The organism is Micromonospora sp. DT44, assembly GCF_049841635.1.
Lineage (GTDB): Bacteria > Actinomycetota > Actinomycetes > Mycobacteriales > Micromonosporaceae > Micromonospora.
Genome location: NZ_JBNCKS010000040.1, coordinates 1 through 54,783 on the forward strand (window position 1 = coordinate 1; position 54,783 = coordinate 54,783).

The following is a 54,783-nucleotide window of genomic DNA, read 5'->3' on the forward strand; positions in this document are numbered from 1 at the left end:
CGTTGCCTAGACAACGCCGATCATGGACGCCCTCGCGTCTACTTGCGGTCCCACATCCCTTGGAATCGATCATCTAGCTGGCGAAGTCGACGGCGGCGAGCGTGGCGGAGCGGTGCGTGGCGAGGCGTTCGGCCTGCGCGGTGATGGCGTTGCGCGTGCCGGCGGACAGTTGGTGCCAGGGCTGGACCGCGACCGTGAACGTCCTGCCGGACTTGCGCGGACGCCAGGTGCCGACGATCTCGCCGTCGACCAGGACCGCGCCGGGGCGGCCCAGCACCGGCCACAACTCCTTCGCGTGGGCTGCGTCGGGCGCGAGTGTCGCCCGGTCCTTCGCCTGCAGGAACAGGTCGAACGGGCCGAGCAGGCGGGTCCCGCTCACCTCGGCCGACGTCAGCGCCTCCTCGTCGGCGGCCAGCAGCGAGCGCGTCTCGCCGTCGACCGTCACCTCGACCACGTCGTCGGGCCAGCGCGCCTTCACGTCCTTGACGGGCGCGTCGAGATAGTCGGCGACCTGCTTCGGAGTAGCGGGGCCGAGGAGCCGGAGGTACGCGCGGACGAGGTCGAACCGGTCGCCCGGGGCGGACGCCCTGCGGAAGCCGGTGATGCGCCGCAGGACCGGAGGTGAGGTGTCGAGCTGCAACTCCAGACCGGCCCGCGCGGCGGCGAGCCGGAACGGCATCTCGTACAGGTGGGTGGCGTCGCACGGCCGGCAGAACCGCAGGTACGGCTCGGGCAGCATGGTGGCCAGGCGGCCGGAGACGTCGCCCTTGACCGTTGGCGCGGTGACGATCGCCCGCATGCCGGCGGCCACCTCGTCGAGGGCGGCGAGGTTGCCGATGCCGGCCGCTTTCAACGGCTTCGAGGCGTCGTAGATGCGCTTGCCCGCGTCGGCGTCGGAGAACGGCTCGACTGCGGCCACCACCTGTCCGACGTCGCCCCGGCGGTAGAGGTGCGGAGCGCCCCGTACGGTCCAAAGCAGGACCACGTCGGCGTCGGACAGCGCGGTCACATCGACGCCACGGACGGCCAGGGCCCAGCGGGCGCCGTCCGGCCCGGTGTTCTGCACGCCGATGTTCAGGACGGCGGTGTCGGCCAGCGAGCCCTCGTCCCGGTCCAGCTGCTGCGCCCGCACGCGGTAGGCCATCACCTGACGCCGGTCAACCATGACCGAACCCTAGCCGCGAGCGGTCAGTTAGCGGTGAGCGGCACAGCGGGCCCGCCTTGGCGTACGCAGATGGACATGTCCGCGTAGTGCGTGGTGATGAGGGTTGCGTCGCGCCGCGGGTTCTCAACCTCCACCGTCAGGCACCGATCGACCGAGCCCTCACCATTCCAGAACAGGGAATGGATCGTGACGCCACGGCGCCGCCAGTCGTCGATGTCAGCCTGGACTCGTTCGAACCAACCGTCCAGCGTCCGCCCGGAGTACGCGGAGTCGACGAAGCGCACGCTCACCCCGCGCACCAGCGGGCGGATCTCGGCGTCGAAGCCGGCGGTGGGAACGCGGTGGACCAGCAGCACCCCTCCGGGCAGGTCGAGGCTGACCGAGGTGTAGGCGTCTGACCAGTTCCGGGAGGCGTAGTCCTCCACGGTATTGGCGGCGGCCAGCAACTCGTCCTGGCCCTCCCAGTAGGACTGCGCCGGTGCGGGCGTACCGGCGGCGGGCGGCGGCTTTGGCGTCGCCGATGCGGCGGCGCACGCGGCGGGAAGGGCGAGCAATGGTACGGACAGCAGCACGGCCAGGCGTCGACGCATGATCAGAACTCCTCACCGACGGCGGATCACTACTGCGGACACTACGGGACTTAACGACCAATCATCGGTGAGACGCACGCCCACCGGGGTCGGTTCCCTGGTGCCCGCTGTCGCCCGCGCCCGGGGTTGCCCGTCCGGCCGTTCAGAGGTGGTGATGTCGGCATAGCCGAGCGCCGACCATCGGGCGGCGAAAGGGCGGTCGACGCCGAGTAACTAGAGTCGGTGGCGTGCGGATCCGGATCGAGGGCAGCGATCTTCCAGGCCGTCGCGCCGGTGCGGAGGCCGACGCGCTGCGGCTCGGCAACGTACACGTCGGCATCCAGCGCAAGAGCGAGGTGGTCGATCGCGTGCGGGCCGACGCCGACGCTGCGAACTGGAACGTCGAGGTGTCCAGCCGCGAGATCGACGGGCTGCTGGACGTCGGGGGACCGTTCGTGCGCGGGCGCCCCGGAGCGCGGTTTCTGTACCTGAGCTGGGGAGCGCTGACCGATCAGGGGTTCGCGATGTTCCGGCGGGCGAAGCTGATGTTCAGCGACATTCCGGCCGTGCTGCTGCGCGACGCGCACGAGGGTAACGAGCTACTGGTGGGCAGGCTGGGGCTGACGGACGCCGCCGGCGGGCCGGTATGCGCTCGGGTCCACCCACCCGCCGTCACCTGGACGCTGGAATAGCCAGGGCCGCCCGCACCAGGCGGACGACCGGGAAAAGATGCCGTCAGGACACCAGCGAGACCCGTCCGTTGTCCAGGTCGTAGCGGGCGCCCACGACCCGCAGCGCGCCCTGACGCACCTTCTCGGCGATGATCAGGCTGCGCGCCGACAGTGCCCGAACCTGGGCGGCGATGTTGGCGCCTACGGCGTTCTCCACCGGGTCGCCGGGCTGGTTCAACACCGGCTCGACCACGGGGCGGAGGCTGTCGACGATGGTGCCGATGTGTCCGGGAGCGGTGCCGCCGGTGTGGATGGCGTCGATGGTGGCCGTGATCGCGCCGCAGCGTTCGTGCCCGAGGACGATCCTCCACAGTGGTGCGCCGACGCCCCGGCCACCCGGTCGCGCGCGGCGGCCGGGGGACCGGGGTCGGCGTGTCAGCGGCGCTCGTTGTCGAGGGCGGCGACCTCGCGTACGGCCTGGGCGACGGCCGCGAAGTCCTTCTTGAGGATCGCGCCGTGGTTGCTGGCGACCTTCGCGTGGACTCGGATGGTCGGGTTGCGCGCGGTCACCGCGTCGAGGCTCGCGCGGATGCGTTCCTGCTCGTCACCCTTGCTGCCGAGGGAGGTTCCCGAGGCGACCACGTACCGCACCGGAACGGTGATGCCGTCCAGCACCGGACCCAGTTCGCGTTCCCGGGAGAGCCGGCCCAGCTCGATGTTGCTCTCCGCCTGCTGGGCGGCGCTCATGCGCGGGGTCAGGCCGGTCGGCCGCAGTAGCGGCGTGAACCAGCCCATGCGCCGGAACAGCTTGCGGATCCGCTGCTCCATGGCGTCGTCGAGCCAGTCGTGCGGGAACGCGCCGTCGACCAGCACCGCGCCGATGGCGCGGTCCGGGTTGCGGTGGGCCCAGTGGGCGCCGACGACGGCCCCGTACGACCAGCCGACGAGCACCGCCCGCTGGACGCCTCGGGCGGCGAGGACGGCGTCGACGTCCCGGACGGCCGCCGCGAAGGAGTAGTCCGCCGAGCGTCCCGACTTTCTGCCGCGGGCCCGCTCGTCGTAGGTGATGTGCCGCCATCGGGCACCCAGGTCGGTGATGACGTGCCGCCAGTACCCCTGGGTGGCGAACTGGCCGTTGAGGTAGACCACCGGGACGCCCGCGCCGCCGGTGTCGGTGACGGCCAGGGCGGTGTCGTCGACGGGCACCAGGCCGGTCCAGGGCGAACGGGTCGAGGAGGGGTTGTTCGTCGTCATGGTCGTACTCCTTGAAAGGGGTTGGGGTTCAGAGGCTGCGGGCGCTGATGTCGCCGAGCGAGGTGGTGGCGTGGATGTCGAGGTCGGCGCTGCCGTGGTTGGTCAGGGCGTTGCTGATGCGCCCGTGGCCGGTGCCGGCGTCCAGGGCGGCCGAGACGCCGGTGGCGGCGGCGACCGAGATGTCGCCGGACTGGGTACGCAGCACGAGCCGGCCCCGCGTTGCCTGCGCGACGCGGATGTCGCCCCGCGTGGTGCTGATCTCGGCGGGTCCGTTGAGCCGGCCGACCTCGACGGTGCCGTCGATCGCGGTGAGGCGCACGCTCGCCGCCTCGTCGATCTTGATGTGGCGGTACGCGCCGTCCATGGCGACGTCGCCGAGGCGTCCGACGCCGCGCAGCTCGGCGCTGGCGGCCCTGACCTCGACGCGGGAGTCGGCGGGCAGTTGGACGGTGACCTCCACCGAGCCGGTGGGGCCCAGGAGCTGGTTGGCGGGGGACGCGGTCGTAACCCGCAGGACGCCGTCGGCGTACGCGATGGTGGTCTGTTCGGCGGCCCGGGTGTCGCGGCCGCGGCCGGCGTCGGCCGGACGGACCTCGACGGTGGTGTCGGCGCGGTCGGCGGCGATGAACTGGACGCGCCCGGCGGGGATGTTCAGGACGGCGGCGATGGGGGCGGGGGTGGCGAAGCTCTGCACGGCGTTCTCCGATGCTCTCTCCGGTGTTTCTGATATCGGAAACGCTACGTTGCTTTCTATGTAGAGGCAACAGCTTTGTTGCGTAGATAGTTAGTAACAGCAGCTCAGGCCACTGCAAACGTTGCAACCGCTTTGCCGATAAAGCAACGCGCACCACTTCCACCATTGCAATCGACTGGCGGTGAACGCTATGGTGGCAGTGCCGTTGAGGACGACCACCGAGGAGATCACCGTGCCGGGAGGCAGGCTCACCCAGCAGGACCGCCAGCAGATCGCGGCCGGGCTGGCCGACAGCCTCCCGTACGCCGAGATCGCCCGACGCCTCGACCGTCCGACCTCGACGATCACGCGCGAGGTGCTGCGCAACGGTGGCCCGAACGCCTACCGCGCCGAGCTGGCCCACCGCGCCACCGAACGCCGCGCCCGCCGCCGCGTGCCGTCCGCCACCCGGACTGCCGAGGTGACCCCGCAGCCGCACGGCCGTGACGCCGAGGCCGTCGCCGAGTACGAGGAGGCGTTCACCACCGTCCTCATGGCGACGGGCCTGAACAAGATGGGGTCACGGGTACTGACCTGCCTGTTCGCCACCGACGCGGGCAGCCTCACCGCGGCGGAGCTGGCCCAGCGTCTGCACGTCAGCCCGGCGTCCATCTCCAAGGCGATCAGCTTCCTGGAGAGTCAGAGTCTCGTTCGCCGGGAGCGCGACGAGCGCCGCCGCGACCGCTACGTCATCGACAACGAACTCTTCTACCAGGCGACGATCGCCAGCGCCCGCGCCAACGACCAACTCATCGCGACCGCACGTGAGGGCGTCGCCGTCCTCGGCCCAGGCACCCCCGCCGCGGCCCGCCTGGAGAACATCGCCCGCTTCCTCGACTTCATCAGCGAGAGCATCACCCGCGCCGCCGAACAGGCCCGCGCCGTCCTGCACGTCCGGACCGGAGATTAGTTGCGGTCCGGGCGGTGCCGGGCGTACGCGTCGACGCGCCCCCAGCGTCCGGGAATGTCCAGCAGCGCGATCCGGTCGAAGGCGGACGGCAGCGCGGGATTCACGGCCAGGTGTTCCTCGTGCGGGTCGAGGCCCAGCAGGGTACGCAGCAGCAGCATCGGCGCACCGCTGGACCACGCCTGCGGGCTGCCGGCGGTGGGATACCGGACCGGGTACCGGGTGGTGCTGCGGTCGAAGCCCCCGAACGCCTCGGGCAACCGCCCCTGGAAGTAGGTCGCGGCCGACAGGATGCCCTCGGCGATGCGGCCCGCCTCGCTGAGGAACCCGTAACGGCGCAGGCCCCACGCGATGAACGAGTTGTCGAACGGCCAGACGGTGCCGTTGTGGTAGCCGAGCGGGTTGTAGCGGCTCTGCCCGGAGGCGAAGGTCCGCACGCCCCAGCCGGAGAACAGCGCCGGACCCATCAGGTGCTCGACGACCCGCGCGGCCCGGTCGGGCGCCACGATGCCACTCCACAGCAGGTGGCCGATGTTCGAGGAGAGGCTGTCCACGGGAGTGCCGTCGTGGTCGAGCGCGAGGGCGTAGTAGCCGCGGTCCTCGATCCAGAAGTCCCGGTTGAAGCGCTCGTACAACGCCGCCGCCTCGCGTTCCAGCCGCTCGGCGTAGTTCGGGTCGCCCCAGAACGTACGCGCGAGTCGCGCCCCGCGAAGCTTGGCGTCGTAGGCGTACCCCTGGACCTCACAGGTCGCCCTCGGGAACCCCGGCAACCGGCCGTCGGCGTAGGAGATGCTGTCCCAGGAGTCCTTCCAACACTGGTTGTCCAGGCCGGTGGCCTGGTTGCGCCGCTGGTACCAGACGTAGCCGGTCGACGTCAGGTCCGCGTACGCGTCGATCCAGGCCAGGGCCGCGCGAGCCTCCTGCTCCAACTCCATCACCAAGCCGGTGTCGCCGCTCCACCGCTCGTACTCGTCGAGCAGCACCACGAACAGGGGCGACGCGTCGACGGTGCCGTAGTAGGGGGAGTGCGGCTGCTCCTCGAACGCGGCCGACTCCCCGTAGCGCAGCTCGTGCAGGATCCGGCCGGGATCCTCCTCCAGCACGTCGTCGGTCCGGGCGCCCTGAAGCGAGGCGAGGATCCGCAGTGTCGGCGGGGTCAGCGTTGGCGTGACGGGCAGGGTCTGTAGGCAGGTCAGCAGGCTGTCGCGGCCGAACAGGGTCATGAACCAGGGGAGCCCGGCCGCGGGTACGGCGGCTCCGCCGAGCGACAGCGGCGCGAACCGCAGCGCCGCGAGGTCCACCAGGCTGCGGTGGTAGACCTGTTGGAGGGTGGCGCTCTCGGTGTCCAGCGTCGGGGCCTGCGCCACCCACTCGCGCACGCTGTCCGGCAGCGTCGACTCATCCGGGCGCTGGGCCCGCAGTGCGGCGCGCAGGTCGACGCCGTCCGGTCGCAGCGCCCGCATGACCACCCGCAACCGGGTGTCCCACTGTTCCCCGGGCCGTAGTCGCACCGCGTACCGCAGGCCGCGCGCGTCGACGGTGGCCGACTCGCTCGTCGACACGACGACCTCGCGCCGGTACGTCCCACGCCGATAGCCCACCCGCAGCTCGTTCGGCTCGACGTCGGTGTAGTAGCTGCCCGCCTTGTCCTGGATGTCGAACTTGATCTCGAAGATGTCGGCGAAGTCGGCCTCCACCTCCAGCCGTACGTCGAGGTCGACCACGCTCTGGCCGTAGTTGAAAATCGTCAGCGTCTCGGTCAGGTCCGGGCCGATGCGTCGCCGCCGGATCGCGGACACGTCCGCCTCCACGTAGTCGACGGCCCCGCCCGGCACCACGAAGAACGTGACCTCGTAGTACTGGCTGTCGTCCACCGACAGGGCGGCCAACCGCTCGCCGTTGACGGTGAGCACCCAGCGGGACAGGAAGCGCGTGTCGGCGGCGAACAGCCCCACCGGCGTGGCGGGCGAGGACTCCACGTCGCCACTGGCGTCCGACACGATGAAGGTGTTGCCGTCGATGCACGACACCGTGCCCGGGATGTCCCTCACGGCGCACTGGTCGCCGTCGGCTGGTCGGGTCCCGCACCACCATCGGCCGCACGGGGAAACAGTCGCCCGATGCGCAACGCCAGGGCGAGGTCGCCGTCGACCAGGATCTCGCCGCGCTCGATCGCCGCCAGCCCGTTCACCTCGCCGCGCGCCATCGCCTCCGCCACCTGTGCCGGCACCCTGATGACGGTGTTGGCCGGGTCTCCGCTCTGCGACACCTGTAGCTTGCCGTGGTCGATGACCAGGAGCCACTGCTCCAGGTCGTCCCCGTCGGCGATGTCGAAGCGCACGCTTCCGCACACCTTGCTGAACCGCGGATCCTGGCAAGCGGCGGCCAGCCGCGAGAAGAAGTCGCTGGTCGCCGTCGTCATCCCACCTCCCCGGCCCGGAAAAGAGCGGATGACGGCTACCCGCTGCGGCCCGTTGCTAACGCCCGTCCGACGGAAATGAACTGTCGGCGTGGCAGGCGTACCGCTCAGAATGTCGGCCGTGGCGAAAAAGCAGGTGCTGGCGAAGGTGGCGGCGGATCTGGAGCGCGGGCACGTGCACCCGGCGATGCAACGCCTGGCGAGCCTCACGGCCGCGTACCCCGACGACCTGGAGCTGCGGGCGCGGCGTGCCGCGCTCTACCGGCAGGTGGGCAACGTGGCCGAGGCCGGGCGGTGGGGCTTCCTCGGCGAGGACACCGACGCGCGGGAGGTCGCCGCGTTCGAGCGCGCCTACGGGAGCCCTTGGCGACGTCTGCGGGCGTTGCGGGTGACCGCCGACCCCAGCGGCAGACTCGGGCCGGCGGCGGACGCGCGCTTCGCCCTGCTGCTGGAGCAGGCCGGCCGGGACGGGCCCGTCACCTGGACCGATGACGGGCCACGTCCCGGGCCGAGTTCGTGGCGGGACGGGTTGGGCTGCCTGGTGGCGGCGGTGATCGGCGCGGTGCTGGTGACGCTGTGCGTGGTCGGCCTGGTCACCGTGCTCCGGTGGGTGTTCTAGCCGAAGTCGAAGTCGACCACGACCGGCGCGTGCCGGACCCGCAGGGGAGTCGCGGCGTCGAAGCCGGCGGCGTCGCGGTGCCACACCGGCGGGGCGTACGAGCAGTCGCAGCGCAGCTTCACCACTCCGACGACCGTGCCGGGCGGATCGAGCCGGATGTCGGGCGCGCTGGCGCGGCGGCCTCCACGACGAGCAACGCGACGGTGGTGGTGGTGGTGGTGGTCGGCTGATCAGCGTTTCGTTCCGGACATGCCGCCCGGTGCGGCATGGGTGGCAAGCCAGGTCGGCGGCAAGGTGAGGGTGTGGAACCACTCGCGCGGCACCTGATCGAAATACGGTCCCCTGAGGACCGGCTTTCCCCCGCCAAACCGGTCGGCGGCCGCGGCGGCTCGCCTGACGCTGAAGCGCCAGCCGCCCGTTGCCCGGGAGCTGATGATTCTGCCACCTCGGGCGATACCGACGTTATTGTTCACGTTTGGTCGGGTGCTGGTCGTCCAGATGCTGCCCTTGAAGTAGACGATGAAGTCGATCTGGGGCCATGGTTCGCGCATCGCGGGTCGGCCGTACTCGTCCGGGCCCAGATAGACGCCCTGATCGTCGATGGCGAAGAGCAACTCCTGCCGGACCGCGTGGCGGACGCGGCCCTGCATCAGGGCGAGGATGGTCGCCTCGAACCCAAGCCCGACGATGAAGAACACGTAGCGCTCGGACAGGTCCTGTAGGCCGATCACCATGCCCGCCATCGGCAGAGTGCTGTACAGCGCCAGCGTGAGCCCGGTCAGGATGCGGCTCTGCCGAACCTCGTATGCCCCATCCATTTTCATGACTACAGGATAGCGGCGATCATCAACAAGGCCGTGATCGGTGTTCTCCCGCAATTCGGGCGCATGGGGCGTATTCACCGCATAGCGTCACGGTGGCGGCTCACGGCCGCCCGCGCCGGTGGCCGCCGGCGCTCGCGCCGACCGAAGGGGACCGGCTCATGGACCGGGTCGACAACATGCTCCTGCCGGAGCTGGACGGCCCGGTGCCGACCGCGGCGACGCGGGCGCTGGGTCTGCTGAGCCTGGCCCTGGGTGTGGGCGCACTGGCCGCGCCCCGGACCCTGGCCCGCCTGACCGGCGTCGACGACTCACCCGCCGCGCAGGCCGTGATCCCCGCCGTCGGAACGCGGGAGGTGATCCACGCCGTCGGTCTGCTCACCGGCCGCCGCCCGGCCGGTTGGGCGTGGACCCGGGTCGCTGGTGACGCCATGGACCTGACCCTGCTGGGCCGGGCCATGGTCGACCGGCGGGGTGAGCGACGCCGCCGCCTGGCCCTGACCACGGCCGCGATCGCCGGCATCACCGCCCTGGACGTCGCCACCGCGATCGCCGCCGGTCGTGCCCGCCGGGCCCGGGAGCGGATGATCCGGATGGAGATCGCGGTGACGGTCAACCGGTCACCCGCCGAGGCGTACCGGTTCTGGCGTGACCTGGAGAACCTGCCCCGGTTCATGGCGCACCTGGAGTCGGTACGCGCCGACGACCTGCGCCTCTCGCACTGGGTCGCCCGTGGACCGGCCGGTCGCCGCGTCGAGTGGGACGCCGAGATCATCGACGATCAGCCGAACAGGTCGATCACCTGGCGGTCGCTGCCCGGCAGCCGGGTGGCGAACGCCGGTCGGGTCGCGTTCGTACCCGCTCCGGGCGACCGCGGCACCGAGGTCCGGGTGCAACTGCGCTACGCGCCACCGGCGGGCGCGCTCGGCCGAGCCGTGGCGAAGCTCTTCGGCGAGGAGCCCGAGCAGCAGGTCCGTGACGACCTGCGCCGGTTCAAGCAGGTGCTGGAGGCCGGCGAGGTGGTCCGCTCCGACGGCAGCCCGAACGGCATCTCCGTACGCCAGCAGGCGGTGCAGCGACCCGCGCAGCCGCTGCCGACGTCCCGTCGCTGACCACCGGAATCCGAAGGGACCGCGAGATGAAGGCCACCGCCTGGATGGGCACCGACAGCGTCAAGGTGATCGACGTACCCGATCCGACGATCATGAACGCCCGGGACGCCATCGTGCGGGTCAGCACCACCGCGATCTGCGGCTCGGACCTGCACCTCTACCACGGCTACATCCCCGCGATGCGCAAGGGCGACATCCTCGGCCACGAGTTCATGGGGGAGGTGGTGGAGGTCGGGCCGCAGGTCCGCAACCTCAAGCCCGGCGATCGGGTGGTGGTGCCGTTCCCGATCGCCTGCGGGCACTGCTCCTCCTGTCAGCGCGGCCTCTACTCGGTGTGCGAGAACTCCAACCCCAACGCGGGCATCGCCGAGAAGGTCATGGGCCACTCACCGGCCGGTATCTTCGGCTACTCCCACCTGCTCGGCGGGTACGCGGGCGGCCAGGCCGAGTACGCGCGGGTGCCGTTCGCCGACGTCGGCCCGCTCAAGGTGCCCGACGAGATCCCCGACGACCAGGCCGTCCTGCTCGCCGACGTCTTTCCGACCGGCTACATGGGCGCCGAGATGTGCGACATCAAGCCCGGGCAGGTCATCGCGATCTGGGGCGCGGGACCGGTGGGGCTGCTCGCCGCGGCCAGCGCCCGGCTGCTCGGCGCGGAACGGGTGATCGTCATCGACCGGTTCCCCTACCGGCTGCGGCTCGCCGCCGAGCACGCCGACGCCGAGACGATCAACTACGAGGACGTCGACGTGCTGGACACCCTCAACGAGATGACCGCCGGTCGGGGCCCCGACGCGTGCATCGACGCCGTCGGTCTGGAGGGCCACCACGGCAACTCCGCCATGTACGCGTACGACCGGGCCAAACAGGCCACGCGGACCGAGACGGAACGGCCATTCGCATTGCGGGAGGCGATCCTGGCCTGCCGATCCGGGGGAGTGGTGTCGGTCATCGGCGCGTACGGCGGCTTCGTCGACAAGTTCCCGATGGGCGCGTTCATGAACCGTTCACTAATCATGCGGACCGGCCAGTGTCACGTGCAGCGGTACACGCGGCCGCTGTTGGAGCGCATCCAGCGCGGCGAGATCGACCCGAGCTTCATCGTGAGCCACCGCATGCCGCTGCGCGACGCCCCCAAGGGCTACAAGATCTTCCAGAAGAAGCAGGACGACTGCACCAAGGTGCTCCTCAAGGTCTGACCGCCCCAGCTCCCGCGATCTTGCACTTTCTGCGGCGACACAAGGGGCATACCGCCCCATGTCGACAACTGAAACCGCAAGATCGGCGGGAGGGGGCGCGGCGCGTTTGTGGTCCGTGGGCTCGGGAACGCCGTCCGTTCGTCCGTTAGCCGGCCTGCGCGCCGGTCCAGGAGGCGGAGGGAGCGGGTCATGGAGTACGAGCAGATGATCGCGACCGTACGACAGCGCGGAGGGCTCGGGGAGAACGAGGCCGTGCGCTCGGTGCAGGCCGTCCTGTCGGTGCTCGGCGAGCGCCTCGCCGGACAGGAGGCCGACAACCTGGCGGCACAGTTGCCCGATCGGCTGAACGCGTCCGTCACCCGCAACCCCCAGGGGCGCCGGTGGGACGTCGGCGACTTCCTGAAGCACGTCGGCAACCGGGAGCAGGTCGCGAACGCGGACCAGGTACGCGAGCACGCCCGGGTCGTGCTGACCACCGTCGCCGACGCGCTCGACGACGACGACCGTAACGACCTGCTGGCCCAGCTGCCGGGCGGCATCACCGACCTGTTCGGCGTACCCACGCCACGCGGCTGAGCGTCGGGGCGCACGGGCGCGGACCCCGGCTGCCACGGTCAGGGTCCCCGCCGCCGCCACCGTCGTGCGACGACCGGGCCGACGGCCGACGGTCGCTGAGAACGAGCGATCGTCAGGGAATCGGCCACTCGTGCACCGGCCGGTTGCTGTGCATCAGCTCCACGTAGTGCCGCACCACCTCGCGCAGCGCCTCCGGCCGGTCCAGGTGATCGGTGGACTCCAACCGGTGCAGCGTCGCCACCTGCCAGGTCGCGCCGTTGCGGCTGGTCAGGCAGCGCTGCTCGATGACGCCCAGCAGGCGGTCCCGCTCGGTCGGGTCGAGGCCCCACCGGTCCAGGCCGTGGTGCGCCAACGGCAGCAGCCGGCGCAGCACCAGCTCGGTGACCGGCAGGTAGCCGAGGCCGGGCCAGAAGACCTGCGCGTCGATGCCGTGCCGGGCACAACTGGTGAAGTTCTCCTCGGCGGCGCTGAACGACATCTGTGACCACAGGGGCCGGTCCGACTCGGCCAGGGCGCGGACCAGTCCGAAGTAGAAGGCCCCGTTGGCGATGGTGTCCAGCACGGTCGGCCCGGCCGGCAGCACCCGGTTCTCCACGCGCAGGTGCGGCCGGCCGCGCGACACGTCGTACACCGGACGGTTCCAGCGGTAGATCGTGCCGTTGTGCAGCCGCAGCTCGGCGAGGTTCGGCACCTCGCCGGCCGCCAGGGTCTGCGCCGGGTCCTGTGGGTCGCACACCGGCAGCAGCGCCGGGAAGTAGCGGACGTTCTCCTCGAACAGGTCGAAGACGCTGGTGATCCAGCGTTCGCCGAACCAGACTCTGGGGCGTACCCCCTGGGCTTTGATCTCTTCCGGCCGGGTGTCGGTGGCCTGCTGGAACAGCGGGATGCGGGTCTCACGCCACAGCTCCCGACCGAACAGCAGCGGCGAGTTCGCCCCGAGCGCCACCTGGATGCCGGCGACCACCTGGGCGGCGTTCCAGTAGTCGGCGAACTGTGCCGGGCTGACCTGGAGGTGGAACTGGGTGCTCGTGCAGGCCGCCTCCGGGGTGATCGTGTCGGCGGTGACCGCCAGACGCTCCACGCCGGAGATGGCGATCGGCAGGTCCTCGCCCCGCGCCGCGAAGATCTGCTCGTTGAGCAGCTTGTAGCGCGGGTTGGCCGACAGTGTCTCGGCGGTGAGGTGCTCGGGACGCTACGTCGGCAGGATGCCGATCATGACCATGTGCGCGCCGACCGTGCGGGCCTTCTCCTCGGCGGCGTTGAGGCTGGCCCGCACGTCCTCCCGAAGTCGAGGGTCCCGGTGCCGGTCAGCCGGCGCGGTGGCACGTTGATCTCGATGTTGAACTGGCCCAGCTCCGTCTGGAAGCTCGGATCCTCGATGGCCGCCAACACGTCGGCGTTGCGCATGGCCGGATTCGACGCCTCGTCCACGAGGTTCAGCTCGATCTCCAGCCCCGTCATCGGCCGGTCGATGTCGAACCGCGACTCCCGCAGCATTTCGGCGAAGACATCCAGGCAGTTCCGCACCTTTTCGCGGTAGCGGGCCCGATCCTCCCGACTGAAGGTCCGTACGCCGACATCCTCGCCCATGGTCACCGCCCTGTCACCGCTGGTTCCCTCTAACCTCGCACGTGCCCGTGCGAGCGGGGAAGACCCGAGGGTTCTTTCCTACCCAGTGGCCGGCCCCGTGACCCCTGTCGCACGCTGTGTGGTCGGCGAGGGTGCGAACAACCGGCACCGCCAGTCCGATCCACGGCGGCCTGTTCATCGCGTACGGGTTGCTGGTGCTCGCGGTGGCGCGGCTGCGCCGCTGGAGCCTGCCGGTGACCGTCGTGGCGCGGGCGGGTGCCGTGCCGCCGTTCGCCACCCTGATCTTCGAACGCTGGGCGCACCGCCGGGGCATGCTCGGCAGCGACCGGCAGCCGGTCCGCGAGCCCGCCCCGGTCGGCTGACCGTCCCCGGCCGAGCGCTCAGGTCAGCGCGGAACAGGCCACGACGCCGGCCAACAGCAGAGCGCCGATCATCGCCTGCAACAGCAGCGGCGGGCCCAGGTGTGACCAGAGGGTCGCGGTACGCGGGGTGAGCAACTGCCCGGTGGTCAGGTTGACGATCTTCTCGATCCGCGGCGGTAGCTCCGGATCGCGCTGCGGGCGCAGGGTGAGCTGCACCTGGTCGGCCGGGTGCAGGGCGCTCTGCGGCAGGTGCCCGTGCAGTTCGACCTCGCAGAGCTGACCGGCGGTGTTCCGCAGGCGGACCGGGGTGACCAGGTACTCCGGGCCCTGCTTCAGCTCCTTCCAGCGCCGGCGGGCGCCGCCGCCGCCGAAGGAGAACAGCGCGCGCAGCAGCAGGGCCGGCAGCCGGGCGAACGCGGCTGCGGCGAGCACCGCGACCAGCACCGGTTGGCCGACGCGGATCTCGCGGGTGTAGCCGTCCAGCAGGCGTACCAGCCGTCCCGTGACGATCCGCTCCGTCGGGTGCACGATCCGCCGGGTATCGAGTCCGCTGTCCATGTCCACCACCGAGAGTCCGCTTGTGTTCACTGATCGTATCGATGTCCTCGGTTGAACGACGTGAATGAAACCTGGTCACGGGCTCACGCCCGCGAGGTGACATCCCGGGCGACGGGGGTAAGCGGGCGGTCGAGCTGGAAAGGGGTCGAGCATGCAGCTGTCCTTCCTGCGCCCGCTCTACGACCGACCCGGGCCGTGGTGCTCGGTATACCTGGATGCCTCCGCGGACACCGAGGACGCCGCCCCGGCGCTGGACCTGCGCTGGCGCGCGCTGGAACGCCGCCTCGCCGAACAGGGGGCGGACGAGGCGAGCGTCGCCGCGCTGGACCGGGTGATCCGGGGTCACGATCCGATGGTCGGGGACTACGGCCTGGCGGTCTTCGCCAGCCACGGTCGGGTGGTGCTCTCCGAGTACCTGTCCGCGCCGCCACTGCGCGACCTGGCGAGTTTCGGGCCGTTGCCGCACGTCATGCCGCTGCTCGCCCAGCGCGGCGAACAGGTGGCGTGGGTCCGGGTGGTGGCCGACCGTACCGGGGGCGACGCCGTCGCGGTCAGCGCGGGCGGAGTGCCCCGACGGGCGCACGTCGCCGGCCGGGAAAGCTTCCCGCTGCGTCGGGTCCAGCCCGGCGGCTGGTCGCAGTCGCGCTACCAGCGGGCCGCCATGGAGGCGTGGCACCAGAACGCCGGGGACGTCACCGCCGCGACCGTGGAGCTCGCCGACCGCGTCGGCGCGGACGTCGTGGTGGTGGCCGGTGACGTCCGCGCCACCGGAATGATCGCCGCGCAGATGCCGCCGCGCTGGCAGGACCTGGTCGTCCGCACCGACGCGGGCTCCCGGGCCGGCGGCGCCGACCAGAGCATGCTGGACGACCTCACGGTGCAGACCATCGCCGAGGTCGCCGACCAGCGGATCACCGCCGCGCTGGACAAGTTCGGCGTGCAGGAGGACGTTGGCGCGGGACTCGACGCGGTCGTGTCGGCCCTGCAACGCAACCAGGTCGACACGATGATCATCGTCGACGACCCGTCGGCCAACGGCGAGCTGTGGATCGGCCCCGAGCCAACCGAGATCGCCGTGGACCCGGCCCAGTTGAGCGCGATGTCGGTCGGCGACCCGCAGCGGGTCCGCGCCGACGCGGCGCTGGTCCGGGCACTGGTGGGCACCGACGCGGCGTTGACGGTGCTCGGCGCGGACGAGGCGCCGCAGCTCACCGACGGCGTCGGCGCGGTCCTGCGCTACGTCGACGAAGGCACCCCGGGACGCGGCAATGGCTGAGCGCCGGGTCGCGGACCTGGTGGTCGAGCGGATGCGCGCCTGGCGGGTACCGCGCGCCTTCGGCTACCCCGGAGCGGCGATCGCCCCGCTGGTCGAGGCCCTGGAGGACGCCGGGGGCGACCCGGCGTTCATCCCGGCCCGACACGAGGAGACCGCCTCGTTCATGGCCACCGGCCACGCCAAGTTCACCGGCGGCATCGGGGTCTGCCTGGCCACCCAGGGACCGAGCGCGGTGCAACTGCTCAACGGCCTGTACGACGCCAAGCTCGACAGCAAGCCGGTCGTGGCGATCGTCGGTGAGGACGTCACCGGGCCGCTGGGCGGCGCGCACCAGCAGATCGGGTTGAGCCGGCTCTTCGGCGACGTGTGCAACCAGTTCGTCCGGTACGGCCGCAGCCCCGCGTCCGTACCCGCGCTGCTGGACCAGGCGTTCCGCACCGCGGCGGCGACGCGGAGCCCGACGTGTGTGGTGCTGCCCCGGTATCTGCAGGAGGCCCTGGTGCCGGACCTGGGGACGCACGCGGCGGGCGTGATCACGGCGACCCCCGGTGAGCCGCTGGCCCGGGTGCTGCCGCACGTGGTGGACCTCGACGCCGCCGCGCAGGTGCTCGGCAACGGCCAGCGCACCGCGATCCTGGTGGGCCAGGGTGGCCGGGGCGCCGCCGCCGAGATCGTCGAGCTGGCCGACCGCCTCGGCGCCGGGGTGGCGACGTCCCTGCTGGGCAAGCCGATCCTGGACGAGCGCCTGCCCTTTCACGCCGGGGTGCTCGGAGAGGTCGGCACACCGGCTGCGGCCGAGCTGATGGGCGGTTGTGACACGCTGCTGCTGGTCGGCACGAACGACCCGTGGACCGACTACTTCCCGATGCCCGACCAGGCCCGCACGGTGCAGATCGACATCGACGGCACCCGCATCGGCAGCCGCTACCCGGCCGACGTCCCGCTGGTCGGTGACGCCACCGAGACGCTGCGGGCACTGCTGGAGCGGGTGCCCGCCCGGCCGCACCAACAGTGGCGCGCGACGGTGGAGAGCTCCGTCGACCGCTGGCGCGCGACCGCCACCGACCGGGCCGCCGCGCCGGCCGAACCGATCAACCCGCAGCTCGTGCTCCAGGAACTGTCCACGCGGGTGCCGCACCGTGGGTCGGTGGCGGTCGACGTCGGCTCGGTCCTCTACTGGTACGCCCGGCACCTCGTCCTGCCGCCCGGGGTGAACGCGCAACTCTGCGGCACCCTCGGTTCGATGGGCTGCGCCCTGCCGTACGCGGTGGCCGCCAAGCTCGCGGCCCCGGACGCGCCGGTGGTCGCGCTGCTCGGCGACGGGGCCATGCAACTCAACGGCCTCGCCGAGCTGATCACGGTGTCGCACCACTGGCAGGACTGGGCCGACCCACGGTTGGTGGTGCTCGTGCTCAACAACCGCGACCACAACGGCATGGGCGGCGGACGGGAATCGTCCGGGGACCCGATGGGCCGCCGCCCCGACGTCCCGTACGCCGGCTGGGCCCGGCTGCTCGGGTTGCACGGCGTCCGGGTGGACCGTCCGGAGTTGGTCGGCGCGGCCTGGGACGAGGCGCTCGCCGCGGACCGACCCTGCGTGCTGGAGGCCGTGGTCGACGCGACGGTCCCGTTGGCGCCCCCGGAACCGGCCTTCGCCGACCTTCGTGGCCTGTACGACGAGGGGGAACCGGCCCGGCGCGTCCGCGAGCAGGTGGAGCAGGCCGTGGCCGTCGAGGATCTCGTTTAGGCGCACCTCACCAGGGCATCAGTAGCGGCCCAACGACCCTGGAGGTCCCCATGCCGGATCCCGCCGACCGCCGCTACGGTCCCGCGCCTCTGCCGCAGCCGCGCGGCCCGCTGTCGGCGGCGGTGACCGACGCGCTGCGCCGCGCGCCGTACGACCTGCCGGCGGACCTCGGCGTCGACCTCGACCCTGCGGACCTCGGCGTCGACCTCGACCCGGCGGACCCGCTGACCGACGAGGATCTGCAACTGACCCTGTTCCTCTGCTACGAGCTGCACTACCGGGGCTGGCAGGGCGTCGACGAGGGCTGGGAGTGGCAGCCCACCCTGCTGGCTCTGCGGGCCCGCGCCGAACGCCCCTTCGAGGCGGCGCTGCGCCGACTGGCCGACGTACCGGCGGTGCCGGCGGACGGCGTCGCGGCCGGGCTGGCCGAGCTGGTCGCGGCCGACGACGGGCCGTCGCTGGCCGTCGCGCTCCAACGGCGTGCCGACCTCACCCAGTTCCGCGAGTTCGTCGCCCACCGCTCGGTCTACCACTTGCGCGAGGCGGACCCGCACAGCTGGGCGTTGCCGCGCCTCGGCGGCCCCGCCAAGGCCGCCCTCGTGGAGATCCAGACCGACGAGTACGGCAACGGGCGGTTGGACCGGATGCACGCCGAGCTGTTCCGGCGCACCCTCGAACGGCTGGGCCTGGACACCGGCTACGGGACCCACCTGGACGTGGTGCCCGCCGTGACCCTGGCGACCAACAACCTGATGTCCCTGTTCGGGCTGCACCGACGGCTGCGCGGGGCGCTGCTCGGGCACCTGGCGGCGTTCGAGATGACCTCGTCCCTGCCGAACCGCCGCTACGGCAACGGGCTGCGCCGCCTCGGTTTCGACGAGGTGGCGACCCGCTTCTACGACGAGCACGTGGAGGCGGACGCGGTGCACGAGCAGATCGCCGCGCACGACCTGTGTGGCGGCCTGGTCCGGACCGAGCCGGCGCTCGCCCCGGACGTGCTCTTCGGCGCGGCGGCGGCGCTCGCGGTGGACCGGCTCTTCGCGGCGCACCTGCTGGACAGTTGGGCGGCCGGCCGCAGTTCGCTGCGGTCACCCGCCCCGCCGACCCCGCCGCCGACCGTCCCGCTCGTCGGCGTGGGTCCGATGTCCGCGACGACCCCGCCGGGGTCGATCGCGCTGGTCTGATCTGCTCAGCCCTCGCGGGTGGTGCCCGCCCGGAAGCTGATCGCCTTGTGGGTGCCGTCGCAGAACGGCTTGAGCGCCGACTTGCCGCAGCGGCACAGCGCCACCGTGCCCCGGCGGGCGTCGATCCGCTCGCCGTCCGGGGTCACCAGCGCGAAGTCGCCGCGGACGAGCAGTGGACCGTCCTCGTACGGGGTGATCGTGGCGGCGGCGGGCTCGCTGGTGTCGTCGGTGCGCATGGGCCCCGATGTGCCCGCACCAGCCCCGGTGAAACCTGCGCGGCCGATCGTCGGTGATGACCGGCGCAACCCGCTGACCAGCGGATTGTGACCGCCGGGTGGGTGATGCCCCGTTTGAACCCCATCGGGACGGGAAGCCGGGCCGCGTGGTGAGCGAACGAGGCAAGGTGGGGCCGGTGCACAAGATGCACAAGGGGCTCACGGCTGATGGCGCCGGCCTGGCCGGCGACCGGGTCGTGGCCCAGGGCAGCGCCGCCCGGGTGCTGGTCGCCGCCACCGCCCGGGCGCTGCGGGGCGCGGACTGCGCCGACCTCGGGCACACCGGGCCGATCTCGCGGTTTCCGACGGCGCCCGAGCCGGTACGCCGGGCTGCGGCGACCCGGGCCGCCGGGCGGGTCGCCCTCACCGTCGACCAGGTCGGTGAGGTGGACGCGGCCCGGGTGGCACGCTGGTTCGTCGAACAGTACCCGCGCGGCAGTTACCCGGGGGTACTCATCGGGTCGCCGCACGGCGCGGCCGCCCACCTGGCGGTCGCTCTCGGCGTGCCGTGGCTGCCCGCCGGCTTCGAGATGACCGTGCACTGGAGCGACGGGGCCGTTGACCGTCCCGGGGAGGCGCTGGCGCACGGGGGCGCCCTCGCCGAGCGGCTGGTCGGCGGCAACCCCGACGTGCACCTGCGTCAGGTGCACTGCCCGGCCAGCCGGGGAACCCTCACCGGCGTCACCGTGTCGCTGGCCGCCCGCTGGCGGTCACTGCCGGCCGCGTACGCGCAGTTCCTGACCGACCGGCTGAGCGCCGACGCCCCGGTGCTGCTGGTGCGGGACGCGCGCACGTGGCCGGTGCTGGAACGCGGGCCTGGACACAGCTTCCAGGTCGGCTGCCCGGCGAGCGGACTGGACCCGGTGGACTTCCACCCCGACAGCCACGCCCTGCGGCAGGTCCTGCGGGCGGTGGGCGGCGACGCCGCCCGGTGGGCGCCGCCGGAGGTGTCGGTGCCGTCGGGCGACGCCGAGTACGGCATGGACCCCGGATTCGAGCTCGCCGCACGGGACCTCGCGGGCCGTCACGGGCGACCGCTGCATCGGGTGCTGGTGCCCCGGCCGGGAGCGTTGAGCGCCGCTGTGGCCGACCTCTACCGGCGCTGGTTGCGGGCCGCCGGCAAGACCGGTGACCGGTTGGTGGTGGAATGCGGTCGGCTGCTCGATCCGTGGCAGGTGGTGCGGGCGGGGCTGGTGCCGTACTGGTGTGAGAACGCCACCCGCCGCAGCGTGGACGAGGCCGAGTGGTGGCTGGCCGGCAGCGAGGAGTTCAGCTCCGTGGACGTCCTGCCCGAGCCGCCCGGCATGCGTTCGCCCGCCCTGGCCGGGCTCCCGCAGTGGTTGGCCGTCGCGGGCTTCGGCCGACGACGCCGGGCGCTGGACCGGACCTCCGCGCGGGGCTATCCGGTGACGTCCGTGCCGACGCGCCGGGCCACCGAGGTCATGCGCGCCCAGCCGTACGACCTGCCCGTCCCGCCCCCGCTGGGGGTCGCGGAGGCCCTGTCGGTGCTCCGTGACGCCGGCGGCCACCAGGGGTTGCTCGTCTCCTGAAGGGGAGGACGCCGAAACTTCCTCGCGAACCCGGGGTCCCGTGATTGAGTACCTACGGAGCGGGAACATCGCTGGCTGCGACGACCTGATCGCGCTGCGTAGAGATGTTGTCGCCCGCTGGCATCCCAGTCACTGACCCACTTTCCGGCCCGGTGCGTGGCTCGACCACGCGCACGACCGGTTTCCCGATCCGGGCGGGGGACCTTCCTGAGGGAGGCGCGGATGTTCGGACAGACGAGCACGACCACGACCACACCACCACCCACCGAGCGTGGTCTGGAGGACCTCGACGCGGCGGCGCTCGCGTACGCGGCCCGGATCGAAGGGCTGCCGCCGGAGCGGCGACAGGAGGCGCGGGACGACCTGGTCCGCTTCGCGCTGCCGTTCGCCGGCCGGCTGGCCCGCCGTTACCGGGGGCGGGGCGAACCGCTGGAGGACCTGGAGCAGGTGGCCCGCCTGGGGCTGGTCAACGCCGTCGACAGGTACGACCCGGAGCGGGGTTCGTTCACGGCGTACGCGGCGATCACCATCGTGGGCGAGATCAAGCGCCACTTCCGGGACCGCACCTGGGGCGTGCACGTGCCCCGACGGCTGCGCGACCTGATCCTCGAGGTCGGGCAGGCCACCGCCGCGCTGACCAGCGAACTGTCCCGGGCGCCGTCGGTGGCCGAGCTGTCGGCCCGGCTGGAGACGCCGCAGGAGGAGATCCTCGCGGCGCTGGAGTCGGCGGCCGGCTACAGCCCGGCGTCGCTGAACGCGCCGGTCGGCGGGGAGAGCTCCGCGGAGTTCGGCGACCTGGTTGGCGAGTCGGACAACGCCCTCGAATCGGTCGACGACCGGGTGACGGTGAGCGGCCTGCTGCACCGGCTGCCCTGGCGTGAGCGCCGGATCCTGGCCATGCGCTTCTACGGCAACCAGACCCAGGCGGAGATCGCCGCCCGGTTCGGCATCTCGCAGATGCACGTGTCCCGCCTGCTGTCGCGGGCGCTGACCTGGCTTCGGCAGGCCATGCTCGCCGACGCCCCACCGCCCTGGCAGAACGGCGCCGCCGAACCGGATCCGGGCAAGACCCGCATCTCGGTACGGCAGAACGGTGACCGGGTGGTCGTCGAGGTCGGCGGCGAGGTCGACCGCGACGGCGCGGACCAGCTACGCCGCGCGATGTTGGAGGCCGTCACCGGCCAGCCGAGCGAGGTCGTCGTCGACCTGGTCGGGGCGGGCGGGTTCGACGCCGGCGGGATCGCCGCGCTGGTGGCGGGCCGGGAGGCGGCCGAGCGTACCGGCGTGCCGTTGCGGCTGACCCGGGTGCAGCCGGCGGTGCGCCGCTCGCTCACCGCCGCCGGGCTTCCGCCCGCCCGGGACTGATCCGCCGACGACAGCAGCAGGGGCCCGACACCGGACAGGTGTCGGGCCCCTTGGCGCGCGTACGACTCTCAGCGGTCCTCGGTCTCACCGCCGTCGCTGTGCGGGTGCCGCCAGCGTTCGTGTGGTTTCGGCGCGTCCTGCGCGTCCTTCGGCGCGTCGCTCTGCTCGAAGCTGGGCCGGCGTACGCCCTCGGGCTCGGGTACGTCCACGGGGCGGGCGCCGGACTCGGGCGCCGGGTGGTAGCGGGCCGCCTCCGCGGCGCCGTGCGCGCCCTCGGGTGCGGGTGACTCCGGCGCGTGGTGCTCGAGGTGTATCTCGTCGCCGAACTGCTGGGGCGGCTTCGTGGTGCGCTGCGGCAGGTCCCGGCCCAGGTCGGCGACGAGGGGGCCGTACTTCAGGTCGAACGCCGGCCGTTCGGAGCGGATGCGGGGCATCTTGTCGAAGTTGCGCAGCGGCGGCGGGCAGGTGGTGGCCCACTCCAGCGAGTTGCCGAAGCCCCACGGGTCGTCCACCGTGACTATCGCCCCGTACCGCCAGGACTTCCAGGCGTTGTAGATGAAGAAGAGCGTGGACAGGCCGAGGATGAACGCGAAGATGCTGGAGATGGTGTTCAGCGTGGTGAAGCCGTCGCTGGGCAGGTAGTCGGCGTACCGGCGGGGCATGCCCTCGGCGCCCAGCCAGTGGTGCACCAGGAAGGTGCCGTGGAAGCCGATGAACATCGTCCAGAAGTGCGCCTTGCCGAGCCGCTCGTCGAGCAGCCGCCCGGTCATCTTCGGCCACCAGAAGTAGTAGCCGCCGAAGAGCGCGAAGACCACCGTGCCGAACACCACGTAGTGGAAGTGCGCCACGACGAAGTAGCTGTCGTGGGTGTGCCAGTCGACCGGCGGGCTGGCCAGCAGCACCCCGGTGAGGCCGCCGAGAAGGAAGGTCACCAGGAAGCCGATGGCGAACAGCATCGGCGTCTCGAAGGTGAGCTGCCCCTTCCACATGGTGCCGATCCAGTTGAAGAACTTCACTCCGGTGGGCACCGCGATCAGGTAGCTCAGGATGCTGAAGAACGGCAGCAGCACCTGCCCGGTGGCGAACATGTGGTGCGCCCACACGGTCATCGAGAGCACGGTGATGGCGATGGTGGCCAGCACGATCCCGGTGTAACCGAACAGCGGTTTGCGGGAGAACACCGGGATGATCTCGGTGATGATGCCGAAGAACGGCAGCGCGATGATGTAGACCTCGGGGTGCCCGAAGAACCAGAACAGGTGCTGCCAGAGCATCGGCCCGCCGGTGGCGGGGTCGTACACGTGCGCGTTGAGCAGCCGGTCGGCCGAGAGCGCCAGCAGCGCGGCGGCCAGCAGCGGGAACACGAGGATCACCAGCACGCTGGTGAACAGCATGTTCCAGGTGAAGATCGGCATCCGGAACATGGTCATGCCGGGCGCGCGCAGGGTCAGGATCGTGGTGATCAGGTTGACCGCGCCGAGGATGGTGCCCAGGCCGGAGACGACCAGGCCGAGCACCCACATGTTCGCGCCCACGCCGGGACTGTGGTCGACGTCGCTCAGCGGGCTGTACGCGGTCCAGCCGAAGTCCGCCGAGCCGCCCGGCGTGATGAAACCGCCGATCACCATGAGGCCGCCGAACAGGTACAGCCAGTACGCCAGCGCGTTGAGCCGGGGGAACGACACGTCCGGCGCGCCGATCTGGATCGGCACGATGAAGTTGGCGAATCCGAAGGCGGCGGGCGTCGCGAACAGCAGCAGCATGACCGCGCCGTGCGAGGTGAAGAGCTGGTTGTACTGCTCGGAGGAGAGGAACTGCAGGCCCGGCCGGGCCAGCTCGGCGCGCATCAGCATCGCCTGCAGGCCCGCGACCAGGAAGAACCCGAAGGAGGTCAGCAGGTACAGCACACCGATCTGCTTGTGGTCGGTGGTGGCGAGGAACTTGATCAGGGAGTTGCCGGGGACCGGCGTCCGCAGCGCCCCGGGAAAGCCCCCGAAGCGGGCCGGTGCCAGGATCGCCGGGCCCCGATCGCGAACGGGTTCCGTGGTTACCCGCTTGGGCATGGCTGCTCACCCCGTCGTGACGGCAGAAAGGACGGGCGTGCCTACCCGACCCTCGCACCATGTAACCAGGCTTAAGCGGTAATTTCGGTTAGATCGCCGGTACCGGTCGAAGCGCCCCGCGGCTTCAGGTCGCCGGCAGCATCGCCCAGACCGCCTTGCCCTGACCCGCCGGCACGCTGCCCCACCGCTGCGCCAGCTCGCGGACCAGCAGCAGCCCGCGGCCACCCTCGGCCCGCAGGTTCAGGCCGGCGAGTTGGGCCTCGGTCGGGCTGCCGTCCACCACGGCCAGGTGCAGGTACGGCCGCCGCAGCGTCACGGTCACCTGCATGGGGGTGCCCACGTGCCGGACGACGTTGCCGACCAGCTCGGTGAGCACGAGAGCCGCCGGGCCGGCCGCGTCGGGCAGGTTCCACCGGGCGCACGCCTCGCCGACCAGCTCCCGAGCCCGCCGGCACGCCTCCGCCACCGGCTCAAACCGGGCGCGGATCCGCAGCGCTCCCTGCGCGCCGGCCACCCTCGTCGCCTCCGCGCAGTCCTGGGAGACCGGAACCACCCGGCACGTCGTCGACTCGGCGAGCCACCGGGCGGCGGCCGGCGGCGGGGCGCAGAGCACCACCGGCACGGCCGGCCATTCCTCGGCACGCCGGGCCGTCGCCGCGAAGACCGACAGCGCCAACCGGTCCCGCACGGTCACGTGGGCGAGGTCGACCACCAGCGCCTCCGGCTGGGTCGCCAACGCGCCGTCCAGCGCCTGGTGCACCGACCGCATGGTGCCCAGGTCCAGGGCGCCGGTGAGCCGGACGACCGCCACCGGTGCCGTGTCGCGCACCTCGCAGGTGATCCGGCTGGCCATCGGCACGCCCTCGATTCGCTGGTGGGTCGGGATCTGCCCACTACCCGAGGTTCCGCGCCATCAAACCGGACCGATCGCCATGGCGACGCGGCTCACGGTCGGCGGGGCCGCGCGGTCAGCAGACCCAGCGCGATCAGACCGAGGCCCAGGCCGAGGTGCAACCAACCGTCGGCGGCGTTGACCGGCAGGACGTTCGCGCCGGTGTCGTGGTCCACCGCCAGTCCGTAGAGCCAGAGCACCAGGTAGACCGCGCCACCGCCGACCAGGAAGGTCCGCGCGCCGCCGACCGTCCGCGCCAGCGCCAGGCCGACGACCCCGAACAGCAGGTGTACGAGGTTGTGCAGCACCGACACCTGGAAGGCGCCGAACAGGAACGCGCCCGAGGTGTGGCCCGCGAAGCGCAGGTTCTGCGTACCGCTGGTGATCCCCGGGACGAAGCCGAGCACACCGACCAGCAGGAACAGCACGGACGCGGTGCTGGCCGCGCGGCGGACCCGCGGCTTGCCGTCGGCCGGGTTCGCCCGGGCCCGGGAGTGCGCCATCGGTCCGACCATCACCGGCTCCCTCGCTGCGCGGCAGGCGTACGCGTGCGCCTACCCGTCGCCGCCGGGGGCAAACGCGCCGGCGGCGACTGCGGCTCAGACCGGTTGCAGGCGGGGCGCGGTCGCCAGATCGCGGACCCGCTGGTACAGCTCGATGTAGCGCTGGGCCATCACGGCGGGCGTGAACCGCTGTGCCGCGACCCGGCGGCACTCGTGCGGGTCGAGCAGGTCCGCGCCCAGCACCAGATCGGCCAGCTCGTCCTCCTCGGTGGTGAGCAGGCCGGTGCGTCCGTGCTCGATCAACTCGGGCAGGCAGCCCCGGGCGGTGGCCACCACGGGCGTACCCAGGGCCAGCGACTCGACCACGGCCGTACCCCCCGGCTCCTCCCAGCGCAGCGGGAACAGCGAGGCGCGGGCGCTGGCCAGCAGGTCGTCGCGCTCCTGCCCGGCCACGGTGCCGACCCAACGGACCAGGTCGCCGTCGACGTGCGGCGCCACCTCGTCGAGGAAGAACCGTACGTCCGGATTCTGCCGGGCCTCGTCGCCGGCCGCCGCCAGGTCCGCCGGCCGGTGGTACGGCCCCACGGGACCGGCCAGCACCAGCGGTACGCCGATCTTCCGCGCGAGCCGCGCGCCCACGTCCTGCCCCTTGCCCGGGTTGATCCGACCGAGGATGAGCAGGTGGTCGCCCTTGGGCGGACCGGGCCGACGGTCGGCGTCCACGGCCAGCGGGGTGGACAGGTGCACGTGACCCACCGAGTGCTCCCGCAGCGCCAGCGGCGCCCGGGCCAACTGCGACGCCGAGACGCCGTTGACCCGGACCCGGTCGCCGCCGTCGAGAGTGCCGTAGAGCGCGGGGTGCTTCGCCAGGTCCCAGTGCAGGGTGTGCAGCACCGGCGGCCCGGACGGTCCCATCGCGGTGAGCGTGGCCAGCCCGACCGCCTCCACGTGGTCGTGCACCAGGTCGATGTCGTCGCGGGAGTGCAGCTCGCGGACCACCCCGGCCAGGTGTGCCTGCGCGATGCCGCAGACCTGGTTGTAGGGCCGTTGCAGCGCGCCGAACTGCCCGTCGGAGAAGACCGACACCTTCTCGTCCACCGGCAGAGCGCTGGACTCCACCGAGGCGAGCACCACGCGGACGCCGAGCCGCCGCAGCTCCGGCACCAGGGTCGCGATCACGTTCTCGATCCCCCCGTACCCGGGTGGGGGCACCGACAGCCACGGGCCGGCGTTCATCAGCACGGTGAGGCTCATCGGCGGTCCTTTCGTACCCGGGCGGTGGCCGGCGGACGAACCGGGGCGCTCACGCGGCCGCCACCCGTCGGCGGGGGAGCCGGTGGCGCAGCTCGGCCAGCGGCGGGCGCTCCTCGATGGACACGTCGCTGACCACGACCTCCCGGTCCAGGTTGGGCAGCGTGTCGGAGCCGCCCCGGCGGAACTGGGTCAGCAGCGCCTCCGGCATCAGGCCGGGGGTCGCCCAACCGCGTCGTTGCAGCCGGGACCACGCGGTCAGCATGATCTGCGCGGACATCCGGCCCAGCGCCGCCGTGTCCTGGTGACGGTGTTTGCGTTCGCCCAGGTCGACCTGCGCCAGCGCGTCCAGACCGACCAGGTCCAGCAGGTCGATCATCATGGCGGTCTCCACGCCGTACCCGGAGACGAACGGCACCCGGGCCAGCACGTCGCGGCGGCCGGCGTACTCACCGGCGAGCGGCTGCACGAAGCCGGCCAGTTCGGGCCAGAAGAGGTTGAGCAGCGGCCGGGCCATCAGTTCGGTCACCCGTCCGCCGCCGTCCTGTTCCACCGTGGCGGATCCGACGAGCGGGCGGTGGTAGAAGCCCTTCACGAAGTCCACCGACGGATCGGTGAGCAGCGGCCCGAGCAGGCCGGTGACGAAGTGCGGGCGGAACTCCCGCAGGTCGGCGTCGATGAACGCCACCACGTCGCCCCCGGCGGCGGCCAGCCCCGCCCAGAGCGCGTCGCCCTTGCCGGTGAGCCGGGGCAGGCCCCGGGTCATCGCGTCCTGGCTGACCACCTCCGCGCCGGCGGCCCGGGCCACCTGGGCGGTACGGTCGGTCGACCGTGAATCCACCACGATCAGCTCGTCGACGAGCGCTACCCGGTCCATCAGGTGCTCCCGGATGGTCGACACGATCGCGCCGACAGTCGCCTCCTCGTTGCGCGCCGGCAGCACCACGCTGACCCGGCTCTCGCCCTTGGCGCGAAGCAACCGGCGTGCCGGCCAATCCGCCGCCGACGTGGTCCGGTACGTGGCCCACGCCTCCACCACCGGTGACACGGTCGTATCCCGCACGGGCACCCCCTCTTTTCGTGCGTGGAACAAGCAGGGCTCTAGTTCCCACTTGCCACCTCGCGCTAACCGTTCCCAGGGCAACAGCTTGATCACGACGTGACATCGGCGCGTTCCCGGGGGATGAACGTTTGATTGCGCGCATGCCAGGGGACTGCTCCCGTTGAAGCCGAAACGTTCTCGGAAGAGGTTGTCGAATGGTCAGCTGTCGGGTGGGTCTGGTCGGTGCCGGGGGAGTGGCGCAGCGTCATGCGCGGGTGCTGTCCGGATTTGACGACGTCGAGATCGTGGGGGTCACCGACGTGGTTCCGGAGGCGGCGGCCGCGCTGGCCGCGCGGCACGACGCGCGGACCTTCACCGACGTGGCCGAGCTGCTGGCCGCCGGCCCTGACGCGGTGTACGTCTGCGTGCCGCCCTTCGCGCACGGTCCCGCCGAGGAGGCGGTGATCGACGCCGGGGTGCCGATGTTCGTGGAGAAGCCCGTCGCTGTCGACCTGGGCACCGCCGAACGCATCGCCGACCTCGTCGCCCGGCGCGGACTGCGCACCGCCGTCGGGCACCACTGGCGTTACCTGAGCGTGCTCGACACGGCCCGTGAGCTGCTCGCCGACCGTCCGGTGCGGATGGTCAGCGGCGCCTGGCTGGACAAGGTGCCGCCGGTCGCCTGGTGGTCGCGGCGCGACCGGTCCGGCGGCCCGGTCGTCGAGCAGGCCGCCCACGTGCTGGACCTGATCCGGGTGCTGGCCGGCGAGGTGACCGAGGTCACCGCGTACGGCGACGGCACGCCACCGCCCGTCGACGGCGCCGACATCGACTCGGTGACCACCGCCACGCTGCGCTTCGCCAGCGGCGCGGTCGGCACGCTCAGCGCCGCCTGCGTGCTCGGCTGGAAGCACCACGCCGGCCTGGAGATCCTCGCCGACGGGTTGGCCCTGTCGCTGGGCGAGGACGGCCTGCTGATCCGTGACGCCGACGGCGAACGGCACGTTCCGGCCGATCCGGAGGCCGCCCGGGTGGCGGTGGACCGCGCGTTCGTCGACGCCGTCCGCGGTGTCGGCGACGACGTTCGGGTCCCGTACGCCGAGGCAGTGAAGACCCAGCGGCTCGCCCTCGCGGTGGCCGACTCGGCCCGCGGTGGCCGGACGATCCGACTCAGCACGCCCGCCGATTCGGGCGCCCTGAGCACCGGGGTGACCGTCGATGCGTGATCGGGTCGTCGCGGTCACCGCTCCCGGTCGGGTGGAGATCGTCGAGCAGGACGCCGCGCCGCTGCGGCCCGGCACGTTCCGCGTCGAGACGCTGTTCAGCGGCGTCTCCGCCGGCACCGAGCTGAGCTACGTCAAGGGCACGAACCCCTACCTGAACGTCACCTGGAACGCCGACCTCGGGCTCTTCCAACCCGGCGCGGCCAGCACCCCGTACCCGGTGACCCGGCTGGGTTACATGCAGGTGGGCCGGGTGGTGGAGAGCGCGACCCCGGCGGTGGCGGTGGGCACGGTCGGCGCGATGACGTACGGGCACCGCACGGGCTGGCTGGCCGACCCGGTCGCCGAACGGTTCGTGCCGCTGCCCGACGACCTGGACCCGCTGCTCGGGGTCTACGTCGCGCACATGGGTCCGATCTGCGCGAACGGTCTGCTGCACGCCGCCGCCGACCTGCACGGCGCGGACGTCCGCTCGCTCGGCGACGGGGTACGCGGCCGGCGGGTCGCGGTGGTCGGCGCCGGAGTGGTGGGCCTGCTGACCGCCCTGCTGGCCCGCCGGCACGGCGCCGCGTCGGTGGTGGTGCTCGACCCGACCCCACAGCGTCGTCGGGTCGCCGACGCGCTCGGCCTGGAATCGCTCGACCCCGAGGCGGACGACCCCGCCGTGGTGCTGAAGACCCGGTGGGCCCACGTCGCCGGCGACCGGGGCGCCGACGTGGTGTTCCAGTGCCGGGGGCAGGCGTGGGCGTTGCACCTCGCGCTGCGGCTCCTGCGCCCGCAGGGCACCGTGATCGACCTGGCCTTCTACCAGGGCGGCGCGGACGCGGTCCGGCTCGGCGAGGAGTTCCACCACAACGGCCTGGCCCTGCGCTGCGCGCAGATCGGACGAGTACCGCGCGGGCTCGCGCCCACCTGGGACCGGGAACGGCTCTCCGCCGAGACCGTCGACCTGCTGCGGACGTACGGGGACGTCATCCGCAAGCACCTGGTCTCGGCGGTGGTCCCGTTCGACGAGGCGCCCACCCTGCTCAGCGACCTGGCTGATCGCCGCCGACAGGAGCTACAGGTGGTCCTGGCCGGCTGAGGAGCCGTCGCGGGGTGAGGGGGCCGGCTACCGTTCGCCCCATGAGCACCTCGACGGACACGTCGGTCGACAGCCGCCCGATCGGTCTACGCGCCCTGCTGCCGTACCTGCGCGAGCATCGGGGCACCCTCGTCGTGGTGGGCGTGCTGTCGCTGGCCGGTTCGGCGGCGTCGCTGGCCCAACCGCTGCTCACCCGGTCAGTCCTCGACCGGATCGGCCGCGAGCACCCGGTCTGGTGGCTGGTGGCGGTGCTGGTGGGGCTCGTGGTGCTCGGCGCGGCGATCGGCGGCCTGCGCGACTACCTGCTGCAACGCACCGCCGAAGGGCTGGTGCTGGGCACCCGGCGACGGCTGGCGGCCCACCTGCTGCGGCTCCCCATCGCCGAGTACGACCAGCGGCGCACCGGCGACCTGCTCTCCCGGGTGGGCTCGGACACCACCCTGCTGCGGGCGGTGGTCACCTCCGGGCTGTTCGAGACCGTCACCGGGGCGGTGATGGTGGTCGGGGCGGGCACCGCGATGGTGCTGCTCGACCCGCTGCTGTTCGGCGTCACCCTGCTCGGGGTGGGCCTCGGGCTGGGCTTCGCGGCGACCTTCGCCCGGCGGGTCCGGGCGTTGGCCCGCGCCGCCCAGGAGCGGGTCGGCGAGATGACCTCGGCGGTGGAGCGGGCGATCTCGGCGGCCCGGACCATCCGGGCCAGCCGGGCCGAGGCGCGGGAGGCGGACACCGTCGCCGTGAGCGCCCGCGAGGCGTACGGGGCGGGGTTGCGGGTGGCCCGGGTGCAGGCGCTGATCGGCCCGATCGGCTCGGTAACCGTGCAGGGGGCGTTCCTGCTCGTGCTCGGCATCGGCGGGGCGCGGGTCGCCGCCGGGGCGATCTCCGTCGGCGATCTGGTCGCCTTCGTCATGTACCTGTTCCTCCTGGCGTTGCCGCTGGGCCAGGTGCTGCGCGCGTACACCCAGTTGCAGTCCGGTCTGGGCGCCCTGCAGCGGATCGAGGAGATCCTGGACGTGCCGGCGGAGGGCGCGGCGGACCGACCGACGGCCGGGCCCGCGACGACGACCCCACGCCGGGCCGCACCCATGATCGAGTTCGACCGGGTCGGGTTTGGCTACCCGGGCGGCGCGTCGGTGCTGCACGACGTCAGCTTCGCGGTGCCGACCGGCACCCGTACCGCCCTGGTCGGCCCGTCGGGCGCCGGCAAGTCGACGCTGCTGGCCCTGGTCGAGCGCTTCTACGAGGTGAGCGCCGGCGCGGTCCGGGTCGACGGCGTGGACGTGCGGGAGCTGCCCCGCGACGCGCTGCGGGCACGCCTCGGCTACGTGGAGCAGGAGGCGCCCGTGCTCGCCGGCACGCTGCGCGAGAACCTGCTGATCACCGCCCCCGACGCGACGGACGACCGGTTGCGCGACGTCCTGGACGAGGTCAACCTCACCCACCTGGCCCAGCGCACTCCGCAGGGCCTCGACGTGCAGGTGGGGGAGGGCGGGGTGCTGCTCTCCGGGGGTGAGCGGCAGCGGCTGGCCATCGGCCGGGCCCTGCTGGCCGGCCCGCCGGTGCTGCTGCTCGACGAGCCGACCAGCAACCTCGACGCGCGCAACGAGGCCGCGCTGCGCCGCGCCATCGACGCGGTGGCCGTGCGTCGTACGCTGTTGATCGTGGCGCACCGACTCGCCACCGTGGTGGACGCCGACCAGATCGTCGTCCTCGACGGCGGCCGGGTGGTGGCCGTGGGCACCCATGCCGAACTGACCGCCACCGACCCGCTCTACCGGGAGTTGGCCACCCATCAACTGCTGGTCGCCTGAGTGGGCCCAACTTGCCGGGCGGCCGGGCCGCCCGTGGCGGTCGAGAATCGCGTACCGTTGCCGCTCATGGGTGTGTCGCAACGGTTCAAGAGCAAGTTCCGGCGTTTCCTCCAGCGCCCGGGATCAACCGTGGATCTTGCTCCGCTGGAGAAGCTGCTGCCGGCGATCGCGACGCGCGAGGACGACCTCGCCGCGCTGGACGACGCCGAGTTGACCGAGGCCGCCGGCGCCGCCACCGGCTACGAGGAGATCTGCGCGGTCGGCCGCGAGGCCGCCCACCGGGGCCTCGACCAGCGGCCGTACGACGTGCAGTTGCTCGGCGCGATGGCGCTGCTCTCCGGCAAGGTCGCCGAGATGGCCACCGGTGAGGGCAAGACGCTGACCGCCACCATTGCCGCGTACGGGCACGTCCGGCTGGGCAACGGCCCGGTGCACGTGCTCACCGTCAACGACTACCTGGCCCGCCGTGACGCCCAGTGGATGGAGCCCGTCTACCGGCTGCTCGGCCTGACCGTCGGCTGGGTCAACGAGGCGTCCACGCCCCAGGAGCGGCGCGACGCGTACTCGTGCGACGTCACCTACATCTCGGTCAGCGAGGCGGGGTTCGACTACCTGCGCGACCAGCTCGTCACCGACGTCGAAGACCGCGTGCAGCCGGTGCTGACCACGGCGATCATCGACGAGGCGGACTCGATCATGATCGACGAGGCCCGGGTGCCGATGGTGCTCGCCGGCGCGGTGCCGGGCGAGCAGGACCCGGTGCACGCCGCCGCCGCGCTGGTGCGCGGCCTGCGCAAGGGTCGGCACTACACGGTCGCCGAGGACGGGCGCAGCGTGGCGTTCACCTCCGCCGGCCTGGCCGCCGTCGAGGCCAAGCTCGGCATCGACCTGTACGACGAGGAGCACGTCGAGCAGCTCTCCGCGGTCCACGTGGCGCTGCACGCCCAGACCCTGCTGCACCGTGACGTGGACTACATCGTCCGGGACGGCTCGGTCGAGCTGATCGACGAGATGCGCGGCCGGGTGGCCCAGCGGCGCCGCTGGCCCGACGGGCTCCAGGCGGCGGTCGAGGCCAAGGAAGGGCTGGACGCCACCGCCGAGGGCGAGGTGCTCGGCACCATCGCCGTGCAGGCGTTCATCGCGCTCTACCCGAAGGTGTGCGGCATGACCGCCACCGCGGTGCTGGTCGGCGACCAGCTGCGGGAGTTCTTCAACCTCGAGGTCGCGGTGATCCCGCCGAACACGCCGTGCGTCCGCGAGGACGAGCAGGACCGGATCTACGCCACCCGCGCCGAGAAGGACGAGGCGCTGATCGACGAGATCCGCCGCTGCCACGACGCCGGGCGGCCGGTGCTCGTCGGCACCCTGGACGTCAAGGAGTCCGAGGCACTGGCCGCCGGGCTCAACGCGGCCGGCGTGTCCTGCGTGGTGCTGAACGCCAAGAACGACGACGAGGAAGCGGCGATCATCGCCGAGGCCGGCGCGTACGGCGCGGTGACGGTCTCCACCCAGATGGCCGGCCGGGGCGTCGACATCCGCCTCGGCGGCAGCGACCAGGCCGACCGGGACCGGGTGGCCGAGCTGGGCGGCCTCTACGTGATCGGCAGCGGTCGGCACGACAGCCGCCGCGTCGACGACCAGCTGCGGGGTCGCGCCGGCCGGCAGGGCGACCCGGGCGGCTCGGTCTTCTTCGTCAGCCTGGAGGACGACCTGGTCGTCCGGCACGCCGCCGACGCGGTGCCCCCGTCGCCGCGGATGAACGCGGACGGTTTGGTCACCGACGAGCAGGTCGACTACGCGGTCGAGCACGCCCAGCGGGTCGCCGAGGGCGTCAACCACGAGATCCACCGCAACACCTGGCGCTACAGCGTGGTGATCGAGCAGCAGCGCATCGCCCTGGCCGCCCGCCGCGAGCGCCTGCTGACCAGCGACGTGGCTGCCCTGATGCTGCTGGACAAGGAGCCCGAGAAGGCCGGCGAGATGGACGAGGACCTGCTCGCCCGGGCGGCCCGCTCGATCGCGCTCTTCCACCTGGACCGGCTCTGGGCCGAGCACCTCGCCGAGCTGTCCGAGGTCCGCGAGGGCGTGCACCTGCGGGCGCTGGGGCGGCTCGACCCGCTGGACGAGTTCCACCGGGCGGCGGTGCCGGCCTTCAACAACCTCGTCCCGGAGATCGAGGCGCGCACCATCGCCACGTTCAACGAGACCGAATTCGATGAGGATTGGGAGCCCGAGAACGGCACCCTGGTCCGTCCGACCGCCACCTGGACGTACCTGGTGCACGACAACCCGTTCGGCTCCGAGCTCGACCGGTTGATCGCCTCGATCGGTCGGCGGCTCAGCGGCGCGTCGCGCTGACCTGACCCACGGGGCCTCTGTCGTACCTCCGGGTAGGGCAGAGACCCCTCCTCGCGCCGTTTCGATCCCGGTTTGCGAGGGTAGTAGGGCTGGTCGGTCAAGGCGGAAGAGAGCAGACGATGGCACACGTGACGACGTCGGCGGGATGGGCGCGAGGGCGTACGAGGGCAGTGCGACGGTGAACCTGGACACGCGGGAACCGGTGGTCGAACGACTCGGTGTGCTGGAGACAGCCGCGCTGTTGCGGGAGCTGACCGCCGGCCTGATCAGCCTGACCGATTTCGATGAGGCGCTGCTGGCGCTGGTCCGGGTCACCCGGGACGCGGTGGCCGGGGTGCGCTGGTGTGGGTTCACCGCGCTGCGCGCCGGCGAGCCGGCCAGCCTGGCCACCTCCGACGATCGGCTGGCCGGCCTCGACGACCTGCGTCACGGGCCCGACACGCCGGCCATGAGCGCGATCCGACGCCGCGAGATGATCCTCGCGGTCGACCTGGCCGGCGAGCCACGGTGGCCGACCTGGACGCCGCGCGCCCGTGACCTCGGCGTCCGAGGGGTGATCTCCGCGCCGGTGGACATCGACGACCAGGTCATCGGGGCGATCAACCTGTACGCCGCCGCGCCCGACGTGCTCACCCCACAGCACCAACTCACCGCGATGCTGCTCGCCGAACACGCCGGTCTGCTGCTGGCCGCCGTCCGGGACCGGGGCCGCCAGCAGGCGCTTGCCGGTGAGCGGGACGCCTCGCTCCTGCACGAGGGTGTCGTCGGCCAGGCGATCGGAGTGATCATGACGCAGCGGGGGTGCCCGGCTGCCGAGGCCCTGGACGTGCTGCGTACCGCCGCCTCGTCGCTGGACATACCGCTGCGCGAGGTCGCCGAACGCCTCGTGCGGACAGTCTCCCGCCCCCGCGAGAGCTGACCGTCGACCGGCACGGGTGGATGCCCGTTCTCCCGGTCGGCGGCGAGTCGGGCGGCATCGTTTCACCTCTCGGGCGCTCGGGTAGCACTCTGGTACTGGTGGACTGCGCCTGACCCTGGGGAGGACCGATGCAGAGCCGGCTGCGGGTGCAGGGGCACCCCATCCAACCGATGTTGGTGACGTTCCCGCTCGGGCTCTTCGTCAGCGCCACGGTCTTCGACCTCACCGATGTCGCCGGCGGGCCGGTCTTCCTCGGCGAGGTCGGCTACTGGACCGGCGTCGCCGCCCTCTTCGCCGCCGCCATGACGGCCATCGCGGGCATGGTCGACCTGTGGGACGTGCCGGTCGACGGCACCCGCCGTACCGCCATCGCCTTCAACCTGGTGAACGCGGCCATGGCAGGGCTGTTCCTGATCACCAGCCTGGTCCGCGCCCACTCGCCGGATCGTGGCGCGACGGCCGCGATCCTGTCCACCGAGCTGGTGGCGCTGACCGCCGGCGGGGTCGGCGTGTACCTGGGCGCGCGGCTCATGCGCCAGTTCGACGGGGGTCGCGTCGAGACCGGCAGCCTGGACACTCTCGGCGGTGGCACGGTCGAGGTCGTCCGCCCCCGCCCGTGATCGGCTCGGTCTTTGCGTGATCGACTCGGTTTCCGGAAAGTCGGGGCGTTGGCGGCTCGGTGACCGGACGGCTTCCAGGAACGCGAGTCGATCAAGCGCCGGGTAAATGGATTGCCGCTCGGGTGGCGTGCCGGCGAGGCTGATCGCCGTGACTGACGCGCGTACCGCCGAGGACCTGATCGCGGAGGCCGCCGCCGCGCCCGTCGACGGGTGGGGTTTCGACTGGCTGGCCGGCCGGGCCACCGAAGAGCGTCCACCGTGGGGGTACGCCCGGCTCGTCGCCGACCGGATGGGTCGCGCCGCCGCCGCGCTGGACGTGGACACCGGCGGGGGCGAGGTGCTTGCCGAGATCCCGTACCTGCCGAAGGTGCTGGTGGCCACCGAGGCGTGGCCGCCGAACGTCCTGGTGGCACGACGGAACCTGCACCCGCTCGGCACGACGGTGGTGGCGGTCGCGCCGGACTCGGCGCTGCCCTTCGGCGACGACTCGTTCGACCTGGTGGTGAGCCGGCACCCGGTACGCACCGACTGGGCGGACACGGCCCGGGTGCTGCGCCCCGGGGGGACGTACCTGTCACAGCAGATCGGGCCGGGCACCATGCGGGAGCTGAGCGAGGCGATCCTCGGCCCGCTGCCACCCTCGGACGCCCGGCACCCCGAGGAGGCGGTCGCTTCCGCTGAGTCGGCGGGCCTGCGCGTGGTCGATCTACGCCGGGCCACACTGCGCGCGACGTTCCACGACATCGGCGCGGTGGTCTGGTTCCTGCGCAAAGTGGTCTGGACCGTGCCGGGCTTCGACGTGGACCACCACTGCGTGCCGCTCCTCGCCCTGCACCGCCGCATCGTCGAGCAGGGCCCCTTCGTAGCCCACGCCCAACGCTTCCTCATCGAAGCAACCCACCCCTAGCTCCACCCCGGGACGCCCGCGCCCCCACCCCGCGCCCCGAGCCCGCGCCCCGACCCCGCGCCCCGCGCCCCGCCCTCCCCCCCCCGCCCGGCCCGGCACCCCGACCCCGACCCCGGCACCCCCGCCCTCCCGCCGGACCCCGCGCCCCGACCCCCGCCTGCGCCCCCGTACCTCCCGCCGATCTTGCACATACTGTCGACGTTATGCCCCATCGACACCTTTAGTCGCCACAGAAACCGCAAGATCGACGAGAAGGGGACGGGGCAGTCGAGGGCGGGGACAGGTGCGGGTGCGGGTGCGGCATCGCCGGGGCGGCGCCTCTCCGCCGCCTGCCGATCATGGACTTGTGGTGGACGATATGCACTTGCTCGCGACCTTCGTTCCCACCACGCCTCCATGATCGGCCGGGGGCGTGGCGTGGTGGCGGCATCGCCTGGGACGGCACCCTCCGCCGCCTGCCGATCATGGACTTGTGGTGGGCGTTATGCGCCCTTTTTGGACCCTTCGTTCCCACCACAACTCCATGATCGACGGGTCGGGGCCGGGCCGGGTCGGGTCGGGGCCGGGCCGGGCCGGGGCCGGGGCCGGGCCGGGCGGTCCGGGGTCGGGGTCGGGGTCGGGCGGGGTGCAGGCCGGGGCCGGGGTGGGGCCGGGGGCCGGGGTGGGGCCGGGGGCAGAGGCGGGGCCGGGGGCGGGGGACGGGTTAGTGGGGGTGGGAGTTGTGGTGGGCGGCCAGGATGTCGGCGCCGAAGTCGCTGGCGGGGCGGCGGAGCACGGTGTGCGCGTGGTTGCCGTCGTCGCTGGTGTTGTCGTACTCGATCAGCAGGTTGTCGCCCTGCACCCGGTAGTAGTGGCGCTGCCCCGGGTTGGTCGGCCCGGCCCAGGCGAAGTGCAGCGGGCCGCCGGCGAGGCGGGTCGCCTCGCGTACGGCCAGTTCGGTCGGTAGCCGGTCCAGGTAGAGCGCGACGACCTGGTCGAGCAGCGCCCGGCCGGTGGGGCTGAGTCGGTCGGCCGGTACGCCGAGGGGTTCGAGTGGCCCGTCGACGCGGGGGCGGGTGGCGCTGATGATGTCCGTCGGGGCCTCGTCGGCGATGATCGCGGCGGCCCGTCCGGCGGGGCCCAGGGCGTCCAGCAGGGCGCGGCCCAGGTCCTCTTCGACGCCGAGCGGTCGGGAGACGGGCCGTCCGGCGTACCGCACCGCGGCCGGATTGGCGCCGAAGAAGACCGGGGCGGGGGAGACCTGGTCGTCCACGACGGTCATGGTCACCGACAGGTGGTGCCCTTCGAGCCGCCACGCCCAGCGGTCGTCGCGCGCCGGGTCGCCGAACACGGCGATCCAGTAGTCGCCGCTGTGCCGCCCGCGACGCCACCCCTCGGCCCGGTCCAGGACCTCCTCCAGCGCGATGATCGCCATGGCCTGGGCGTACGCCGATGGGCTGAGGGCGGTGGCCAGCAGCCGGTGCGCGGCCTTGCGCCCGGCGACGTCCAGCGCGGCGAGGCAGACGCCGGGGCGCGGGCGCGGCCGGTACTCCAGCCAGCGCCGGGCCGGCTCGTCGTCGAAGGGGTACACGGCGTCGGCGCGGGTCGCGGGGGCGAGCGCGGTCAGCAGGGCGCTGCCGGCGGCACGCATCTGCTCGGGCAGGGGATCTTCCACCGCCCCTGTATACCGTCAGTCGGCCTGCAGCAGCCGCACCATGTCCGGCAGGTCGAAGAACTGCGCGGTCTCCAGGGCGGAGGGATTGCCGTACGCCGGGTCGGCTCCGGCGGCGAGGAGCGCGCGGACCGCGTCGGCGCTGCTGCGAAAGACCGCGGCGGCCAGGGCGCTCTGACCCCGGTCGTTGGTACGGGTGTGGTCCGCGCCCCGGGCCAGCAACGCGGCCACCGTGTCGGGCTGGGAGTGGTAGGCGGCCAGGATCAGCAGGGTGTCGCCCTTGTCGTTGGTGAGGTTGACCGGCAGGCCGGCGTCGACCTGGGCGGCCAGTTCGTCGGCGGCGCCCGCGCGGGCCAGGTCGAACATCCGGTGCGCGAATGCCAGGGTCTCGGCGTCGAGGTCGTCGGTCACCGGTCCAGGCTAGGGCGCGGCGGAGGACTCCGCACCCGCGCCGGCCATCTCGGCATGTGGAATTACCTACTAAACCTATAGGCTTTGCCGTCTAGAGTACGGGGGCACCCCACGCACCGACCCGCGAGGAACCACCGATGACCCACGATCGCCCGGACACCGACCTGCTCGCCGTCGCCGCCCGCTGGGCCGACCCGGGCGGCTGGCCGGTGACGCTGCGCTTTGATCCCAGCGAACGCTGGTACGCCCGGCTCGCCACCGCAGACGACCACGAGGTGTGGGCGCTGAGCTGGCTGCCCGGCCAGGGCACCGACCTGCACGACCACGGCGGCTCCGCCGGCGCGTTCCGGGTGGTCGCCGGCGCCCTCACCGAGGAGACGGTCAGCCGGGGACGGCTGCTGCCCCGCGTGCTGCCCGCCGGTACCGGCCGTCGCTTCGGCGCTCGCCACGTCCACCAGGTCACCAACCGCGGCGCGGACCCGGCGGTCAGCGTGCACGTCTACCGGCCGGCGTTGCGCCGGATGACCCGCTACGACCTCTTCGACGGGCGGCTGCGCGCCGCCGAGGTCGCCGAGGCCGGCCGGTCCTGGTGAATCGCTCCGACCCTCTCGTTCCCGGAAGGATTCGATAATGCAGCTCACCGCCGAGCAGTGTCCGGCGCCCGTGCCCCCGCCGGGCTCCCGGGGCATCGACGAGATCCTGGCGGCCGCGCGTGCCCGGCTCGACCGGCTGGACCCGGAGCGGGCGCACCTCGCCTACCGGGCCGGGGCACTGCTGGTCGACATCCGGCCGGCGGCCCAGCGCGCCGCGCACGGCGTCGTGCCCGGCGCGCTCACGATCGAGCGCAATGTGCTGGAGTGGCGCTTCGACCCGCGCTGCCCGGCCCGACTGCCCGAGGCCGTCGACTACGACGTGCCGGTGGTGATCCTCTGCCAGGAGGGCTACACGTCGTCACTGGCCGCCGCCGCGTTGCAGGACATCGGCCTGCATCGGGCCACCGACGTCGACGGCGGGTTCGCCGCCTGGCGCATCGCCGGCCTGCCGGCGCTCGGTCCGACCCCCCTGCACCGCGTAACCCCCCTCGCGCCCCCGGTCACCGCCGGCTGGGCGCGCCGCTGACCCCCACGCCGCACCGGGCGTGGCGGGCGTACCGCCATCAGGAGGCACGATGTCCGTCGTCGCGATCCCCACCCGTCCCTACTCGCCGGGTCACCCGGGACGGGCCGTCGGCCGCCCGCGCACCGGCCCCACCCTGACCATCACCCTCGATCTGGCCCCCGGTCCGATGAGCCCCCGGCTGGCCCGGCTGGTGCAGCTGCTCGGCGAGCTGGCCGAGGCCGGCGAGGGTCGGCTGGGCCCCGCCGACGACGTACCGCAGACGCCGCGACCGCTCGCGCGCCCCACCGTCGTCGAGGCGTCCGCGGTGGCCGACGCCGCCGACGTCCGCATCCTGGCCGGCTCGCGGACCGTCCGGCACGGCGACCGGGTGGTCGCCCTCACCCGCATCGAGTACGACCTGCTGCTCTTTCTCGCCGAGCGCCCGCACCGGGTCTTCACCCGCCTGCAGCTGCTGTCGAACGTCTGGGGCTACGAGCACGCGGTGGCCCGGACCGTGGACGTGCACGTCCGGCGGCTGCGCGCCAAGCTCGACGGCGCGGAGGTGGTCACCACCGTCTACGGGGTGGGTTACCGGCTGGGCGACGAGGCGCGGATCAGCGTGGACCACACCCGCTGAGCGGGCCGGGTGGCCGGCCGGGGCGTGGTGGCATCCGCATGGTGAACAGGACGGGGACCCCCGTAACCAGGCACCCGGGTGGCTCTGCTGTAATCATCTGGCTTCGTACGCAGAGCGAGCGTCTGGCTCCGATGCGTTCGTCGATTGTCACATTCATGCAACGCCGCCGCCTCTTGACCCTCGCCCGGACGCCGGGAAGCATCGATGAAGCGGCGTCCCGGGCCGTGGGGAGATACCCGGACCAGCCCAAGGAGGACCATGTCGGTCAGCCCCGCCTCGTCGCGCGCCGGATGGCATACGTCCCAGCCCGCGGTGCCCGGTCGACCTCCCGGCGGTCAACGCCGCCCGGCGAACACCGCCGCGCCCGTGCTCACCGTGACGCTGTCCATCCCGCTGACTTGCGAGGAGTCGCTGACGCCGCCGGCCCTGCGGCTGCTCGAAGCCGCGCGTGAGCTGCTCGAACGCGGCGAGGGCGTGGTCACCAGCTCCGTTCCGGCCGAGCGCCGCGCCGACGGTGTGCCGGCCAACCGGTCACCCGTGTGGGCCCTCACCCCGACGATCCCCGCCCTGCACATCCTCGCGTCGTCCCGGTCGGTGCTGCGCGACGACGAGCCGGTGCCCCTGACCCGGTTGGAGTTCGACCTGCTGCTGCACCTCGTCGCACACCCCCGCCGCGTCTTCACCCGGCTGCAACTGCTCAACGCCGTGTGGGGCTACGAGCACGCCGGGGTACGCACCGTCGACGTGCACGTGCGCCGGCTGCGCGGCAAGGTCGGCGTCGACGTACCCCTGGTCACCACGGTCTACGGCGTGGGCTACCGGCTGGCCGACGACGCGCGCGTCACCGTCGACCGCACCGGCTGACCGCCACCACCGCTCGCCGCTTCCAGGCGGGGCAGGATGGACCGGTGCGCATCCGTCCCATCTCGCCCGACCTGCTCGTCGCCGAACTGACCGGCCGCCTCGCCGACGCCTCGGCCACCGTCGAGCCCGCCCGGCTGCGCGTCGCCGTCGACGGCGCTCCCGCCGCCGGCCCGGACGAGCTGGCCGCCGCGCTTGTCGACCCGGTGCGCGCCCGGGGTCGTCCGGTCCTGCACGTACGCGCCGACGACTTCCTCCGGCCCGCGTCGCTGCGCTTCGAACTCGGCCGCACCAACCCGGACGCCTACTACGAGGGCTGGCTCGACGAGGCGGGCCTGCGCCGTGAGGTGCTCGACCCGGCCGGCCCCGGCGGCGAAGGGCGGGTGCTGCCGTCGCTGTGGGACCCGGTCGCCGACCGGGCCAGCCGCGCCGCGTACGTCGACCTGCCGCCGGGCGGCGTGGTCCTGGTCAGCGGTGCGCTCCTGCTCGGCGGAGCGTTGCCGTTCGACGTGACCGTCCACCTTCAGGTGTCGACGGCGGCCCTGCGCCGCCGGACCGATCCGGCCCGGGGGTGGACCCTGCCGGCCTTCGACCGTTACGCCGACGAGGTGGTTCCCGCCAGCTTCGCCGACGTGGTCGTACGCGCCGACGACCCCCGCCATCCCGCGCTCGTCGAAGCTGCCGGCGAGGACTGAAATTGGCTCGTTTGCGGGCCGTGTCCGGCGGGTACTCGCCCGGCTCACAGAGCGTGGGTGATCGCCCGCGTACCGCATGCGACCGCTACCCGGGGCACCACGCCGCCGGACCCGGTTCACGGGAACCACAGGCCAGGAAAGGCAGGCAGCGATGCTCGTCCACGACACGGTCGACACCGGCCGCTCCCAGACGGAGATCGACCAGATCCGGCAGTCCCTGCAGGCGCGCTACGACGACCTGACGGCGGAGTACGACCACGCCGTCCTGCAGAGTCAGGTGCTGCGTCTGGTGGAGGTCGGCGACACCGCCGGCGACGACCAGGCCGACAGCGGCACCAAGACGGCCGAGCGGGACACCGCCCAGTCGCTCCTGCGGACGATCCTCGACCGACGCGCCCAGTACGAGCACGCTCTGGGCCGCCTCGCCGAGGGCACGTACGGCTGGTGCGAGGGCTGCAAGGCGGCGATCCCGGTCGAGCGGCTGGAGATCTTCCCGGCCGCCACCACCTGTGTCACCTGCAAGCAGACCCGCGAACGGCGGGCGGCCTGACCGACGGCGGCGGTTGCCGGTCGGTCCGCGACACGATGGACTCCACCCATGGGTGACATTCTGGTGGGCACCGCGTCCTGGACCGACCGCACGCTGCTCGACTCGGGCTGGTATCCCCAGACGGCGGACAACCCTGAGAAACGCCTCGCGTACTACGCCCGGCAGTTCCCGCTGGTCGAGGTGGACGCGACCTACTACTCGCCGCCGGCCGAGTCGACCGCGCGGCTCTGGGTCGACCGCACGCCGGCCGGATTCACGTTCAACATCAAGGCGTTCAGCCTGCTGACCGGCCATCCCACCCGGGTCAACGCGCTCTACAAGGACCTGCGACCGGAGACCGACAAGAAGAACATCTACCCCGACGACCTGCCGGCGCAGGCGTACGAGGAGGTGTGGACGCGCTTCCTGTCCGCGCTGGACCCTCTCGTGGAGGCGGGCAAGCTGGGCGCGCTGCTGTTCCAGTTCCCGCCCTGGTTCACGATCAAGCGGGCCAACAAGCAGTACCTGCTGGAGGTGGCGAAGCGCTGCGCCCCGCTGCTACCGGTCTACGAGTTCCGGCACGCCTCCTGGTTCGACGGCGACAACGCCGACGAGACGCTGACGTTCCTGCGCGAGCACGATCTGTCGTACGTCTGCGTGGACATGCCCCAGGGGCACCGCTCGTCGGTGCCCCCGATCCTGGCCGCCACCGGGCACCTGGCCGTGATGCGCTTTCACGGCCACAGTGACAAGTGGACCAGCAAGGACATCCACGAGAAGTTCGGCTACCACTACTCCAAGCGGGAGCTCAAGGACTGGGCCCCCAAGCTGCGTGAGCTGGCCGACTCCGCCGGCCAGACCCACGTCCTCATGAACAATTGTTACCGCGACTACGCGCAGACGAACGCGACAACACTCATTGGCTTACTGAGCGGGTAGGACCTGCGTGCCTCCGCCAAGCTGTTCGCGCCTCGGATCGGGGACGTGGCGAGCAGGCTCGCCGTGACCGAGCCGCCTCGTTCCTCAGCCGCTTAGCGCCACACGCCAGCATGACCTGCGTCATTGAGCTGCGGGCGCTGGCCGCGAAGCGTCTAACCGCCCCCGACCGTCCGTCTGACCCAGTCGAGGTAGGCGGCCGAGCCGTGAAGGACAGGCACGGCGGTGACCTGCGGGTTATCCCACGGGTGGGCGTCAATCAGGTACGCCTCCAGCTGTGGGTACCGGTCGGCTGTGGTGTACAGCAGCACCGGCCACTCCTCGCCGTTGCCCTGCTCGCCGAGGTGCCAGAACACGCCGGTGACCGGACCTGTCACCTGCGCGCCTGCGGCCAGGCGTGCGGCTGTTGCTCCTTCGGCTAGCTGCACTGCCGCCTCGCGGGTGGGCGCGGCTGTGGACACCTGCACGTAGTCGCTCACCGGCACAGGCTAGCGGGGTGGGTGTCCGCGGACAGGTGCGGACAAGGCGGCGGATAGCCGCTATCGCCCGACTGGCGAACGGTTCGCCAGGATCGATCCTCGGCCTCATGCGGGGATGGCGGTGCTGTCCTTCCCGCCGCGCCGGCTCTCGGAGTCCCAAGCTCTTCCAGAATCAGGCCACCTGGGACCGACAGCGCGGACGGGGGTGATCCCTCACGACGCTGCGGACTTCGGACGCGGACCACCCTGCGTGCTGGCGGGGGCGGTCATTGGGCCATCTCCTACCGCGACCACGCCCAGCAGAGCGGGCAGCAGTTGGAGGCCCTCCTGGCTGGTTGAACGCGAAGAGGATCGGCGGGATCAGAGTGGTGCAGCGTGACGGCCGCGCTGCCCAGCGGTACCGTCGGAGGCGGTGGCCCCGCTGGTGTAGAGGCCGGCGGTGCCGCCGCCCAGTCCTCTACCTGGGAGCGGCCATGACCGAGCCAACGTCCTTCGGTTCCCGCCTACGCGCCCACCGCGAACGAGCCGGCAAGACTCGCGTTGTCCTCGGTGGTCTCGTCGGTCGCAGCGCCGACTGGGTCAAGGCGCTGGAATCCGGCCGCCTGCTCACACCCCGGCTGCCGATGCTGCTGCGCCTGGCGGAAGTTCTCGATCTCTCGGACCTGGCCGAGTTGACCGGCGACCAGTCCCTACCGGTCGCGTCGGTGACTCGGGCGGGTCATCCGGCCTTGAACGGCGTCGCGGCCGCCATGCAGCGCACGACCGTCGCCGGGGGCGAACCGACGACCGTGGACGTCCTGCGTGGCCTGGTCGACCAGGCGTGGAAGCTGTGGCACCGGTCCACTACCGAACGGACCGCCGTCGCCGCGGTGTTGCCTGGGCTGCTCGACGACGTCCGCCGATCGGCGAAACGACTCGGCGGCACTGAGCGGCGGGCTGCGCTGGCTGAGTTGGCCCGCGTCTACCACCTGGCTCAGCTGTTCCTCGCCCACCAGCCCTATCCGGAGCTGGTGTGGCTGGCTGCCGACCGGGCTATGAGCGCCGCACAGGACGCCGACGACCCGAACGCGATCGCGGCGGCCGCGTGGTACTACGCACACGTGTACCGCTCGGCGAACCAGGTCGACGCGGCCGAGATGGTGCTGGTCGACGCGGAACGGCTCGTCGACAGGGAGGTGGGCACCGAGCAGTACGCACGGTGGGCGCAGCTTCAACTGGGCCGTGCGCTCGGCCACGCGAAGGCCGGTCGGGACGGGCAGGCGTGGCGTGCCTGGGACGCCGCTGACGCTGCCGCTAGCCGTCTAGGGGCAGGCTATGTCCACCCGTGGCTCATGTTCGGCCCTGCCGCCTGCTCCGCGTACGCGGTGACGCTGGAGACGGACCTGTGCCGCGCCGGGGAGGCAGTGCGACGTGCCGACTCGACGAACTACTCCGCGCTGCCGTCGCGTACCCGTCGAGCTGGCCACCTGATCGAGGCCGCCCGGGCTCACCTGCTGCGCCGCGAGGAAGTTGCTGCTGTGCACCTGCTCGGTCGCGCGCTCCGCGAGAGCGTCGACACCGTCCGACACAACCCGTACTCGCGGACCGCCGCCTTCGAGCTGTCCTCGCGTCCCGGGACGGTAGGGGAGGACGCGCGGGAGCTGGCCCTCGCTATTGGCGTGGAGGGGTAACCGTGCCAGGGGGATAGTCCGTCCCCATCGCGTTGCGTGGTCGTACATAGCGTCCCTGGTTACCGAGTTGGGCGCGGATTGACTGCGACGTCGTCGTGCCCTCGATCTGGGGAGGCGACATGGTGCACATCGTCCAACGGCTGCGGCGGCTACTCACGCCCACCCCACCACCCGTCCTGCCCGGCACCGGCCAGCGCATCCAGGCAGCCGAGCAGGCGAAGGCCAAGCAGCGGCTCCTGGCCCACGCTCGAACCGTCGCTCAGGCGCATCGCCGTGCGGGCGGCAATGACGGGACGGCCCGGTGACCGCCCGCAGGTATCCCCCTGCCGGCACCCGGGTGTCGGTGCGGCCCACCGAGTGGCAGCCCAGTCCCGGCATCGAGGGCCAGACCTCTCACGACATCGTCATCGTGTCCGTCCACGACTCCCACGACCCCCGCTTCGCCTGGGTGTACGGGCACGGCCCGGAGTGCAGTTGGCCCACGGCGGACTGCACCACACCGTTCTGCTGGGAGCTGCTGGTCAGCGTCGACGTGCTGGCCGCCACCGTCGCTGAGCGTCCGTGAACGCCGACCTCAACCCCGGGGCCCCGCTCGCGTTTCGCTGGTGGCGGACCATCATTGCGCACCGTCCCGTGGACGGCCGCTGTCCCCACTGCCGCACCCGGGGGCGGTGTTGGCTGTGGGCGGACGCGTTCGGCCAGTTGGTTGCCCACGACCTGTGGCACCTCGGACCACCCCTCGCCGACGACCTGCCGAACACAGGGAGGATGGATATGGACGAGCTCACGTTCGTAGGGCCGAACCAGTGTGACGCCTCCGGCCCGAACTGCGTCGAGGTGGCTATCGACGCCGACCTCAACCGGATCGTCCGCAGCTCGCAGCGGCCCAGCCAGCAAATCGTCGTCGACAAGGACGCGTGGGCGGCGTTCGTCGCTTCCATACGAGCAGGCCAGACCTGTTGAACCCGCCCGTCTCACCCGATCCGGGTGGGGCCGGCTCACCCGCTCGCCCGGCAGGGTGGGCACGGTGGTTACGGCCGCCCGACGGCCGGAGACGACACGGAGGTGACGGGGAATGACGGTTCGACTGGTGACGGATCGACGGCGCGGTGCCGTCCTGCACGTGGTCGGCACGGCGGAAAACGCCCGACGCGCCCCGCAGGGCAGCCCGGTACGCGCCCGGCGCGGTCCCGTGGGACCGCCGCGACGTACCGACGAGCGACGCTGGGAAGCCACGGAACGGGGGTCGACCGATGCCTGACGCGATGATCTCCGCGTTCGAGAGTTCGCTGGACAAGACCAATCTGATCCTCAAGGACATCGAGGACGCGTACGGGTGGCCCAAGGAGCGGCGCAACCAGTCGTACGCGGCGCTGCGCACGGTGCTGCACCTGCTGCGGGACCGGTTGCCGGTGAACGAGAGCGTCGAGTTCGCCCAGCAGTTGCCCGTGCTGGTCCGGGGGATCTACTTCGACGGCTGGAACCCGTCGGACGTGCCGATCAAGCTCAACCGCGACGACTTTCTCTACGAGGTCCGCCAGGGCTTCCCGTACGACGCCGAGGGCGGCGCGGAGCGGGTGACGCAGGTGGTGCTCGACACCCTGCGCCGGCACGTCACCCAGGGCGAGTGGCAGGACGTGAAGGACACCATGCCCAAGGATCTCGCCATGATGCTGCCCTGAGACGGGCCTATGGAGCGGCGCTGTCCGGCGGGGACGGCACCCGGGACACCGGGTGGCCGGCCCCGCGGGCCAGCGCCGCGAACGCGACGGCGTCGGTGACCGCGGCGCCGCCGGGGTCGTTGTTGAAATAGACGTACGCCGGCTCGTCCGCGTCGAACGCGTCGGCGAGCCGGCGGACCCACGAGCCGAGCGCGGTACGCCCGTAGTGCGGCCACGGCCGGGCCCGCCCCTCGTGCAGCCGCAGGTAGCCGAAGTCGGTGGTTCGCCAGCGCGGGGCCACCGGTCGACCGAGGCGATCCGCCCACACCAGCGCCGCCCGCCGCCGTTCCAGGACGGCCCGGGTGGCGTCGGTCCACCACGACGGGTGCCGGGGCTCCACCGCCACCCGTACGTCCTGCGGGAACAGCCGCAGCGTCGCGTCGAGCGCCTCGACGTCCGCCCGCAGGTTCGGTGGCAGTTGCAGCAGCACCGGGCCGAGTCGGTCGCCGAGGGCGGTGGCCCGGCCGAGGAACCGTGCCACGGGCTCGGCCGGCTCCCGCAGACGTTTGATGTGGGTGAGGTAGCGGCTCATCTTGACCGCCACGCAGAAGTCGGCCGGAGTCCGTTCCCGCCACGCCGCGAACGTCTCGCGTTCCGGCAGTCGGTAGAACGCGTTGTTGACCTCGACGGTGGCGAAGCCCGACGCGAAGTGCTCCAACCAGAGACGCTGCGGCAGCCCCTGCGGGTAGAAGCGGCCCCGCCAGTCCCGGTACTGCCAGCCCGACGTGCCCACCAGGATCACCGCCCCATCCTGGCACTCTCCGCCGCCGCCCGCGAACCGACCGTGTCGTCCCGGTTCGGCGTCTACGGTGTGGGTTAGAGAAGATCGCGCGTGGGGTACCACCCGCAGCACGACGGACCCCGGCGTACGGCGGGGCGGCACACCCGAGGGAGTACCGATGGCACTCAACGACGATGACATGCAGACCACGGGCGGCGGCGGCCTGGAGGGTCCGGCCGACGGCGGTGCGACCCCGGGTCACCAGGATGGTGGCGCGGACGGTGGCGCGGAGGGTCCGGCCGACGGCGGTGCGACCCCGGGTCACCAGGATGGTGGCGCCGATGGTGGCGCGGAGGGTCCGGCCGACGGTGGCGCGACCCCGGGTCACCAGGACGGTGGCGCTGACGGCAGCGCCCGGTAGCGGCACGTCATGACGTACCTCGACCCGCCGGGCGGCCACGGCCGCCCGGCGGTTTCGTCCGTGGCCCCCGACCGCGTACCCGCCGCGACGAGCGCCGTCGCCGCGCTGGCGCGCTGCGTCTCAGTCGAGCCCGCCAAGTTCGCCGCCGCGCACTGGGGCCACACCCCGCTGCTGTCCCGCGCCGCCGAGCTGCCCGACCCGGCCGGGTTCACCGACCTGTTCAGCCCGGACGATGCCGACGAGCTGCTCAGCCGGCGCGGTCTGCGTACCCCTTTCCTGCGCGTCGCCAAGGACGGACAGCTCGTGCCGGCGGCCCGCTGGACCGGCGGCGGCGGGGCCGGCGCCGAGATCGGCGACCAGGTGCTCGACGAGCGGATCCTCGAGCAGTACGCGGGTGGTGCCACCCTGGTGTTGCAGGGCCTGCACCGGATCTGGCCGCCGCTCGTGGACTTCGCCCGCGACCTGGGCCTCGCGCTGCGTCAGCCGTTGCAGGTCAACGCCTACCTCACCCCGGCGGGTAGCCAGGGCTTCGCCACCCACTACGACACCCACGACGTGTTCGTACTCCAGGTGGATGGCCGCAAGCACTGGCGGATCCACCCGCCGGTGCTGCCCGACCCGCTGGAGAAGCAGCCGTGGGGCGGCCGCGCCGACGAGGTCGGCGCCACCGGGCAGGGTTCCGCCGCGCTGGACGTGGTGCTCGCGCCCGGCGACGCGCTCTACCTGCCGCGCGGGTGGCTGCACAGCGCCCAGGCGCAGGAGGCCAGCTCGCTGCACCTGACCGTGGGCATCCGCGCGTTGACCCGCTACGCGCTCGTCGAGGAACTGCTCGCGCTGGCCGCCGAGGACCAGCGGCTACGGGCCAGCCTGCCGTTCGGCACCGACGTCGCTGACCCGGACGCCATCGAGCCGGAGCTGACCGAGACCGTGGAGGCGCTGCGCGACTGGCTGCTGCGGGCCGACCCGGGCGCGGTCGCCGCGCGGCTGCGCCAGCGCGCCTGGCCGGCGGCCCGCCCGGCACCGATCCGTCCACTCGCCCAGGCTGGCGCGCTGGCCACGCTGGACGCCGACTCCCGGCTCGTCCTGCGGCCGGGCCTGCGGTGGCAGCTCGCGCCGCACGGGGATGGCCAGGTGGCGCTCCGGCTGTTCGACCGCACGATCACGCTGCCCGCCGACTGCGAGCCGGCGACCCGCGCGCTGCTTGGCGGCGCCGCCGTCCGGGTCGGCGACCTACCGGGCCTGCCCGACGATGCCGACCGGGTCACCCTGGCCCGCCGCCTCCTGCGCGAAGCCGTCCTGATACCGGCCTGAGGGCGCTTCGGCCGGTTGATCGACTCGGTGTCCGGGATGTCGCGCTGTCCCGGCGGCACGGAAGGCCCGGTTTCCGGGAGACCGAGTCGATCATGCCGCGGACGCGGCCGCGCGGGCCGGGGCGTCGAGGGGTGCGTTCCGCGACCGGCGCGGTCAGCGGCCGAGCGCCAGCAGCAGCACTGTTGTGGCCAGTCCGGCGCCGAGCACCACCATGATCGGTCGAGGGCCGAGCATCGCGTGCCGGCGATCGGCTAGCGCCCGCGCCGGCGCGAGCCCCATCAGTGGCCCGAGCAGCGTCACCACCAGCGCCAGGACCGGCAGGCCGACAGCCAGGTCGCCGCCGTACCCGACGCCGAGCGCCCGCGCGGCGACGCCCAGCGCGTACCCGAGCACCGCGCCGCCCACCCCGCACAGCGCCAGCAGCGGGTTGACCGAGCCCGGCAGCTCACCCGGCTGCCCGGCCCGGTCCAGCAGGTCACGGACCCGGCCGAGCAGCAACGCCGGGTCGGCGGGGGCACTGCCGTTCGCCGGCACGGGCGGTCCGCCGATGCGACGGGCGCCCAGCCGGGCACGGGCCTGCTGCCACAGGTGCGCCACCTCGGCGTCCACCCGTTCCTGCTCCTCGCGGGCGTCGACCAGCTCCTGCTCGGCACGCCGCACCTCGGCGACGGCCTCGTCGACCGCCCGCTCGGCCGCGGCGCACTGCCGCTCGTACCAGGTGTGCGCCTCGGCGCGCTGCTCGCGCACCCGCGCGGTCAGCTCGGCGAGCCGTCGTAGCTGCGCCGTGTACGTCTCACTGGCCACCGGCTCGTTCATCGCGACGGTCCATACGGGATGATCACGTGACCGGTGCGGTGCACGGCCCGGTCGAAGAAGAGCCCGCGCCACGGGCGGGGATACCAGTCCGGGCCGCCGGTGCCCGGATAGAGCGACGCGCCCAGCTCGCCGCCGTGCGCGTCCAACGCCACCCAGGCCCCGATCTGGTCGGTACGGGCGGCGGGACCACCCAGGTCGGCGCGCATCCGTGCCACGCCCCGCCACCAGGCCAGCACGTGGGTACGCCGCTCCGGTCCGTCGTGCAGGATCCGGCGCAACTGCTCCAGGCCCGTGCGCCGGCCCGTGCGCGCCGCGAGGGTGCCGGCCGCCGCGTCGACCGCGAACAGCAGCAGGTAGTGCGGGCTGCCCGCGCTGGACAACCCGTCGGCCGTCTCGGACATCAACTCGCCGACCGTCTCCTCGTCGTACCAGGCGGCGTCGTCGGCCAGGTCTTCGTAGAGCGCCCGGGCCATGCCGTCGGCGTCCGGGTCGAGGCAGGCGATCGAGAAGCGGGCGGTGCCCGGCGGGTGCTGGCGCGCCAGTGACCGGGCCGCCGCGTCCAGCACCGCGCACGCCTCGTCCACCCGCGTGCCGAGCACCGCCAGGTTGCGCCCGGGCGCGCGGGGCAGCCGCAGCGACGCCGAACGCGCCTGCACGTCGATGATCTCGCCCAGCAGGGCCACCGGGTTGCGCGGCGCGCGGCCGTCCGCCGGGGCTTCGAGGGCCCGGAAGTCGGGGGCATCGGTGAGCTGGGGGATCGCGTCACCGTCGAAGAGCCGCGCCGGGGCCGCGTCCGGCGGGCGCATCCGCCACAGGCGGTGCTGCAGGCCGCTCCACGTCTCCCAGTCGCTGGCGGCCGGGATCCGGGCGACCTCGTTGCCCTCGACCATGCCCGACTCGGCGTTGACCACCGCGTGCCAGCGGGGCAGTGACTGCGCGGCGTCGTTGCGTTCGGCGAGGATCCGCAACGCCTTGGGCAGCGCGATCCGTAGGGCGAACTGCGCCACCAGCGCGGGACGCCCCCACAGCGCCTCGATGCCCCGGACGTCCTGGGAGGCGAGCACCAGGTGGATGCCCTGCGACCGGCCGCGGCGGGCCAGGTCCTCCAGCAGGTCGGCGGCCTCCCGGGCCACCACGTCACGGCCGGCCAGCAGCATCTGGAACTCGTCGACCACCGCGACGATCCGCGGCCAGTGCCCGGTCGGGTCCACCGCGCGCAGCTCGGCGAGCTTGGTGACCTCGTGTTTCTTGGCCGCGTCGGCCCGCCGCCGCAGCTCCTCGGCGAGGAAGCGCAGCAGCGCCAGCCCGAACTCCCGGTCGGTGTTGACGTTGATCCCGACCAGGCGCATGTGCGGCAGCCAGCTCGGGTCACGCCGGCCCTGCGCGAACCGGGCGAAGGACACGCCCTCCTTGAAGTCCAGCAGATAGAACTCCAGCTCGGCGGGGGAGTAGCGGGCCGCCAGCGCGCCGATCCACGCGAAGATCAGGTTCGTCTTACCGGTGCCGGACGGCCCTCCGATGAGGGCGTGCGGCGGATAGTCGGCGAGCGTCAGGCGTACCGGCCGACCCTGCGGTCCCTCGCCGATCGGCACGGTCAGGCCGTCCGCCGAGTTCTCCCGCCACATCATCTCCGGCGGCGGCAACAGGTCGCCGAACGGTGTCGGCGGCGGGCCGGCGTTCACCTGGGCGGCGACCTCGCGGCAGGTCTCGGTGACCAGCGTCGCCGGCGGCGGCGGGTCCAGTCGCACCGACAGGCCAGACGGGCCGCCGATCCGGGCGCCCGACGCGTCCGCCACCACCCGCGTCACCGTCGGGTCGTCGGGCAGTGACACGCCACGGACCACCAGATGCACCCCGCAGGCCGCGCCGGCACGAACCACCCGGTCGAGCTGCCCGCGCTCGTGCCGGTTCAACTCGTCGCCGCCGAGCAGCACCGCCACCCGCCACGGCTCGGGGCGACGGCCGGTCGCCGAGGCCAGCTCCCGCAGGGACCCGTACTCGCCGGCCAGCACCGTCTCGTTGATCCGCCGGATCTGTTCGACCAGGTCGTCCAGGAGCGGGCCCAGTCCGCCGGGGCCGACGAAGGTGAGCAGCCCCGCCGTGACCAGGGGCGCGAATCCGGCCAGGCCCCCGCCGAGGTGCTCCGGGTCGTACCCGATCAGTCGTACCCCACCGGGGCCGGCGCGGCCGACGGCCCGCAGCAGCAGCGCGGACACCACGGCGTCGCAGCCGGCGCGGTCGTCGCCGGACAGGTGGACGTGCCCGGCGTCGAGCAGCGGCACCAGCGCGGGCACCGGCTCGGCGTCGTCGAGCCGGACCGTGCCGACCCGCAGCGCGCCGGGTGGCTCGGCCCGGCGCAGGGGCGTGGGCGTCCAGCCCGGCCAGTCGGCGCCGGCGCAGCCGGGCGCCTCCTGGCGGGCGGCGTCGGCGGCGTGGCGGGCCAGCTCCGCGATGCGGGTGGCGTGCCGGGCGTCGATCTCGGCGAGGCGGCGGTCGCGTTGGCCGCCCACCCGCTCGGGTACGCCGGCGGCGGCCCGGCGGACCCGGGCGAGCCGCTCGCGCCCGGCACTCAGGTCGGCCTGCGCGGCCGACAGCCGGGTACGGGTGGCGCCCAGCGCCTCGGCGAGGGAGTCCCGGACCCGGGCGGCGAGCTGCCCGCGCCGGTCAGCCATCGGAGCCCCGGCGAGCCGGCGCGTCCCGCCACGGGCTGCCCGTGCGCGGCGGCACGACCCCACCCGACGCCTGCCCACTCGCCGCGCCGGAAGGCGGACCACCGGTGTGCTTGTCGTCGCGGCGTGACGTCGGGCCCGTGTTCGGCTCGGCGGCGGCCTGCGGCGTTCCCGTGGGCAGGTCCCGGCCCAGCCGGGCGAGCAGCAGCCCGGCCGTCACCCCGGCGGCCACGGCCGAGTCGGCGGCGTGCGGCGGCTCCCCGGACGAGCGTGGCGGCGGCATCCGGCACACCCGGGTCAGCAACGTCTCCAGCACCGGCGGTGGCAGCCCGGGCAGCAGGTCCCGTACCCGGCCGTCCAGTTCCCCGCGAAGCCGGCCGAGGTCGCTGGCGCGGGGCGGGTGCCCCAGCAGCTCACCGGCCAGCTCGCGCAGCAACGGTGGCGCGAGCGCCGCCAAGCCGAGGCCCACGTCGGCCGGCGCGCGGCGAAGCTCGGTCCGCAGTCGGTCGCGGTCACCGGCGCGTACGCCGCCCACGACCCGGCGCAGCAGCTCCGCCGAGTCGCGTAGCCGCTCGTCGGGCTCGTCCGCGTCGGCGTCGCGCCCGCCGGTCAGCTCCGCCACCCGCACGGACCACCAGCGACGCATCCGTACCTGTTCGGGCCGCTCCGGCGCCACGGTGGTGGGCGCGGCCGGCGGCGCTTCGTCGTGACGCTGGTCGCGCTGCTGCGGCCGGGGCGCCGGGGCGCCGTCGGCGGCCAACCCGATCGCGACCAGGTACGCCGACAGCTGCTCCTGCGCCACCCGAAGCGCGTAGTTCGCGCTCTCGGCGTGCTCGGTGGCGGCGGACAGCTCGGGCACCCCCATCGGGTTGGCCGACTCCTGGCGGACCCAACGCAGCCGCTCGGCGGCCAGGCCGAACTTCTCCAGGGCCTGACCGAGCAGACCCACCGGGAACTCCTCGCTGGCCGCGCGGACCTGGCCGCCGATGTCCTCGATGATGGACATGTCGGCCTACAGGGTGGAGACGTAGAGCTGGGCCTGCTCCACCGCGACAAGTGTCGCGGCGAGACACTCCTCCAACTCCTGGCTGGCCTGTGTCAGCGAGGCCTGGGCCGCCTCGACCGTCTCGTGGCCGCTGCCCTCCAGCGCGCCGGCCAGGGTCTGTTGCGCCTCGGCCAGCTTCTCACCCGCCGCCTGGACGGCTGTCTGCCCGTCACCGATCTGTTGGAGGGCGACATCGATGGCAGCCTTCAGCTCGGCGACGCTCGCCACGGCGGAACCTCCTGGGGGCGGGGAGATCTCCATTAGAGCCTACCGGCGTTCCCGGGAGAACATCCGCCCTGGCGGTGTTGATGCCCGCCTGACCGTTAACCCCCGTGAAGTGCCGGGAGTCCGTTCTGTGGGAGTCCCAGTGCGAGAACCCTTCAGCTTTCGCGGAGCCAGCGGGGGCCGTACACCTCGGCGCCCAGGGCGGTGACCCGCTCGCGTAGCTCCCGGTCGGCGGTGACCACCAGCCGGCGGCGCTGCGGGGCCG

General features: G+C 72.8%; 57 protein-coding genes and 2 pseudogenes (1 of these 59 only partly in view). 33 read left to right on the top strand and 26 right to left on the bottom strand.

What is annotated here, in order from left to right:
* Positions 1-73 precede the first annotated feature (73 nt).
* Together ACLQ25_RS22215 and ACLQ25_RS22220 are read right to left on the bottom strand one after the other, a co-directional pair.
* Positions 74-1,165, bottom strand: coding sequence for a winged helix DNA-binding domain-containing protein (locus ACLQ25_RS22215; protein WP_425732722.1), 1,092 nt, complete (start codon positions 1,163-1,165; stop codon positions 74-76).
* 23 nt (positions 1,166-1,188) lie between these two features.
* Complete coding sequence (locus ACLQ25_RS22220) at positions 1,189-1,755, bottom strand: hypothetical protein (protein WP_425732723.1); 567 nt, start codon at positions 1,753-1,755, stop codon at positions 1,189-1,191.
* A 227-nt stretch (positions 1,756-1,982) separates the two neighbouring features.
* Here ACLQ25_RS22220 and ACLQ25_RS22225 point away from each other — a divergent pair, with 227 nt between their 5' ends.
* Positions 1,983-2,426, top strand: a complete 444-nt coding sequence (locus tag ACLQ25_RS22225) for a DUF5990 family protein (protein ID WP_425732724.1) — start codon at positions 1,983-1,985, stop codon at positions 2,424-2,426.
* A gap of 43 nt (positions 2,427-2,469) precedes the next feature.
* On the opposite strand, the gene ACLQ25_RS22230 is transcribed toward ACLQ25_RS22225, so the two are convergent.
* From ACLQ25_RS22230 to ACLQ25_RS22240, 3 genes are read right to left on the bottom strand one after another with little or no spacing between them, the layout of a single operon-like run.
* Positions 2,470-2,844, bottom strand: a complete 375-nt coding sequence (locus ACLQ25_RS22230) for a carbonic anhydrase (RefSeq protein ID WP_425732785.1) — start codon at positions 2,842-2,844, stop codon at positions 2,470-2,472.
* Positions 2,841-3,659, bottom strand: coding sequence for an alpha/beta fold hydrolase (locus ACLQ25_RS22235; RefSeq protein WP_425732725.1), 819 nt, complete (start codon positions 3,657-3,659; stop codon positions 2,841-2,843). Before ACLQ25_RS22235 ends, ACLQ25_RS22230 begins: the two co-directional genes overlap by 4 nt.
* Before the next feature lie 28 nt (positions 3,660-3,687).
* Positions 3,688-4,353 (bottom strand): DUF4097 family beta strand repeat-containing protein, encoded by a 666-nt coding sequence (locus ACLQ25_RS22240; RefSeq protein ID WP_425732726.1) that lies wholly within the window; start codon positions 4,351-4,353, stop codon positions 3,688-3,690.
* A 232-nt stretch (positions 4,354-4,585) separates the two neighbouring features.
* Between ACLQ25_RS22240 and ACLQ25_RS22245 the strand changes: the two genes are divergently transcribed.
* A complete protein-coding gene (locus tag ACLQ25_RS22245; RefSeq protein ID WP_425732727.1) occupies positions 4,586-5,302 on the top strand; it encodes a helix-turn-helix domain-containing protein in 717 nt (238 codons plus the stop codon).
* Here the strand turns inward: ACLQ25_RS22245 and ACLQ25_RS22250 are convergent.
* Positions 5,299-7,341, bottom strand: coding sequence for a glycogen debranching N-terminal domain-containing protein (locus tag ACLQ25_RS22250; RefSeq protein ID WP_425732786.1), 2,043 nt, complete (start codon positions 7,339-7,341; stop codon positions 5,299-5,301). The two genes, ACLQ25_RS22245 and ACLQ25_RS22250, sit on opposite strands and share 4 nt — an antisense overlap.
* A gap of 5 nt (positions 7,342-7,346) precedes the next feature.
* Complete coding sequence (locus ACLQ25_RS22255; RefSeq protein ID WP_425732728.1) at positions 7,347-7,721, bottom strand: SCP2 sterol-binding domain-containing protein; 375 nt, start codon at positions 7,719-7,721, stop codon at positions 7,347-7,349.
* Between the two features lie 118 nt (positions 7,722-7,839).
* On the opposite strand from ACLQ25_RS22255, the gene ACLQ25_RS22260 reads away from it, so the two are divergent.
* Positions 7,840-8,337 carry a DUF6584 family protein gene (locus ACLQ25_RS22260; RefSeq protein ID WP_425732729.1) on the top strand — a complete coding sequence of 166 codons (498 nt, stop codon included), beginning with the start codon at positions 7,840-7,842 and terminating at the stop codon, positions 8,335-8,337.
* Here ACLQ25_RS22260 and ACLQ25_RS22265 read toward each other — a convergent pair.
* Positions 8,334-8,462, bottom strand: coding sequence for a hypothetical protein (locus ACLQ25_RS22265; RefSeq protein ID WP_425732730.1), 129 nt, complete (start codon positions 8,460-8,462; stop codon positions 8,334-8,336). The two genes, ACLQ25_RS22260 and ACLQ25_RS22265, sit on opposite strands and share 4 nt — an antisense overlap.
* A gap of 105 nt (positions 8,463-8,567) precedes the next feature.
* The gene (locus ACLQ25_RS22270) at positions 8,568-9,239 is read right to left on the bottom strand and encodes a hypothetical protein (RefSeq protein ID WP_425732731.1); all 672 of its coding nucleotides are present in this window, start codon (positions 9,237-9,239) and stop codon (positions 8,568-8,570) included.
* Positions 9,240-9,319: 80 nt separating this feature from the next.
* Between ACLQ25_RS22270 and ACLQ25_RS22275 the strand changes: the two genes are divergently transcribed.
* The 3 genes from ACLQ25_RS22275 to ACLQ25_RS22285 all read left to right on the top strand — a co-directional run bounded on the left by ACLQ25_RS22275 (position 9,320) and on the right by ACLQ25_RS22285 (position 12,045).
* Complete coding sequence (locus tag ACLQ25_RS22275) at positions 9,320-10,270, top strand: SRPBCC family protein (RefSeq protein WP_425732732.1); 951 nt, start codon at positions 9,320-9,322, stop codon at positions 10,268-10,270.
* 26 nt (positions 10,271-10,296) lie between these two features.
* Positions 10,297-11,469, top strand: a complete 1,173-nt coding sequence (locus ACLQ25_RS22280) for a zinc-dependent alcohol dehydrogenase (RefSeq protein ID WP_425732733.1) — start codon at positions 10,297-10,299, stop codon at positions 11,467-11,469.
* Between the two features lie 189 nt (positions 11,470-11,658).
* Entirely contained in the window at positions 11,659-12,045 is a 387-nt protein-coding gene (locus ACLQ25_RS22285) for a DUF2267 domain-containing protein (protein ID WP_425732734.1), read from the top strand.
* A 112-nt stretch (positions 12,046-12,157) separates the two neighbouring features.
* On the opposite strand, the pseudogene ACLQ25_RS22290 reads toward ACLQ25_RS22285, so the two are convergent.
* Positions 12,158-13,635, bottom strand: a pseudogene (locus tag ACLQ25_RS22290) (glutamate--cysteine ligase).
* A gap of 131 nt (positions 13,636-13,766) precedes the next feature.
* On the opposite strand from ACLQ25_RS22290, the gene ACLQ25_RS22295 reads away from it, so the two are divergent.
* Positions 13,767-13,997, top strand: coding sequence for a DUF3817 domain-containing protein (locus ACLQ25_RS22295; RefSeq protein WP_425732735.1), 231 nt, complete (start codon positions 13,767-13,769; stop codon positions 13,995-13,997).
* A gap of 18 nt (positions 13,998-14,015) precedes the next feature.
* On the opposite strand, the gene ACLQ25_RS22300 is transcribed toward ACLQ25_RS22295, so the two are convergent.
* Complete coding sequence (locus tag ACLQ25_RS22300) at positions 14,016-14,564, bottom strand: hypothetical protein (protein ID WP_425732787.1); 549 nt, start codon at positions 14,562-14,564, stop codon at positions 14,016-14,018.
* Between the two features lie 142 nt (positions 14,565-14,706).
* Between ACLQ25_RS22300 and ACLQ25_RS22305 the strand changes: the two genes are divergently transcribed.
* Genes ACLQ25_RS22305 through ACLQ25_RS22315 form a run of 3 tightly spaced genes read left to right on the top strand, consistent with a single transcriptional unit; the run spans position 14,707 to position 18,762 of the window.
* The gene (locus ACLQ25_RS22305; RefSeq protein ID WP_425732736.1) at positions 14,707-15,831 is read left to right on the top strand and encodes a Vms1/Ankzf1 family peptidyl-tRNA hydrolase; all 1,125 of its coding nucleotides are present in this window, start codon (positions 14,707-14,709) and stop codon (positions 15,829-15,831) included.
* Positions 15,824-17,578: a thiamine pyrophosphate-binding protein gene (locus tag ACLQ25_RS22310; protein ID WP_425732737.1), complete on the top strand. Its 1,755-nt coding sequence runs from the start codon at positions 15,824-15,826 to the stop codon at positions 17,576-17,578. The genes ACLQ25_RS22305 and ACLQ25_RS22310 overlap by 8 nt, the downstream gene beginning before the upstream one ends.
* Before the next feature lie 50 nt (positions 17,579-17,628).
* Positions 17,629-18,762, top strand: a complete 1,134-nt coding sequence (locus tag ACLQ25_RS22315) for an iron-containing redox enzyme family protein (RefSeq protein ID WP_425732738.1) — start codon at positions 17,629-17,631, stop codon at positions 18,760-18,762.
* A gap of 5 nt (positions 18,763-18,767) precedes the next feature.
* Here the strand turns inward: ACLQ25_RS22315 and ACLQ25_RS22320 are convergent, their stop codons facing one another.
* Positions 18,768-18,998 carry a CDGSH iron-sulfur domain-containing protein gene (locus ACLQ25_RS22320; protein ID WP_425732739.1) on the bottom strand — a complete coding sequence of 77 codons (231 nt, stop codon included), beginning with the start codon at positions 18,996-18,998 and terminating at the stop codon, positions 18,768-18,770.
* A 185-nt stretch (positions 18,999-19,183) separates the two neighbouring features.
* Between ACLQ25_RS22320 and ACLQ25_RS22325 the strand changes: the two genes are divergently transcribed.
* Both ACLQ25_RS22325 and ACLQ25_RS22330 read left to right on the top strand, forming a co-directional pair.
* The gene (locus ACLQ25_RS22325) at positions 19,184-20,587 is read left to right on the top strand and encodes a hypothetical protein (protein ID WP_425732788.1); all 1,404 of its coding nucleotides are present in this window, start codon (positions 19,184-19,186) and stop codon (positions 20,585-20,587) included.
* Positions 20,588-20,809: 222 nt separating this feature from the next.
* Positions 20,810-21,952 (top strand): SigB/SigF/SigG family RNA polymerase sigma factor, encoded by a 1,143-nt coding sequence (locus ACLQ25_RS22330; protein ID WP_425732740.1) that lies wholly within the window; start codon positions 20,810-20,812, stop codon positions 21,950-21,952.
* Between the two features lie 68 nt (positions 21,953-22,020).
* Here ACLQ25_RS22330 and ctaD read toward each other — a convergent pair whose 3' ends face one another.
* The 5 genes from ctaD to ACLQ25_RS22355 form a co-directional block, all read right to left on the bottom strand.
* Complete coding sequence (gene ctaD / locus ACLQ25_RS22335) at positions 22,021-24,015, bottom strand: cytochrome c oxidase subunit I (protein WP_425732741.1); 1,995 nt, start codon at positions 24,013-24,015, stop codon at positions 22,021-22,023.
* Positions 24,016-24,139: 124 nt separating this feature from the next.
* Positions 24,140-24,868, bottom strand: coding sequence for an STAS domain-containing protein (locus ACLQ25_RS22340; protein WP_425732742.1), 729 nt, complete (start codon positions 24,866-24,868; stop codon positions 24,140-24,142).
* 92 nt (positions 24,869-24,960) lie between these two features.
* Positions 24,961-25,422, bottom strand: a complete 462-nt coding sequence (locus tag ACLQ25_RS22345; protein ID WP_425732743.1) for a DUF4383 domain-containing protein — start codon at positions 25,420-25,422, stop codon at positions 24,961-24,963.
* Between the two features lie 84 nt (positions 25,423-25,506).
* On the bottom strand, positions 25,507-26,664 hold the full coding sequence (locus ACLQ25_RS22350) for a glycosyltransferase (protein WP_425732744.1): 1,158 nt from the start codon (positions 26,662-26,664) through the stop codon (positions 25,507-25,509).
* A 49-nt stretch (positions 26,665-26,713) separates the two neighbouring features.
* A complete protein-coding gene (locus tag ACLQ25_RS22355) occupies positions 26,714-27,697 on the bottom strand; it encodes a glucosyl-3-phosphoglycerate synthase (protein WP_357122207.1) in 984 nt (327 codons plus the stop codon).
* 221 nt (positions 27,698-27,918) lie between these two features.
* Here ACLQ25_RS22355 and ACLQ25_RS22360 point away from each other — a divergent pair, with 221 nt between their 5' ends.
* From ACLQ25_RS22360 to ACLQ25_RS22390, 7 genes are all read left to right on the top strand, one after another.
* Positions 27,919-28,929 (top strand): Gfo/Idh/MocA family protein, encoded by a 1,011-nt coding sequence (locus ACLQ25_RS22360; RefSeq protein ID WP_425732745.1) that lies wholly within the window; start codon positions 27,919-27,921, stop codon positions 28,927-28,929.
* A complete protein-coding gene (locus tag ACLQ25_RS22365; RefSeq protein ID WP_425732746.1) occupies positions 28,922-30,010 on the top strand; it encodes a zinc-binding dehydrogenase in 1,089 nt (362 codons plus the stop codon). Before ACLQ25_RS22360 ends, ACLQ25_RS22365 begins: the two co-directional genes overlap by 8 nt.
* A gap of 41 nt (positions 30,011-30,051) precedes the next feature.
* The gene (locus ACLQ25_RS22370) at positions 30,052-31,818 is read left to right on the top strand and encodes an ABC transporter ATP-binding protein (protein ID WP_425732747.1); all 1,767 of its coding nucleotides are present in this window, start codon (positions 30,052-30,054) and stop codon (positions 31,816-31,818) included.
* 66 nt (positions 31,819-31,884) lie between these two features.
* A complete protein-coding gene (secA2, locus tag ACLQ25_RS22375) occupies positions 31,885-34,176 on the top strand; it encodes an accessory Sec system translocase SecA2 (protein ID WP_425732748.1) in 2,292 nt (763 codons plus the stop codon).
* 178 nt (positions 34,177-34,354) lie between these two features.
* Positions 34,355-35,095 (top strand): GAF and ANTAR domain-containing protein, encoded by a 741-nt coding sequence (locus tag ACLQ25_RS22380; RefSeq protein ID WP_425732749.1) that lies wholly within the window; start codon positions 34,355-34,357, stop codon positions 35,093-35,095.
* A 128-nt stretch (positions 35,096-35,223) separates the two neighbouring features.
* On the top strand, positions 35,224-35,715 hold the full coding sequence (locus ACLQ25_RS22385; RefSeq protein ID WP_425732750.1) for a DUF2231 domain-containing protein: 492 nt from the start codon (positions 35,224-35,226) through the stop codon (positions 35,713-35,715).
* Positions 35,716-35,863: 148 nt separating this feature from the next.
* Entirely contained in the window at positions 35,864-36,622 is a 759-nt protein-coding gene (locus tag ACLQ25_RS22390; protein WP_425732751.1) for a class I SAM-dependent methyltransferase, read from the top strand.
* Between the two features lie 703 nt (positions 36,623-37,325).
* Here ACLQ25_RS22390 and ACLQ25_RS22395 read toward each other — a convergent pair.
* Together ACLQ25_RS22395 and ACLQ25_RS22400 are read right to left on the bottom strand one after the other, a co-directional pair.
* The gene (locus ACLQ25_RS22395) at positions 37,326-38,276 is read right to left on the bottom strand and encodes a DUF3500 domain-containing protein (RefSeq protein WP_425732752.1); all 951 of its coding nucleotides are present in this window, start codon (positions 38,274-38,276) and stop codon (positions 37,326-37,328) included.
* A 15-nt stretch (positions 38,277-38,291) separates the two neighbouring features.
* Positions 38,292-38,684, bottom strand: coding sequence for an ankyrin repeat domain-containing protein (locus ACLQ25_RS22400; protein WP_425732753.1), 393 nt, complete (start codon positions 38,682-38,684; stop codon positions 38,292-38,294).
* A gap of 137 nt (positions 38,685-38,821) precedes the next feature.
* Between ACLQ25_RS22400 and ACLQ25_RS22405 the strand changes: the two genes are divergently transcribed.
* The 7 genes from ACLQ25_RS22405 (at position 38,822) to ACLQ25_RS22435 (ending at position 43,443) form a co-directional block, all read left to right on the top strand.
* Complete coding sequence (locus tag ACLQ25_RS22405) at positions 38,822-39,277, top strand: cysteine dioxygenase (protein ID WP_425732754.1); 456 nt, start codon at positions 38,822-38,824, stop codon at positions 39,275-39,277.
* Positions 39,278-39,314: 37 nt separating this feature from the next.
* A complete protein-coding gene (locus tag ACLQ25_RS22410) occupies positions 39,315-39,803 on the top strand; it encodes a rhodanese-like domain-containing protein (RefSeq protein ID WP_425732755.1) in 489 nt (162 codons plus the stop codon).
* A gap of 49 nt (positions 39,804-39,852) precedes the next feature.
* Positions 39,853-40,419, top strand: coding sequence for a winged helix-turn-helix domain-containing protein (locus ACLQ25_RS22415; protein WP_396799402.1), 567 nt, complete (start codon positions 39,853-39,855; stop codon positions 40,417-40,419).
* Between the two features lie 258 nt (positions 40,420-40,677).
* Positions 40,678-41,283, top strand: a complete 606-nt coding sequence (locus ACLQ25_RS22420) for a winged helix-turn-helix domain-containing protein (protein ID WP_425732756.1) — start codon at positions 40,678-40,680, stop codon at positions 41,281-41,283.
* 44 nt (positions 41,284-41,327) lie between these two features.
* Positions 41,328-41,975, top strand: a complete 648-nt coding sequence (locus ACLQ25_RS22425; RefSeq protein WP_425732757.1) for a uridine kinase — start codon at positions 41,328-41,330, stop codon at positions 41,973-41,975.
* Between the two features lie 151 nt (positions 41,976-42,126).
* The gene (locus tag ACLQ25_RS22430) at positions 42,127-42,525 is read left to right on the top strand and encodes a TraR/DksA family transcriptional regulator (protein WP_425732758.1); all 399 of its coding nucleotides are present in this window, start codon (positions 42,127-42,129) and stop codon (positions 42,523-42,525) included.
* 48 nt (positions 42,526-42,573) lie between these two features.
* Positions 42,574-43,443 carry a DUF72 domain-containing protein gene (locus ACLQ25_RS22435; protein WP_425732759.1) on the top strand — a complete coding sequence of 290 codons (870 nt, stop codon included), beginning with the start codon at positions 42,574-42,576 and terminating at the stop codon, positions 43,441-43,443.
* 152 nt (positions 43,444-43,595) lie between these two features.
* On the opposite strand, the gene cutA is transcribed toward ACLQ25_RS22435, so the two are convergent.
* Positions 43,596-43,919 (bottom strand): divalent-cation tolerance protein CutA, encoded by a 324-nt coding sequence (cutA, locus tag ACLQ25_RS22440; protein WP_425732760.1) that lies wholly within the window; start codon positions 43,917-43,919, stop codon positions 43,596-43,598.
* A gap of 473 nt (positions 43,920-44,392) precedes the next feature.
* Here cutA and ACLQ25_RS22445 point away from each other — a divergent pair, with 473 nt between their 5' ends.
* From ACLQ25_RS22445 to ACLQ25_RS22465, 5 genes are all read left to right on the top strand, one after another.
* Positions 44,393-45,589: a helix-turn-helix domain-containing protein gene (locus ACLQ25_RS22445; protein ID WP_425732761.1), complete on the top strand. Its 1,197-nt coding sequence runs from the start codon at positions 44,393-44,395 to the stop codon at positions 45,587-45,589.
* Between the two features lie 119 nt (positions 45,590-45,708).
* Positions 45,709-45,894, top strand: coding sequence for a hypothetical protein (locus ACLQ25_RS22450; protein WP_425732762.1), 186 nt, complete (start codon positions 45,709-45,711; stop codon positions 45,892-45,894).
* Positions 45,891-46,154, top strand: coding sequence for a hypothetical protein (locus ACLQ25_RS22455; protein ID WP_425732763.1), 264 nt, complete (start codon positions 45,891-45,893; stop codon positions 46,152-46,154). The genes ACLQ25_RS22450 and ACLQ25_RS22455 overlap by 4 nt, the downstream gene beginning before the upstream one ends.
* Complete coding sequence (locus ACLQ25_RS22460; RefSeq protein ID WP_425732764.1) at positions 46,151-46,552, top strand: DUF397 domain-containing protein; 402 nt, start codon at positions 46,151-46,153, stop codon at positions 46,550-46,552. The genes ACLQ25_RS22455 and ACLQ25_RS22460 overlap by 4 nt, the downstream gene beginning before the upstream one ends.
* A 290-nt stretch (positions 46,553-46,842) precedes the next feature.
* Positions 46,843-47,271, top strand: a complete 429-nt coding sequence (locus tag ACLQ25_RS22465; RefSeq protein ID WP_425732765.1) for a DUF2267 domain-containing protein — start codon at positions 46,843-46,845, stop codon at positions 47,269-47,271.
* Positions 47,272-47,278: 7 nt separating this feature from the next.
* Here the strand turns inward: ACLQ25_RS22465 and ACLQ25_RS22470 are convergent, their stop codons facing one another.
* The gene (locus ACLQ25_RS22470; RefSeq protein WP_425732766.1) at positions 47,279-48,052 is read right to left on the bottom strand and encodes a DUF72 domain-containing protein; all 774 of its coding nucleotides are present in this window, start codon (positions 48,050-48,052) and stop codon (positions 47,279-47,281) included.
* A gap of 157 nt (positions 48,053-48,209) precedes the next feature.
* Here ACLQ25_RS22470 and ACLQ25_RS22475 point away from each other — a divergent pair.
* Positions 48,210-48,446: pseudogene (locus ACLQ25_RS22475) on the top strand (hypothetical protein); the annotation flags it as partial.
* Positions 48,447-48,461: 15 nt separating this feature from the next.
* Positions 48,462-49,763: a cupin domain-containing protein gene (locus ACLQ25_RS22480; RefSeq protein WP_425732767.1), complete on the top strand. Its 1,302-nt coding sequence runs from the start codon at positions 48,462-48,464 to the stop codon at positions 49,761-49,763.
* 153 nt (positions 49,764-49,916) lie between these two features.
* Here the strand turns inward: ACLQ25_RS22480 and ACLQ25_RS22485 are convergent, their stop codons facing one another.
* The 5 genes from ACLQ25_RS22485 to ACLQ25_RS22505 all read right to left on the bottom strand — a co-directional run.
* On the bottom strand, positions 49,917-50,579 hold the full coding sequence (locus tag ACLQ25_RS22485) for a hypothetical protein (RefSeq protein WP_425732768.1): 663 nt from the start codon (positions 50,577-50,579) through the stop codon (positions 49,917-49,919).
* On the bottom strand, positions 50,576-53,251 hold the full coding sequence (locus ACLQ25_RS22490; RefSeq protein WP_425732769.1) for an FtsK/SpoIIIE domain-containing protein: 2,676 nt from the start codon (positions 53,249-53,251) through the stop codon (positions 50,576-50,578). The genes ACLQ25_RS22485 and ACLQ25_RS22490 overlap by 4 nt, the downstream gene beginning before the upstream one ends.
* Positions 53,244-54,254, bottom strand: coding sequence for a hypothetical protein (locus ACLQ25_RS22495; RefSeq protein WP_425732770.1), 1,011 nt, complete (start codon positions 54,252-54,254; stop codon positions 53,244-53,246). The genes ACLQ25_RS22490 and ACLQ25_RS22495 overlap by 8 nt, the downstream gene beginning before the upstream one ends.
* Positions 54,255-54,260: 6 nt before the next feature.
* The gene (locus tag ACLQ25_RS22500; protein WP_007076395.1) at positions 54,261-54,521 is read right to left on the bottom strand and encodes a hypothetical protein; all 261 of its coding nucleotides are present in this window, start codon (positions 54,519-54,521) and stop codon (positions 54,261-54,263) included.
* A 152-nt stretch (positions 54,522-54,673) separates the two neighbouring features.
* Positions 54,674-54,783 carry the 3' portion of a hypothetical protein gene (locus ACLQ25_RS22505; RefSeq protein WP_425732771.1) on the bottom strand. Its footprint extends 271 nt past the window's final position, so the window shows 110 of its 381 coding nt (coding positions 272-381); its start codon lies off the right edge, out of view; the stop codon is at positions 54,674-54,676.

Bases quoted from the DNA above. Each gene is read 5' to 3' on its own strand.
- ACLQ25_RS22215 (WP_425732722.1), bottom strand. From the start codon at position 1,165: ATGGTTGACCGGCGTCAGGTGATGGCCTACCGCGTGCGGGCGCAGCAG.
- ACLQ25_RS22220 (WP_425732723.1), bottom strand. From the start codon at position 1,755: ATGCGTCGACGCCTGGCCGTGCTGCTGTCCGTACCATTGCTCGCCCTT.
- ACLQ25_RS22235 (WP_425732725.1), bottom strand. From the start codon at position 3,659: ATGACGACGAACAACCCCTCCTCGACCCGTTCGCCCTGGACCGGCCTG.
- ACLQ25_RS22255 (WP_425732728.1), bottom strand. From the start codon at position 7,721: ATGACGACGGCGACCAGCGACTTCTTCTCGCGGCTGGCCGCCGCTTGC.
- ACLQ25_RS22275 (WP_425732732.1), top strand. From the start codon at position 9,320: ATGGACCGGGTCGACAACATGCTCCTGCCGGAGCTGGACGGCCCGGTG.
- ACLQ25_RS22280 (WP_425732733.1), top strand. From the start codon at position 10,297: ATGAAGGCCACCGCCTGGATGGGCACCGACAGCGTCAAGGTGATCGAC.
- ACLQ25_RS22285 (WP_425732734.1), top strand. From the start codon at position 11,659: ATGGAGTACGAGCAGATGATCGCGACCGTACGACAGCGCGGAGGGCTC.
- ACLQ25_RS22305 (WP_425732736.1), top strand. From the start codon at position 14,707: ATGCAGCTGTCCTTCCTGCGCCCGCTCTACGACCGACCCGGGCCGTGG.
- ACLQ25_RS22310 (WP_425732737.1), top strand. From the start codon at position 15,824: ATGGCTGAGCGCCGGGTCGCGGACCTGGTGGTCGAGCGGATGCGCGCC.
- ACLQ25_RS22315 (WP_425732738.1), top strand. From the start codon at position 17,629: ATGCCGGATCCCGCCGACCGCCGCTACGGTCCCGCGCCTCTGCCGCAG.
- ACLQ25_RS22320 (WP_425732739.1), bottom strand. From the start codon at position 18,998: ATGCGCACCGACGACACCAGCGAGCCCGCCGCCGCCACGATCACCCCG.
- ACLQ25_RS22325 (WP_425732788.1), top strand. From the start codon at position 19,184: ATGCACAAGGGGCTCACGGCTGATGGCGCCGGCCTGGCCGGCGACCGG.
- ACLQ25_RS22330 (WP_425732740.1), top strand. From the start codon at position 20,810: ATGTTCGGACAGACGAGCACGACCACGACCACACCACCACCCACCGAG.
- ctaD (WP_425732741.1), bottom strand. From the start codon at position 24,015: ATGCCCAAGCGGGTAACCACGGAACCCGTTCGCGATCGGGGCCCGGCG.
- ACLQ25_RS22340 (WP_425732742.1), bottom strand. From the start codon at position 24,868: ATGGCCAGCCGGATCACCTGCGAGGTGCGCGACACGGCACCGGTGGCG.
- ACLQ25_RS22345 (WP_425732743.1), bottom strand. From the start codon at position 25,422: ATGGTCGGACCGATGGCGCACTCCCGGGCCCGGGCGAACCCGGCCGAC.
- ACLQ25_RS22350 (WP_425732744.1), bottom strand. From the start codon at position 26,664: ATGAGCCTCACCGTGCTGATGAACGCCGGCCCGTGGCTGTCGGTGCCC.
- ACLQ25_RS22360 (WP_425732745.1), top strand. From the start codon at position 27,919: ATGGTCAGCTGTCGGGTGGGTCTGGTCGGTGCCGGGGGAGTGGCGCAG.
- ACLQ25_RS22365 (WP_425732746.1), top strand. From the start codon at position 28,922: ATGCGTGATCGGGTCGTCGCGGTCACCGCTCCCGGTCGGGTGGAGATC.
- ACLQ25_RS22370 (WP_425732747.1), top strand. From the start codon at position 30,052: ATGAGCACCTCGACGGACACGTCGGTCGACAGCCGCCCGATCGGTCTA.
- secA2 (WP_425732748.1), top strand. From the start codon at position 31,885: ATGGGTGTGTCGCAACGGTTCAAGAGCAAGTTCCGGCGTTTCCTCCAG.
- ACLQ25_RS22385 (WP_425732750.1), top strand. From the start codon at position 35,224: ATGCAGAGCCGGCTGCGGGTGCAGGGGCACCCCATCCAACCGATGTTG.
- ACLQ25_RS22405 (WP_425732754.1), top strand. From the start codon at position 38,822: ATGACCCACGATCGCCCGGACACCGACCTGCTCGCCGTCGCCGCCCGC.
- ACLQ25_RS22410 (WP_425732755.1), top strand. From the start codon at position 39,315: ATGCAGCTCACCGCCGAGCAGTGTCCGGCGCCCGTGCCCCCGCCGGGC.
- ACLQ25_RS22415 (WP_396799402.1), top strand. From the start codon at position 39,853: ATGTCCGTCGTCGCGATCCCCACCCGTCCCTACTCGCCGGGTCACCCG.
- ACLQ25_RS22420 (WP_425732756.1), top strand. From the start codon at position 40,678: ATGTCGGTCAGCCCCGCCTCGTCGCGCGCCGGATGGCATACGTCCCAG.
- ACLQ25_RS22430 (WP_425732758.1), top strand. From the start codon at position 42,127: ATGCTCGTCCACGACACGGTCGACACCGGCCGCTCCCAGACGGAGATC.
- ACLQ25_RS22435 (WP_425732759.1), top strand. From the start codon at position 42,574: ATGGGTGACATTCTGGTGGGCACCGCGTCCTGGACCGACCGCACGCTG.
- ACLQ25_RS22445 (WP_425732761.1), top strand. From the start codon at position 44,393: ATGACCGAGCCAACGTCCTTCGGTTCCCGCCTACGCGCCCACCGCGAA.
- ACLQ25_RS22450 (WP_425732762.1), top strand. From the start codon at position 45,709: ATGGTGCACATCGTCCAACGGCTGCGGCGGCTACTCACGCCCACCCCA.
- ACLQ25_RS22465 (WP_425732765.1), top strand. From the start codon at position 46,843: ATGCCTGACGCGATGATCTCCGCGTTCGAGAGTTCGCTGGACAAGACC.
- ACLQ25_RS22480 (WP_425732767.1), top strand. From the start codon at position 48,462: ATGACGTACCTCGACCCGCCGGGCGGCCACGGCCGCCCGGCGGTTTCG.
- ACLQ25_RS22485 (WP_425732768.1), bottom strand. From the start codon at position 50,579: ATGAACGAGCCGGTGGCCAGTGAGACGTACACGGCGCAGCTACGACGG.
- ACLQ25_RS22490 (WP_425732769.1), bottom strand. From the start codon at position 53,251: ATGGCTGACCGGCGCGGGCAGCTCGCCGCCCGGGTCCGGGACTCCCTC.
- ACLQ25_RS22495 (WP_425732770.1), bottom strand. From the start codon at position 54,254: ATGTCCATCATCGAGGACATCGGCGGCCAGGTCCGCGCGGCCAGCGAG.